Genomic DNA, 57,671 nt, shown 5'->3' with positions numbered 1-57,671 from the left:
AATGGATGTGGCACTGAATACAATTTCGCCCTTGAGTAGCGAATCTAAATGCCACCACCATTCTTCTGTCGACTCTTTCGACGATGAAAAGTCATAGGCTTTACTTGTATGTTCAAAAACTCGTTCCGCATGACTTAGTAATCTTATATCATAGGCAGCTAACATTTTTTTCTCTTCTTTTGTAAGTGACAAATGATGTAATTCGCTTCGAATATGGAATGTTTCAAGCATTTCAAAAGGGCTTGTTTCACAATCAGTGACTCCTTGGCCATAAAGATTTATTAATGTCATTCGATCCATGAAAAAACCTCCTTCACTGTAACGATATAATTATATCCTTTTTCTTTAGATAAGTAACGCTGGGGTGAACTAGTTAACATTGCTGTTTCCATAATTGTATCTTCACCAATGATGATTATCCAATTATTTGCGGAAAAAACCATATAGCGTTGTTCAAAATGTTTCAGTTGATAAATGTAAACGTTACTTTGGTTATTTGTAACTATATCAATAATTAACTTATTGTATTCTTGCAAAGTAGATTCTAAAGGTAGATCACGTCTATCAATTCGTTTCCTTAAATGCAGTAAATCTTTCCCGGGTTTCCATTGTGGTCCATGTTCTTTATAGGTTTGAATGATTTGAAATTCTTGCATTATTACATATAGATTATCTTCATAAAGTTCCATTAAGAAGAACGACAAGCGCAGCTAGCTTTTGAAAGAAAGCAAAAAGAAAAAAATAAAACGTTTGATGAACTACTTGATGAATATGGATATGGTGGTTCGAAGTTTTAGGTGAAATTCAATTATTAATAAAGGACTGCTTAGAAATAATACATTTCTAGGCAGTCTTTTTTGTTACCAATTTTGTTTAATAATCTATTTGTTTATTAATCAACAATACCCAAGCAAATTATTTGAAAGTCAAAAAAGGTCAGTGTATACTAATGTCAAAGGTTAAAGATAGTCAAAGTCAAATGATTATTTGAAGGAGGACATATATATGAAATGTCAATATTGTAATAAAAACGACGCAACGATGAGTTTGAAAGTGCAAGTGAATCATCAAGGAATGCAAATGCACTTATGTCATACGTGTTTTCAAGATATTCAAAACCAATTGACTGCAGGAAAAATGCCTTCATTTAGTAATGACGGACAATTTTACTCTGAAGCAAATGGTAGTCAGCGAGCACGAACACAAACAAGACAGATTGGGGAGCAAAACAGCAATAGCTTGTTAGACAAACTTGGTAAAAATATATCAAACGATGCTAAAGATGGTCGTATTGATCCAGTTATCGGACGTGATCAAGAAATCAAACGTGTCATCGAAACTTTAAACAGAAGAAATAAAAATAATCCGGTGTTAATCGGGGAACCGGGTGTTGGTAAAACAGCAATCGCCGAGGGACTTGCAGTAAAAATTCATGAAGGCGATGTACCGGTAAAATTGATGAATAAACAAGTGTACTTGTTAGATGTCGCTTCGCTCGTAACGAATACGGGTATTCGAGGACAGTTCGAAGAGAGAATGAAACAATTGATCGAAGAACTGGAAACTCGGCAAGATGTAATTTTATTCGTCGATGAAATTCACTTACTCGTTGGTGCTGGAACAGCAGAAGGTTCACAAATGGATGCTGGGAATATTTTAAAACCTGCTTTAGCACGTGGCGGATTACAACTTATCGGTGCTACTACGCTTAAAGAATATCGTCAAATTGAAAAAGACGCTGCTCTTGAGCGCCGTTTCCAACCGATTATCGTAAAAGAACCATCTACAGAAGATACGATTCATATTTTAAATGGAATTAAAGATCGTTATGAAAACTTCCATGAAGTGCACTATCCGGATGAGACAATTCAAGCATTTGTGACCTTATCCGAGCGTTATATTCAAGATCGATTTTTACCAGATAAAGCAATTGACTTGATGGATGAAGTAGGGGCGCGATTAAATCTAACCCATGCATCTGCCAATTCAGAGTCTATTGGAACACGTCTAAACGAAGTCATTCAACTAAAAGAACAAGCGGCAGAAAAAGAAGATTACGAGAAAGCTGCAAATTTACGTTTTGAGGAAATCCAGTTACGCAAACAATTGGAGCAAGCCAAACAAAATGGCGACACGCCTCAAGTAGAAGTGACGGTTGCAGATATCGAATTAATTGTAGAAGAAAAAACGGGAATTCCTGTAACCAAACTTCAAGCTGCAGAACAAGCGAAAATGAAAGGTATCGCAGAAAATCTAGGTAAAAAAGTGATTGGGCAAGAAGATGCGGTCACTAAAATCGCCAAAGCCATCCGTCGCAGTCGTGCAGGGCTTAAGTCTAAAGATCGTCCAATTGGTTCCTTCTTATTTGTTGGTCCAACAGGTGTAGGTAAAACTGAAATCACAAAAGTGCTAGCAGAAGAACTATTTGGTTCACGCGACGCATTAATCCGTCTGGATATGAGTGAATATATGGAGAAACATTCGGTGTCTAAAATTATTGGTTCCCCTCCAGGCTATGTAGGACATGAAGAAGCAGGTCAACTGACAGAACGTGTTCGACGTAATCCATATTCCATTTTACTGCTGGATGAAATAGAAAAAGCACATCCAGATGTGCAAAATATGTTCCTGCAAATCATGGAAGATGGTCGTTTGACAGATTCCCATGGTCGAACAGTTAGCTTCAAAGATACGGTTATCATTATGACAAGTAATGCGGGAACAGGCGACAAAAAAGTAAGTGTAGGATTCAATCAAACCGTACATGAATCTGTCAACATGCTTGAAACGTTAGGTGCTTATTTCAAACCGGAATTTCTTAACCGTTTCGATGCTATTGTCTCATTCAATGAATTAACGGAAGAAAATTTACTTCAAATCGTAGACTTGATGCTGGAAGATTTACAAGGTACGATTGCGGAAAATGATATGGACATCACCATTTCAGCAGAAGCAAAACAAGCCTTGGTCAAACTAGGTTACGACAAACGGTTCGGTGCTCGACCACTTCGCAGAGTTATCCAAGACAAAATTGAAGATCCTTTAACAGATCTTATTTTGGAAGAAGAACATGTTGAAAAGATCTATGTGGATGTTGTGGATGAAGAAATTGTTGTTGGCAAAATGTAATGACGTCTAATTAAAGGTAGTCGATAGAGAATTTAAGGGATAGCCATTAGGCTGTCCCTTCTTTGCGTTTATTGTTGTTATTTGATTAGAGAATTCCATTGATATAAATGACAAAAAATATAATGTAATCCGCAATTGACCTAGGGATGCGCTTTGTCCACATTGTCTATCTTATGTAAGCTATCGGCTCATTCCTTGTTTCTCTATATTTCTATCCACGAAAATATTCAGTTCTGTTTAAGTATAGACTCAAATTAATTGAATATTATGATACACTAAATAAAAAGTTAGAAAAAACTGCCACTATTGGGAGGGGATTTTAGATGGTGTGGGCAAAAGCAATTCTATTCTTTGTTTCTATATTTATATTAATGTTTATTTTTAATAAAATCATGACAAGAGTAATGAAAGTAGAAAAAAAGAATATATTTTCGAATAGATATGTGAACGATCTACATAAAAAAATTGGTGGAATACTACCTATTATGTTTTTTATTATCAGTATTGTTTTCAATATGTGGCAAATTGAACACTCAGAATTCGAAAATATTTCTTTGTATTTTTTGGGTTTCGTAATAATCTTTTTTGTTTTGGATGCATTAGTACGTGCTTTTATGGAGTGGAAATATGCAACTAATCGCATGGATTATATCTATACATTAAGTGAGATGTTATTTATGATTATTGTTATTTTTGCATGTGCGAAGACTTACTTTTCGGGATTTATGAATTAGGACAGGGGATAGACGAATGATTCAAGCGGTGTTATTTGATTTGGATGGTACTTTACTTGACCGGGATGCGTCTGTAAAAAAATTCATTGAAAATCAATACGAAAGATTAGGAAATTATTTGGGGCATATATCTAAAGAGGAATATATGACTAGATTTATAGAGTTAGATTGTCGTGGATATGTGTGGAAAGATAAAGTGTATCAACAATTAGTAGAAGAATTCGAAATTGTGGGAATAGGTTGGGAGAATTTATTGGGAGATTATATAACAGAATTTAAGCATCACTGTGTTCCTTTTCCAAATCTTAAAAGTATGTTGGAAGAACTGAAAACGGATGGCCTTGCTTTAGGAATGATTACGAATGGATTCGGGCAATTTCAAATGGATAATATAAGGGCCTTGGGGATTGAAAATTATTTTGACGCAATATTAGTATCTGAAACGGAAGGAATGAAAAAACCAGATCCTGCAATTTTTAAAAGAGCGTTAGAGAGGTTGAATAAGGAGCCTCGCGAAAGTGTCTTCGTTGGTGATCATCCTGAAAATGATGTAAAGGCGTCCCAGTATGTGGGCATGAAAGGGATATGGAAAAAAGACGTTCAATGGGATGCATTTGAGCCTGATTATGCGGTGGAGGATTTGGGAGAGCTTCCTACTATGATAAGAAATTTGGATTTGATTACTAAAATAGGAGGAGTAAATAGATGAAAAAAATTAAATACCCTAAACCTCTACAACCAAGTAGTTACATAGGCGTTACAGCGCCATCCAGTGGTGTCGAATCGTCATTACATATACTTATTGAAAAGGCTAAGCTGCAAGTGGAAAAGATGGGGGTTCAAGTAATAATTGGGGAAACTGCACGCACACAACATAAAGGTAGGAGTGCTAGTAAAGAAAAACGAGCAGATGAATTAATGAAGTTTCTTCTAGATGATCAAATAAATGCTATCATCCCCCCTTGGGGAGGTAGTTTTGCGATGGAAATACTACCAATTTTGGACTGGGCTAAACTAAAGGAAATGGATCCGAAATGGCTATTAGGTTATTCAGATATTAGTACGTTAAATTTTGCTTATACGACGATAACTGGTAACGCATCAGCACACGGAGTAAATTTCAGTGAATTATCGGCCCCAGAATGGGATGAATTGTCTGGTAAATGGATGGAAGTACTTAGCTGCAGGGAAAATGAAGAGGTTACACAATATTCGTCTGAAAAATACCAATCAAGTTGGGAGCAAGTATTTGCAAATCCAGCGAAAGGGTTTTTCCTCGATTCTCAAACAGCATGGAAAACGTTGAATCATGAGGATGAGGTCACATTTTCTGGAAGACTGATCGGAGGGTGTGTAAATACATTGCAAGTACTTGTTGGTACTCCTTTTGATCAAGTGACTCATTTTGTTCATGAATATTGTGAAGAAGAAGGAGTCATTTGGTATTTAGAAACTGTTGGAATGGATGCCGCTAAAATTTATAGAGCATTATGGCAAATGCAACAAAATAATTGGTTTTCAAATATTAAAGGCGTTCTTTTTGGGAGAACGAGTAGTTATGAAGATTTGGGGGATTTCACGCTAACCGATGCATTAAGAGACGTTTTTGAGAGTTATAATATACCTGTAATATATGATGCTGATATCGGACATACGCCTCCTCAAAATATTTTAGTAAATGGTGCATTAGCAACTGTGAAATATAATAGTGGAAAAGGCTCGATTACGATGAAGTTTATTTAAAAAGTTTGATTGCTTAAGGAGGAGAACAATGATTGAAAAAAAACTGTCTACATTCGATCAAGATTAGACCTCTTAGCATGGATGATTATAAAATCGTTTTAAATTGGAGCAAGGATGACATTTTTTGTACAGCCAATGGTTGGGAGAAGAATCGAAGTGAAGAAGAATTATATAGTTGGTGGCTTCATTGTATAAATAATATTTTGGAAGATTTTATCCGTATGGGTATAGAAATGGAAGGTAATTTAATCGGTTATGCAGATTTAGCTAATATAAAAGATAATTCGGCTGAGTTAGGAATTGCTATCGGGGAGCGTACACTATGGGGAAAAGGAATTGGAGCGAGTTCCATTTTATGCATGATGGACTATGCTTCTGAAAAGTTAGGGATTACTGTTTTCCATGCAGAAACCCATGAAGAAAATATGCGTTCCAGAAAAATGCTTGAGAAAATAGGATTCATAGAGATAAGTAGGATTGGTCAAGAAGAATATTTAGGAAGGGAAAATCAACTTATACAATACAGATATAATCTACATCACTAGATAGGAGGGTGAGCTAATTTGAAAAAGAGTTTGTTTATCATTCCACTTCTTCTTTTATTTGCTTGTAGTAATACGGAGAAATATGAGCATGTGAGTGTTTATGTAGTCGAAACATTGGGAGAAAATGCTGGATACAAAAAAGTAAATGATTTAACAAATGTGGTGGAAGGCAAAAATTATATAACAGTAAATACTAAGTCGATTGAGGACTTTTATGATAAGGATGGAAATTATAAGAGAACAGAGATAATAGCTTCCGATTATACTTCTTCTGATATTACCAATGTTGGCCATGGGGAAGATTTGAAAGAAGAGCTTCAAAAGCCTTCTACAATTCTTATACCGGAGGATAAGAGAGAGACTTTTAAGTTAAATGATATGACGGAGGAAGAAAAAGAAAGGATTAAGAAACATATACTTTCTTATACGGATAATTTATCTAAAAAGTGAAATCGCAAGATACGGGTTTAGAATCGCAAAATCTATGCCCAGAATCGCAAGATATCATCCCAGAATCGCAAAATCCAGCCTATAACCACAAAAAAACCGCTGAACTCCCAAAGTTCAGCGGTTTCCTATCATTACACCCGATGCTCTACATACACATCTTGTTTTGTAATCTCTCTAGCCTTTAATAGGACATCCTTAGAAACTTCCGTATTATAGGCCTTGACCGTTTCTATAAGCTGTTCTGCGCTACTTGCCCCAATGATCATGGACGCAGCCGCTTTTTGTTCTAATACATGTTGTTGAGCTACAGCAGCGATTGGCGCACCGAGTGATTGCAATTGCTCAAGAGTTTTTAGCAACTCTTCTTTAGAATAGCCTAAATATTCACCGGTTTTATTTGCACGATTAAGTCCCTCAGCAGTTAACAAACCTTTGGCAAGCGTGCCTCGACTAAGTAAAGAAACTTGATGTTCTTCTAGTAGTGGCAACCATTCTTCTGGTCTTCTATCTAGTAAACTATATTGCATCATGACTGAAACCGCCTTACTTTTTGTTAGAAAGCGATTGATTACATTGGGACGGATGGAAGAGATGCCGTATGCTCGGATAAGGCCTTCTTTTTTCAATGCTTCCATCGTATCAATCACTTCATCGGCGTCGTCTTCCATTGTGCCACCGTGCAATTGGTATACGTCAATATAATCAGTTTGAAGTCGTTTTAATGATTCGTGGACAGCCGCCCGAATCCATTTTTTTGAAGGATCCCATGACCAGCCGTCACCAGATTCATTCATACGATTACCGACTTTTGTTGCTAAAATGATAGACTCGCGATTATTTTTCAACGCTTTTCCTACGATTTTTTCATTTTCACCATTATCGTATAAATCCGCGGTATCAAAATAATTGATGCCTTGAGCAAGTGCCACTTGTATGATTTTCTCAGCGTCTTGTTGATCTGATGGGAGTGACATACAACCCAAACCTATTTCCGAAACGAATAAATCACTTTTTCCTAATTGTCTTTTCTTCAAAATGTATCACGTCCTTTCCTCCATGGTACAATGAGGAAAAGGGACTTTCAAATGAAAGGAAATGAAAAATGAAAAAATTCGAAGAAAAAACAATTCAGACAGAAATGAAATTCCAAGGTAAAATTATCACATTACAAGTAGATGATGTGCAATTACCGAATGGGAAAGCCGGAAAAAGAGAAATTGTGAAGCACCCAGGAGCAGTAGCCGTCATTGCAATTACTGAAGATAAAAAAATAATTTTAGTCGAACAATATCGAAAAGCTTTAGAACGTTCGATTATTGAAATACCAGCTGGAAAAATAGAGCCGAACGAAGACCCAGAACTAACCGCTTTGAGGGAACTGGAAGAAGAAACAGGATATACGACAAAAAAACTTCAATATATCCAATCCTTTGCCACATCTCCTGGATTCGCAGATGAAATTATTCATCTTTACTTAGCAGAAAATATTGTCAAAGTAGAAGAAAAAGCAGAATTGGATGAGGATGAGTTTGTCGAATTGATGCATGTTTCCTTAGAGGAAATGGAATCGATGATTACTACAAAGCAAATCTATGATGCCAAAACTGCATTTGCATTTCTATGGGTAAAAAACTATTTAAAATAGACATGTTAAAACATAGTACAAGCATATGATGAGAATAGATAGGGAGGTGTTCCAACTTGAACCAGTCTTACACTATTCTCATTTCACTATGCGTACTCGTTTTTAGCTTTATCGGTGGTTTGTATCTTTTTGAAAAAAGTACACCAGAACAGCAGCAATGGATTATTAATCTCCTGGACGCACGTGTTTTATTACTAGAGCAGCCTACTTTTCTGGAAACTATTTTTCCGCATATTATGATTGCTGTCGTATTCTTTTTATTTTATCAGCATCGTTATTTGCGCAAACTCATTTTAATCATTTGTGCTTTTCGAATTACGTTCTATGGATTTGGCTCTAGTTACTTGCTTCAAACACAAGAATCTACATTTCCTTATGTCTTTTGGTGGTTCCCGTTTCAACTAATCTATTGTTTACTTCTTCTAGCACTTGCAAACCGAGTCAATTTGTTCTCGCTTTCCCTCTATGGAATTGTTATTATTATAGAGTTCTTCTTTATACCATTCGTATTATATAATAATTAATGCTTTTTAATAATTATTATTAAGTGTATCTCTTGTAATGAGAATTCATTTTTTGGTATAATGAAAGAAGTTTAAGGGGGCGTCATATGGAAAGCCGTATTGATCGTATAAAAAAACAATTATCTGGTGCGGGCTATAAACTGACGCCGCAACGAGAATCGACTGTTCGTGTTTTGCTAGAAAACGAAGAAGACCATTTAAGTGCGGAAGATGTATTTTTATTAGTTAGAGAAAAATCACCAGATATTGGACTTGCAACTGTGTATCGAACACTGGAATTATTGAATGAATTAAATGTAGTAGACAAGATTCAATTTGGAGATGGCGTATCCCGCTATGATTTAAGACAAGAAGGGGCAGCGCATTTCCATCACCATCTAGTTTGTATTGAATGTGGTGCAGTAGATGAAATTCAAGAAGATTTACTTGAAGACGTGGAAGCTATCGTAGAAAATAAATGGAACTTTAAAATAAAAGACCATCGTTTAACATTTCACGGAGTGTGTCATCGCTGCCAAGATAAGTAACCCAAAAAAGGATAGCATTATGCTATCCTTTTTTTACATGGCTCTGCAAAATTAACTGCTGAGGCAAGTAAAGCCTCCGGCGGATGTCACAGATTTTGATGGGAGTTAATTGCAAAATGCGCAATTCAAAATCTGGACGCAATTACGCCGAGGCGTAATTGATAGAGGAGGAAGAACTTTTTGAAAAACGGATTAATGCATTTAGAAGATTATTTACATTTTTTACGAATTGAACGCCAGTTAGCAGATAACACATTAACTTCTTATCAAAAAGATTTAGTCGATTACATAAAATCAGTACTAGAAACACAACAGCTACATACGCTAGATAAGGTTGAACGCCAACATATTCTCGTCCATCTGCGGAAACTAAAAGAAGAAGGCAAGTCTGCACGAACCATTGCAAGGCATATTTCATCGATCCGCTCCTTTCACCAGTTTTTATTGCGAGAAAAAGTGGCTAGTACAGATCCGACAATCCATCTGGAGCTTCCCCAGATCGATCAAAAGTTGCCTAATTTTTTATCGGTAGAAGAACTAACGAATTTATTAAATAGCATTGATTTATCAAAACCTCAAGGTGTTCGTGATCTAGCAATGTTTGAGATTATGTATGCAAGTGGTATGCGTATAAGTGAATGCTTGAATTTAGATTTGGAAGATTTACATTTAACGATGGGATTCGTCCGTGTATTCGGGAAAGGTGGAAAAGAACGAATTATTCCGCTTGGAGGGGCAGCTATACGCGCTTGTAAGACTTATTTAGAGGAAGCAAGACCTAAACTATTGAAACAGGCAGAACGGACAGACGCAATATTTATCAGTCAACGTGGCAAACGTCTAACAAGGCAAGGTATTTGGAAACTATTAAATAAACATGTAGCGAATGCCGGTATCCAAAAAGACATTACACCGCATGTGCTCAGACATTCGTTTGCCACCCATTTAATCGAAAATGGAGCGGATTTACGAGCAGTCCAAGAAATGTTGGGTCACGCGGATATTTCTACTACACAGATTTATACGCATGTAAGTAAAAAACGTTTGAAAGAAGTTTATAAAGAGTTTCATCCGAGGGCTTAAATACGCTCCTTTCTTCTCCCTGTGTAAGAAACGATTCTGAATTGTTTCTTACACAGGGAACTTTCTCTTTAACTTGCATAAAAGAACAATATAAATCCAATCATAAATTAATGTAGCGACAGCAAGTATTGTAATCAAATACGTTTTAAAATATAGAAAGAACGCAATAGAAGCAAATAAGGTTCCAAGCATTTTAAAAACTGCGATGTATATTGATTGACCGCTGGCGTTACCTCGTCTTATTAATAAAAAGATAAACAGTCCGGACATCATTAAATTTTGTAAAAAAGCAGCGTATTTCCCTTCCACATCATTAAATTCCAACGTCATTGCAATGATAAGTAGAAAGCTTATGCCTAGCGTTAAGAAAAAAGAGAAATAGAAAAAGTTTGCAGAAATATATTGTTTGAATTCCTTTCGGCCAAAGATTAAATATTGAATCATAATAATGATGTCTAATACTAACCAAATGCTCGTGATTAATTTTTGTGGATCATCCGGTGTAAAAATGAATAAAAAAATAAATTCCCAAGATATATTTGCACAAATTGCTACCATTGGCATTCCATATTTCTTATCTTGAAATCCACGTTTAATAATGAGTATATATGTAATGATCCAAAATAATCCCATACCTAATTGTAATATTGAAAGTAAATCCTCTTGATTGTTCATACTATCCTCCATTAAAAATACTCTTCTAGGACACTATATGAGTAAAAATTCAATGTTTATGTCAAAAGTAATTAATTAAAAAAGAGAATCTTTACCTAAAGGATTGTACCTCTGACTTGCTCATTATTTCGTTTTAAATACAAATATTGTTATAATAGGAGTACATAAAATCTATTAAATAAGTCAGAGGTCTGACCTGTACATTCTGAATATTTTTGGTAAACTAGAAGTAAAGACGAGGAGGTAAATAAAATGAACAAATTTAAGCGCATACATGTAATTGTTATGGACTCAGTTGGAATTGGAGAAGCGCCTGACGCAGCTGCTTTTGGTGATGTTGGCTCTCATACGCTTGGACATATTGCAGAAAAAATGGGTGGCCTCCACATGCCTGAAATGCAAAAACTTGGTCTAGGTAATATTGATAAAATTCAAGGGATTGAACGTGTAGAAAATCCAACTGCGTATTTTGGAAAAATGCAAGAAGCCTCTGTTGGAAAAGATACAATGACTGGACATTGGGAGATTATGGGGCTGAACATCGATAAGCCTTTTAAAGTGTATCCAAATGGTTTCCCACAAGAACTAATCTCTGCTTTAGAAGAAAAAATCGGTCGTAAAGTAATTGGCAATAAACCTGCGAGTGGTACAGCAATCTTAGATGAACTTGGCGAAGAACATATGAAAACGGGTGCAATTATTGTTTATACCTCGGCAGATCCTGTGTTACAAATCGCTGCACATGAAGAGATTATTCCACTGGATGAACTTTACCATATTTGTGAAGTGGCAAGAGAACTGACACTTTCTGAGGAGTTTTTAGTAGGTCGCGTTATTGCACGTCCATTTATCGGACAGCCAGGGAACTTTGCTCGCACATCAAATCGTCATGACTATGCATTAAAACCTTTTGGTCGTACTGCGATGAACGAATTACAAGATGCAGGACTGGACGTTTTAGCGATCGGTAAAATTTATGACATTTTTAATGGAGAAGGTATTACTGCTACAGAACGCACGACGGACAATATGGACGGCATGGATAAATTTATCGCAACATTAGATAAAGATTTTACAGGTATTAGCTTCTTAAATTTAGTAGACTTTGATGCTTCATTTGGTCATCGTCGAGATCCAATTGGATACGGAAAAGCATTAGAAGAATTTGACGCTCGTTTAAAAGAAGTTTTACCAAAATTAACAGAAGAAGATTTGCTCATTATTACAGCGGATCACGGAAATGACCCGACAATGCCAGGTACGGATCATACGCGTGAGTTCGTGCCGTTAACGGTTTATTCTCCAAAATTGAAAGAAATAAAAGAATTACCACTTCGCACAACATTTGCAGATATCGGTGCAACGATTGCAGAAAACTTTAGTGTTGCTCAAACAGCATTCGGTGAAAGTTTCTTATCTTCATTAAAATAATTGTTAAGGGCGGGAAAATAAATGAATATGCTTGAATTGATTGACAAGAAAAAACGAAACCATTCACTTACTGAAGAAGAAATTCAATATATGATCGGGAAGTATACAAAAGATGAAATTCCAGATTACCAAATGAGTTCTATGCTTATGGCCATTCTAATTAATGGGATGGATGAAAATGAAACCGCTTCGTTAACAAAAGCGATGGTAGAATCTGGCGATGTCATTGATCTTTCGAGTATTGAAGGATTTAAAGTGGATAAGCATAGCACAGGCGGAATTGGCGATAAAGTAAGTTTACTTGTCGCGCCTATTTTAGCATCTCTAGATATTCCGATTGCCAAAATGAGTGGTAGAGGACTTGGAATTACTGGCGGTACAGTAGATAAGTTAGAATCTATCGATGGTTTTCATGTAGAATTGGAAGCGGATGAATTTATTAAACAAGTAAATGAACATAAAATTGCCATTGTCGGTCAATCGGGTAATTTAACACCTGCGGATAAAAAACTGTACGCTTTACGAGATGTGACAGGTACAGTCGACAGCATTCCATTAATCGCGTCTTCTATTATGAGTAAAAAAATAGCGAGCGGTGCGGATGGTATTGTACTTGACGTAAAATGTGGTAAAGGTGCATTTATGAAAGATTTGGAACATGCATCCGAGTTAGCGAAAACGATGATTCAAATCGGCGAAAGTTTAGGCAGAAAAGTAGCGGTTGTTATTACAGATATGAATCAGCCACTAGGTCACAATATTGGGAATAAGCTAGAAGTAGTGGAAGCTCATGATTTCTTGGATAACTATAAAAAGAGTGAACAAGGTTTGTTAGACGTGACGATTGCGATTTCTTCTAAAATGTATCAACTTGCAACGGATGTGAGTGATGAAGTTGCGGAGCAAAAAGTATTAGAAACGCTTTCGAATGGCGCAGCACTTGCTAAATTGAAAGAATTTATCACCGCTCAAGGTGGAGATGCATCAGACGTTCACGCGAAAACGACAAAACATGAAATCGAAGTAAAGGCAGCGAAAGATGGTTATATTAGCTTGATTGACGCAGAATTAATCGGAAAAGCTTCTCTTTTAGTAGGAGCTGGCCGCTTAACGAAAGCGGATGTATTAGATTTCGACGCTGGGGTTAAGTTGGTAGCACTTAATGGGCAATCAGTTAAAAAAGGCGATACGTTAGCGGTTTTATACTCCAATAAAGACGCGGTGGATGAGTCTGTTCAATTGATTGAAAAAGCTTATTCAATTACGGATGCACAACCAGTGAAGAATAAATCGATTTTGAAAATTATGTAATATTTATGAGGGAAGCAGCCAAATTTACAAATTTGGCTGCTTTTTTGTGTTGTAGGGGTTCACTATGCTTGGAAGACGAAGTTAATTGCCCGTATAGGGAGGAGAATTGCGCGGATACAGTGTTCGAATGCTCGCAAGCGGTTTGCTTGCTCGGATGGCGAAGTAAAATGCTCGTATAGGGGAGATATATGCGCGGATGTGACAGTCGAATGCTCGCAAGCGGTTTGCTTGCTCGGATGGCGAAGTAAAATGCTCGTATAGGAGAGATATATGCTCGGATGTGTTAGTCGAATGCTCAAATGTAGTTTGATTGCTCGGTAGGTGAAGTGAATTGCTCGTATAGGGGAGATGTATGCGTGGATACGGTAGTCGAATGCTCGCAAGCGGTTTGCTTGCTCGATTGAGGAATTAATATAAACATCCGTATGAAAATATCCTCATATGTTAAAATCTAGAGAAATATAATACGGAAAGAGGGTGGAGTATTGATTAAAACAGTATTTGTAGGTTTAGTGTCTTTTATTCTTGTAAGCAGTCTCCTTTTAATGATTGGCTACTTGTTCGATATTAAATTGTTCATGTATAGTTTTTACGAAGAAACTTCAACAGGAATCGAAACAGGTGGCTCTGTAATTCCTTTTCTGATTGGAATAATTTGTAGTTATTTTATCGGCAATTACTATCAAAAGAGACAGCATGGTTATTAAGGCTGAATGATATTATGTTAATCATTTGTGCTCAGATAGTTGGGATGCATGTTGCCCTTATGCTCACCCATAACAACCCTATGTACACTCCATATTTACCTAATCCAATAGGCATCTCATAAAGGTTTATAAAAACTTTTACGAGATGCCTATTTTTTGATTAAAAAATAGGAAAGCTTCCCATACTAAGAACGAGCAGCCCTTTGTCGAAAATCGACTAATAAGATATCATTTCTTCTACTTTTGTCAAGCGCAAGGAATAACATCTGTTCATGTAGAATTGCGCTATTACGAGGAGGCGAATTGTATGATGCATGAAGTAGAAAGAGTTGGAGACGAAATTATTATTATTCGATTAAAAGGTGAGTTAGACCATCATAGTACTGCTAATATTCGAAATGAAATAGTGCCATTGATTAAAAACGGGTCTATTAAAGTATTAGTTTGGAATTTAAAAGATTTAAATTTTATGGATAGTTCAGGCATAGGGCTTATTCTCGGAAGAATGCGTGAACTTGCACCAATTGAAGGACAAACGATTATTGTGAACCCTTCACCAACGATGAAGAAAATTTTTCAGTTTGCAGGATTAAGTCCCTATATTTATAACGAATCAGAAATTGAAATTATGTCAAAGTTAGGGGGAATTGTTTATGGACAATGAGATCACACTATCTTTTATAGCAAAAAGTGAGAATGAAGCATTAGCGAGAATGGTAATGTCCAGTTTTATCGCAGCAATTGATCCGACAATCGAAGAATTATCGGAGTTTAAAACAGTTATTTCCGAAGCGGTAACGAATGCAATTGTACATGGTTATGAAGAAGATGGAGTAGGTAAAATAGAAATTCATGCGCAACGTATAGATAGAGAAATTGTCGTATCTATTGTGGACTATGGACGTGGAATTCGAGATGTTAGTCAAGCACGCGAGCCACTTTTTACGACGAAGCCGGAACAAGAGCGCTCTGGTATGGGATTCACAATTATGGAAAGCTTCAGCGACGATGTGGAGATATACTCAATTCCTGATAGGGGGACAACTGTAACTATTACGAAGCGATTTGTACCAATTCAAGAATCAAGTAGGATCGTCTAATGATGAATAATAAGACATCGGCTTTATTAACCCAGGAAAAGATGAGGGAACTCATTGCATTGTCACAAGCTGGAGATAAACAGGCAAGACAGCAAATGATCGAAGGAAATACTCGGTTAGTTTGGTCGATTGTGCAGCGTTTTGCTTCACGAGGAGCGGATTTAGAGGATTTGTTTCAAATTGGCTGTATTGGTCTGATGAAATCTGTAGATAAGTTTGATTTGTCGTATGAAGTAAAGTTTTCAACGTATGCAGTTCCGATGATTATCGGAGAAATTCAACGGTTTTTAAGAGACGATGGGATGGTGAAGATTAGTCGCTCCATCCGTGAATTAAACTTTAAAATTCGCCATGCGACGGATGATTTTCTGAAGAAACATGAACGTCAACCAACGATTCTTGAACTAGCTAGTATTTTAGAAGTATCGAGAGAAGAAATTGTCATGGCGACGGATGCATTAAGAGATCCGGCATCGTTACAAGAGCAATTGTACGAAAATGAAGGTGGAGATGCACTGACCTTAATGGATCAGATGAAAGATGAGCGCTCGGAGAAGTCATTTGACCATATTCCACTCAGAGAATTACTAGAAAAACTAGAAAAACGAGAACAGATGATTATTTATTTGCGATATTACCTAGACTGTACACAAAGCGATATTGCCGAGCGACTCGGTATTTCGCAAGTACAAGTGTCCAGGCTCGAGAAGAAAATATTAAGCCAGCTAAAAAATTGGCTTGTACCAGCTGGTTTTGAAGAGCAATCAAAAGCTAAAGATAGGTGATTGAAACGAAACCCTTATTTTCAAATATGTCAGAAGCGGAAGCGTATTTAAAAGAAAAATTCGGCGTCAATGAATCGTATGATTTTGGAACATTGCATACGCATTTATATGAATTTCCAGTATTGCTTGTGTATATTAATGGGCTAGTGGACGGAATGGTTCTGACAGAGTTACTAACGAATGCGCAAGCAGAAATAATAGAAGAAATAGACGATGAAAATAAAATAATGGAGCACTATTTCCCATACTATTCGATTACCCAGTATGATTCCAAAGAGAAGTGGCTTGTTGCTTTACTGAGTGGACAAGTAACATTTATCTTAAATAACGGCTCTATTTATACAGTGGATGTGCGGTCCTATCCAGGAAGAAGTCCCGAGGAACCGGATAATGAAAAAGTTGTAAGAGGTTCCAGGGATGGATTTACAGAAAATATTGTGCAAAATACGGCACTTATTAGAAGAAGGATTCGCGACCCGGATTTAAAATTTGAGCTTCATCAAGTATCGACTTTAGGTCAAACAGATATTGCCATTTCGTTTATAAAAGGCATTGCAAGTGATGATAACTTGAAGCAAATTCGAGAGCGGCTTAACCAAATCAAACACGATGGGTTCACGATGACGGATAAAGCACTAGAAGAATGGTTGTTTAAACAGGGTTTTCATCCGTTGCCATTTGTGCGATTCACGGAAAGGCCAGACATCGCAGCAGCTCATTTACTAGAAGGGCATATTGTGCTTATCGTCGATACATCTCCTTCTGCTATTATAGTTCCGACGACGGTTTTTCATCATTTGCAACATGCGGAGGAATACAGGCAGGCTCCAATAATCGGTACCATCGTGCGATGGATTCGTTTGGCGGGAGTAGTGTTTAGCTTGTTTTTGCTTCCTTTTTGGTATTTACTTTCGAAGCATCCAGAATTTTTGCCGAAGTCACTTGATTTTTTTGGTCCAAAAGAAGTGGGGGAAATTCCATTATTATTGCAAATCATTTTTGCAGATGTTGGAATTGAATTTTTGCGGCTTGCCGCCATTCATACACCTACTCCTTTGTCGACAGCGATGGGTATTATTGCGGCACTAGTCATCGGTCAAATGGCGGTAGATGTGGGGTTATTTGTTCCAGAAGTCATTTTGTATACAGCGATTACAGCGATCTTTACATTTGCCATTCCTTCGTATGAACTAAGTATATCGACGAAAATTTTCCGGACCTTTATATTAATTTGTACGGCACTTTTAGGGGCAAATGGATTTTTTATCGCACTTGTCGTCTTGCTTTTCTATGTTGGGTCGTTAAGACCTTTGAATGTTCCTTATTTATGGCCAGTGATGCCTTTCTTCCCGAAAGCGTTTATGCGAATACTCGTGCGTTTTCCTATGCCGATCGATGCAAAGCGTCCGTTTATCACTAGATCACCAGTTCGCAAAAGGTCATGAATCCCATTGCAATCTCCTCTTTTAATGTGGTAAAGTTCTTATATTGAAAGAGGAAAAGAGGCGATTTATTTGGTGATGGTATCAACACATGCAGTAAATGAAAAAGGCCATTTAGAAATAGGTGGAATCGACAGTTTAGAATTAGCAAAAACTTACGGAACGCCATTATTCGTGTATGATTTGTCGTTAATAAGAGAGCGTGCACGCGCATTTATCCAAACGTTCAAAGCACAAAATGTGCCTGCGCAAGTTGCTTATGCGAGTAAAGCTTTTTCAAGTGTGGCAATGTATCAAGTGATGAAACAAGAAAATTTATCGCTAGATGTCGTTTCTAGTGGGGAGTTATATACAGCGATTAAAGCAGGGTTTCCAGTAGAACGAATACATTTTCACGGGAACAATAAATCGAAAGAAGAATTATTACTTGCAATCGAACATAATATCGGTTGTATCGTAGTAGATAACTTCTATGAAATCGAACTATTAAAAGAACTTACTGCTGCAAATAACCAAAAAGTAAATATACTTTTACGCGTTACCCCAGGGGTAGAAGCACATACACATGACTATATTACAACTGGACAACAAGATTCGAAATTTGGATTTGATTTGATGAATGGACAAGCAGATCTTGCGTTTAACCAAGTGTTTGAGGATGATTACATTCAATTGCTAGGTCTTCACTGTCATATTGGTTCTCAAATTTTCGAAACAATCGGATTTAAAGTTGCTGCAGAAAAATTAATAAAAAAAATGATTGAATGGCATCGTGATTATGATTTCGAGTGTACCGTATTAAATTTAGGTGGCGGCTTTGGTATTAAGTATACGAAAGAAGATACACCGCTTGAACCTTCTGTTTATGTGGAAGAAATGATCACTGTCGTAAAAGGCTTAATTGCTGAAACAGATTTTGCCATGCCTGAAATTTGGATTGAACCAGGACGTTCGCTTGTTGGCGATGCAGGAACTTCTTTATATACAATCGGTTCTGAAAAAGAAGTGCCGGATGTTCGTAACTATTTGGCTGTAGATGGTGGAATGTCGGATAATATTCGTCCAGCATTATACGGGGCATTATACGATGCAGTCATTGCGAATAAAATCGGTGAGAAAGCGGATGTAACATACACAATCGCTGGTAAATGTTGTGAGTCCGGCGATAAGTTGATCGAACATATTGAATTACCAAAAGCACAACCAGGAGATATTTTAGCAATGTTCTGTACGGGTGCTTACGGATATGCCATGGCAAGCAATTACAACCGTCTGGCTAGACCTGCTGTTGTATTTGTGGAAAATGGAAAACATCAATTAGCAGTTAGAAGAGAAACTTTAGAAGATATTGTTCATCTTGACCTTCCTCTAACGATGGAGAAGGAGTGAAGGTAAGTTGAAAAAAACAAATCGTTTACTATTTCTCATGCTATTAATAGTTGGGCTCGTATGGGGAGCAGTTTATTGGATTTTTATAGCACCAAATGCAAATTTGTAATTTAGACAAATGTCGTGTACGATTAAAAGGATCATATCGAACTTATTTTTCGAAAGTCACCTACTTGAGTAGAAGTGATGAAACTAAAAGAGGGTTTTAACTATGTTGCTACGGTATAAAAAAGCATTCGAAAAAATTTCTATGGGTCTTCTATCATTTATGCCTCATGAAAAAGATGTAAAAAAGTTATTAGAAACAATACAAGAGTATGAAACGAATCCAGATTGGCATTTATTTTTATGGAAAAAAGGCGAAGATTTAGTAGGATTAGTTGGCGTTCGGATGAATAATACGGATGGAATTATTCAGCATCTTTCCGTCAATCCTTCCCACCGCGGAGAAGGGATTGGCCGAGAAATGCTTAAAAGCTTAACATCTACTTTACATACATCGTCTATCCAGCCAGCCGAAGAGATCAAGTCTTTCTTCGAAAAATGCCAAATCGAAAAAGAAGAGGATTGACTTATTTCAAGTCAGCTCTTCTTTTTTTCTGTGTTTCTCTCTCCTTTAGTATTTCCGAACGGTCTCTGAGCATATGCTTATGAGTAAGAAAGTGTAAATCATTGCTTGAAGGGCTTTCTATCGCATCAACTAGTTGTTGTAGCTGTTCATTTATTAACTCAATCGTAAATTGCTGAAATGGATTTTTTTCTTTCATTAAGTTAATAGAATGGGTAGCATCTTGCATAAGTTTATCGTAGTTGATCGTTTCGTAATAACAAGACGGCAAAGTTTCTTTTAATCGATCTATACTTCCTTTCATAGTTTTAATCGCTCCTGTCATATTGCCCCGACGCCAGTGATACATAGACGTAGATAATAGGATGAGTGCCGTTAACGGGTGATTTTTACTCGCTGGTGAAACTTCTTTCCAGTAGTCTTCTAGTAGTTCGTGGCATTCGAAATAATCATGTGTATCATTAAATTCTTTTAGAAATTGGACAAAATTAGCATGGAATGTAGGATGCAATGCAATCACCTTTCCTCTATAATGATGTTAAAAACCGATAATAGGTGGAGTTTTATGTCTTATGAAGTAAAAACCGAAGCATTTGAAGGACCCCTTGATTTATTATTACATTTAATAAATCGTTTGGAAATAGATATATATGATATCAAAATGGCTGAAATCACCGCCCAGTACATGGAGCATGTACATGCAATGAGCGTTTTGGAGCTAAATGAAGCAAGTGAATATTTAGTAATGGCAGCAACATTACTATCGATCAAAAGTAAAATGCTTCTTCCCATCCATCAGGATGAGGATATGGAAGATGATTTTGATCTTAACATAAATGACCCGAGGGACGAGTTAGTACTTAAATTAATAGAATACAAGAAATACAAAGAAGCTGCTGTTAGTTTACAAGAAATGGAGGAAACTCGTAATCTATTTTATACAAGACCGCCAACTGATTTAAGCGAATTGCAAAGCAATAAACAGCTTGCGTTATTTGAGTCAGACGTTAATGTGTACGATATGCTTGGTGCCTTTCAAAAAATGTTACGCAGAAAACAGTTAAATGCACCATTACACACACGAGTAAGTAAACAAGAAATCTCGATAAAAGATCAAATGAAAAGTGTCATTACTACATTAAAGCAAAACAAAGGCAGATTATCATTTTATGAGCTCTTTCCAACAAGAGATAGAACAACGATCGTGACGACATTTCTCTCTATATTAGAGCTCATGAAGCGCCAAATTGTGCAAGTAGAGCAAAATAACAATTTTGATGATTTATTTGTTCTTTTGCGAAAGGAAGATTTAGAAATTGAATTCGAAGATGAAATTGATGAGTAATATTGAAAGTCTTTTATTTGTAAGCGGAGAAGACGGATTAACAAAAAAACAATTAGCTTTTCTGACAAATGAAACAGAAGAGCAAATTGCCGAGACGCTCGAAACGATGATAGCAAACTATCAAAAGAGTGAAGACAGAGGTATCGAGATTAAGCAATTAGCGGGTACATTTCAGTTAGTGACCAAGCAAATAAATGCAACCAGTATTCAAAAATTAGTAGAAAATCCTACATCCCAATCGCTATCTCAAGCATCGCTAGAAGTATTAGCGATCATTGCATACAAACAACCTATTACGAGAGTAGAAATTGAAGAGATTCGAGGGGTGAAATCAGAACGCCCGATACATACGTTGTCTCTTAAAGGGTTAGTAAAAGAAGTGGGTCGTGCGGATGGTACAGGACGAGCGATTTTGTATGGAACGACAACAGAGTTTCTTCAATACTTTGGATTACAAGATATTCGTGCATTGCCTCCACTCCCAGAAGATATCTCAGTGGATGAAATGGAAGACTCGGACTTGTTCTTGACGAAGTTCCAAGAAACATTTGAAGGATAGAAATAATTTAAAGAGGAGTATTTTCTATTTATAAAAAAATAACTGTGTTCTTTCTACTTTTTCTGTTTTGGCAAGTGGGTGATGTGGAAGCTTCCTCCTCCTATGCAGTAATTGACGTACAAACGGGGAGATTGTTAGAAGGTAGTAATGAGTACGAGGAATTACCAATAGCAAGTCTAACGAAAGTTTGGACGGCGTTAACAGTATTAGACAATGCCTCCCTAGATGACGAAATCACGATTTCACAGGCTGCCGCCACCCAAGAAGGATCCTCTTTATATTTGAAGCCTGGAGAAGTATGGACCATCAACTCTTTATTGCACGGTCTAATGCTCCAATCCGGAAATGATGCCGCTTATGCTCTAGCGGAACATGTAGGAGGCTCTATAGACGGATTTACGCATTTGATGAACGAAAAATTTGAAGTTGCAGGATTAAATGACTCACATTTTACAAATCCTTCAGGACTCCATCATGATGACCATTTCGCTTCTGCATTTGACATGGCGAATATGTTTCGCCTAGCGCTTCAAAACGAACAATTTAAAGAAATAGCTTCTGCGAAAAGCTATCAACCGGAAGAGCGAAATGTCCGTTGGAGCAACAAGCATCGATTATTACATGAAAATGAGACAGCAATCGCTGGGAAAACAGGTTATACGAAAAGAGCAGGAAGAACACTAGTTACTTATTTTAAAGAGGATGAAAAAGAAATTGTCGTCGTTACATTGAATCACTCCAACGATTGGGCATATCATACTTCCCTTGCAGAACGAGTTTTTGCAAACTATGATACCGTAAAAGTTGTGAAAAAAGGAAAGTATCGAGTGTTCCAAAAAGAAGTCATTGAAGTGGAAGATGATCAGTATCTGTTATTAAACAAGGAAGAACGAAAAAAACTCAATAACGTTCTACTAATCCCACGAAAATCCACGGAGAAAACGCCATATTTATGGAATGTAAAAATCGACGATCAAATCGCCTTACGATTTAATGTGAACAAAATAAAATGAAGGAAGGGGTGTGACTTTGTCACACCCCTTAAACGCTTTTTAGGAATAATGCGACTTACGGCAATGTATGGGTTCCATTTTTACCTGGAGAAGAACAGTCATTCGTGTCTCACTCCAAGTAAACTTGTTGTTCTAGCAATTAGTTGCTTTCGCTGGCAATTTGGTTGCTCTCATATTGTTTTTGGATGCTTTCAGACTGGAACTAGTTGCTTTCAATAGTCGGTTAGTTGCTCTTAGCCATTTACTGGATGCACGCACTAGAAAAACTGGATATTTGTTTTCAGTGTATCTCCACTCATAAGTAGGTAATTTCTAATACGCTATCCTTATTGTGTATAACACTCTTTATATATTGGAATAATATAGAAGACAGTTTTTATAAAAGACTGTCTTCTTTTATTTTGGCGAAAAGTGTGACATAATTCACTCATATGTATGGAAAGAATGGACGAGGTGAAAGAATTGGAAAGACTACAAAAAGTACTAGCGCATGCAGGTATTGCATCTAGAAGAAAAGCAGAAGAATTAATCATCCAAGGAAAAGTAAAAGTGAACGGGAAAGTTGTCACAGAACTGGGAACAAAAGTTTCGAATTCGGATACAGTGGAAGTAGAAGGAGTCAAACTAGAAAAAGAACAAAAAGTATATTACTTACTTTATAAACCAAGAGGAGTCATCTCAGCGGTCACAGACGACAAAGGAAGAAAAACGGTAACGGACTTATTACCACATGTAAAAGAACGACTATATCCGGTTGGAAGACTAGACTATGAGACATCCGGTTTATTACTACTAACAAATGATGGAGATTTTTCCTATGCATTAACGCATCCAAAATTTAAAGTTGATAAGACCTATGTAGCAAGAGTAAAAGGAATTCCATTGAAAGAGCAATTAAGACCATTAGAACGTGGCGTTATGTTGGAAGATGGTAAAACGGCTCCTGCAAGAGTAAAGTTATTATCAAGCGAACGCAAAACAAATAAAGCAATCGTAGAAATAACGATCCACGAAGGGAAAAATAGACAAGTACGCCGTATGTTTGACGCGGTTGGTTTTCCTGTGCAAAAACTAAAACGAGAACGATTCGGATTCTTAACATTACACGGCCTAAATGCTGGGGAATGGAGAGAGTTAACGACGCATGAAATTAAACAATTGCGCGTGTTGGCTGAAACAGGAAAAATAGGAAACTAATACTGGAATGTTCACAAACCCTTCAAATGTCGGACCATTTTAAAATGTATATTTTGGTATAATATATGTCGACGATGCTTAGAAATGGAGGAGCAATGATGGCGCAATCTAAAAAGCAAAGATATTATATTCGAACTGCTATTCTAGCAGTACTGACGATAGCCATCGTCTTTACAATATATTCAAATGTAACGAAAGAAAAAAATGCTGTCCTTCAGGTAGGGGACAAAGCACCTGATTTTGCTTTAGTGGATTTGGAAGGGAACCAACATCGACTTTCCGATTACAAAGGTGAAGGCGTTTTCTTAAATTTTTGGGGTACTTGGTGTAAGCCATGTGCAACAGAAATGCCTGCAATGGACAACCAATACCATGTTTATAAGGATCAAGGCGTTCAAACTTTAGCGATTAATATTGGTGAATCCGATTTAAAAGTGAATAGCTTTAAAAATAGTTATGGTTTATCGTTCCCTATTGCCATTGACCAAAACAAAAGTGTCATGCAGTCTTATAATATCGATCCTTTGCCGACTACTTTTTTAATCAATCCGGAAGGACGTATTGAAAAAATTATTAAAGGTCAAATGACAGAGCAAGATATTGCAGATTTTATGGAGCAAATTAAACCATCCTAAAGGAGTTTTATAGATGGACAAGATAGTTTGTACATGTGGTAATGTGAACCCAGCTGGGACATTGTTATGTGAAAGCTGTGGACGACCATTAACCAAAGAAACAGCGGAAAAAAAGCTTGTAGATATGCGGTATGAAGGTTCAGCAAGACGTTCTCAAACGTATAACAAGACGATTATCGATAAGGTTTGGAATTTCTTCTCCAGTGTAAAAGTTGGAGTATGGTTAATCGTTATTATTCTGGTTGCTGCGTCTATCGGGACTATTTTGCCGCAAGTTTTTTATGTGCCAGCGACAACAGAAGAAGATATTGCCGCTTATTATGAACGAATTTATGGGACATTTGGAACTTTGTATTATAAATTAGGATTATCGGACTTATACAGTTCTTGGTGGTTCCAAGGACTTATTGGGATGCTTGGAATTTCATTGATCATCGCAAGTCTTGATAGAGTAATACCACTATATAAATCCCTAAAAAAACAAAAAACAAAGAGACATTTTAGCTTTTTGAAACGCCAGCGTATATATGGAATCGGAAACATAGAAAATGGGGAAGAATCCATTGCAAAAGCGGAAGAAAAGTTGAAAACAATGCGTTATAACGTAAAACGTGAAGGTAATGCCTTACTCGCTGAAAAAGGTCGTTTTTCTCGTTGGGGTCCTTATGTCAATCATTTTGGGCTTATTTTGTTCTTATTTGGGGTCATGCTTCGAGCGTTGCCGGGCTTTTATGTCGATGAAACGATGTGGCTTCGCGAAGGTGAAACATTGTACATACCAAAAACAGATGGTTATTTCCTAGAAAGTAAAGAATTTATCTATGAAACCTATTCAAAAGAAGAATCGGAAGAAGTTTTTGGAGATGCGATTGATCGCGTCGGAACAATTGCCAAAAACTATCAAACAGACGTAGCTTTGTATAAAGGACCAGAAGATGCGGTAGCAGGTCACTTAGATGATCTAACGTTTGAAAAAGAAGCGGCGATTCAAGTAAATAAACCGCTAAAATTTGATAATTTTTCTGTCTTTCAAATGGATTTTCGTTTAGATGAATTAGCTTCTATGACATTCCAACTGCAAGATAAAGAAACAGCAGAAAGCTTTGGTGAGTTTACGATTAACTTATCTAACCCAGAACCAGTTTATGAATTAGAAAATGGGGCCAAAGTGGAAATTTTAGATTATTATGCTGATTTCACTGGATTTGAAGAAGGAGTGCCACAGTCACAATCTCCGCTTCCTAACAATCCAGCATTCTTAGTGAAAATGTATACGCCTGAGTTTCCGAATGGTGAAACTAGTTTTGTAATGATTAAAGAAACGCTAGAACCGCTTGGCGAAAACCAACATAAAATTGCTTTTCAAAGTGTCGAAACGAGGGACGTTTCTGGTTTGACAATTCGTAAAGATTTAACACTTCCTATTCTTATGCTTGGCGGACTTATCTTCATGATTGGGGTAGCACAAGGATCGTATTGGAATCATCGACGTATTTGGATCCAGCAATTAGAAGACGGGCAAGTCGTAATTGCAGCGCATACGAATAAAAACTGGCTCAGCATTATGAAAGATATGAACGCAGTTTCCGAAGTAGCAAATCTTCCAAAGTACGAAGATCAACAAGATGAAGATTCTAAAGCGGATAAAGAGGAAGGGGTTTAATCATGGTAGAAGTAAGTAGTACCTTATTATTTATAGCATTCGTTGCTTATTTAGTGGCGACCTTTTTATTTGGAGGTGCCGTAAAGAGTTCAAGCTCTAAAGCTTCGAAATCTTTTGAACGTTGGGGTAAATTAGCCATAACGGTGACAATCATTGGATTCTTATCTAATATTGGTTATTTTATAACGAGATGGATCGCAGCAGGACATGCTCCTGTTAGTAACTTGTTTGAGTTTACAACTGCATTTGGAATGCTGGTTGTTGGTGCCTTTATTTTAATTTACTTTATCTATAGAATACCGGCACTTGGACTTTTTGCTTTACCGATCGCTATCATCATCATTGGTTATGCAAGTATGTTCCCAAGAGATATTACGCCTTTAATACCGGCTTTAAAAAGCTACTGGTTAACGGTTCATGTTATAACAGCGGCACTTGGAGAAGCGATATTGGCGATTAGTGCAGTGGCTGGTTTAATCTACTTGGTCAAAAATATTGATATGACGAAAAAGTCAAAATCACGTTTTTGGATTGAAGCTGTTATGTATGTTGGAGTGCTAGTTTTAGGTTTTATCGTAGCTACCACTACTTTCATGCTAACAGACTATAAAGCAGAATTTAACTATGTGAATAAAGAAGAAAAAGTATTAACAATGGAATATAATATGCCACCTATTTTTGGGATGAATGAGTCCGAAGCAATTACTGAAAACGTGATGCAACCGTTAATGGAAATGCCGCCGCTTGTAAATGCGAAGAAATTGACAGTTGTTACATGGTCTGTCATCTTCGGTACGGTATTATATATCTTGCTTCGTTTAATCTTCAGAAAACGACTAGCTGCTGTATTACAACCATTTACGAAAAAAGCGAACTCTCAATTTATGGATGAAATCGGTTATCGTTCTGTTCTTATTGGTTTCCCTGTATTTACGTTAGGGGCACTTATTTTTGCGATGATTTGGGCACATGAAGCATGGTCTAGATTTTGGGGCTGGGATCCTAAAGAAGTATGGGCACTTATTACTTGGCTATTCTATGCAGCATTCCTACACCTTCGTTTATCAAAAGGTTGGGAAGGAAGGAAATCTGCATGGTTGGCATTAATCGGGTTTATCATCATTATGTTTAACCTAATAGCAGTAAACTTAATTATTGCTGGATTACACTCGTATGCATAACTTTCGCTAAAACTAGACAATTAGGAAAGCTCTTATCTCGCATAAAAGAGGTAGGAGCTTTTCTTTCAATTTGGCGGGACTAATTGTACAATATAGATTAGAAGTTGATAGAAGGGTCTGATATTATGTCTGAAATGATTAAACTATTAGTAGTGGACGACGAAGAAAGAATCCGTCGTTTATTGAAAATGTATTTGGAAAGAGAAGGTTATGAAGTAGAAGAAGCAGAAAATGGAGAAGTGGCTCTACAACTAGCGTTAGAAAATGAATACCATTGTATCTTATTAGATATTATGATGCCTGAAAAAGACGGGATAGAAACAATGACTGAGTTACGTCTTCATAAGGAAACACCGATTATTTTGCTAACAGCTAAAGGGGAAGAGGCTAATCGCGTAGAAGGCTTCGAACTAGGAGCAGACGATTATATCGTGAAACCTTTTAGTCCAAGAGAAGTGGTTCTTCGTGTGAAAGCTCTTTTAAAACGTTCTGTTGCACTTTCACCGGTACAAGGAATGTCTGCATCAAAAGATATCGTTGTGTTCCCGCATTTGACAATCGATCATGATGCACATCGTGTGACGGCTGATGGAGTGGAAGTGAGTTTGACGCCAAAAGAATATGAATTGCTCTATTTCTTAGCAAAAGCACCGGATAAAGTATTTGACCGGGAGCAATTATTAAAAGAAGTATGGCATTATGATTTCTTTGGTGATTTAAGAACGGTAGATACTCATGTCAAACGTTTACGTGAAAAGTTAAATAGAGTATCGGAAAAGTCTGCGAAAATGATTGTGACTGTTTGGGGCGTAGGCTACAAGTTTGAGGTCATCAATGAATAGAATTTGGAATAGTGTTGTCGGGAAGCTATGGGGGACCATATTGCTTCTCGTCTTATTTGTGCTGTTTATCATTACGGTCTTAATGCTAGAGTTTTTGGAAAACTTCCATACAGAACAGGCAGAAGAGTCGCTAAGACAGGAAGCTGCGACGATTGGGAAAATAGTAGAGCAGTACGATCAAATAGAAGATTCTATGCAAATTATCCAGAATATTTTGGGAGCGGAAACGAGCGCATTAATCGTACGCAATGCCGAGTCTGTTTTTCTATCCGTTCATGAAGGATTGAACAAGGACGTTTTTCAAGAAAAATTATTGAAGGATAAAGATTTATCTGAAATATATACAACTAATAGCACGATTATTAAAAAGATGCTCATGCCTTCCATGACCGAAGAAAATAGAATGGAAAATTACATCATTCTTGCCTCACCTCTAGAATCTGATAAAGAAATACACGGTGCTGTGTTTATTTATCAAAGTTTAGAAGTAGTGAATAAGACGTCGAACCATACGACGCGTATCGTCTTTTTATCTGGTTTTATCGCATTATTACTAACAACTTTGTTCTCATTCTTTTTATCTTCCCGTATTACGTCTCCACTTAGAACAATGCGAGAAGCTGCTTTGGAACTTGCAAAAGGGAATTTCGAAACGAAAGTTCCATACGTACAAAAAGACGAGATTGGAGAGCTTAGCATCGCCTTTAATCGTATGGGTAGCCAATTGAAGGACCATGTCGAAGTGATTAGCCAAGAAAAAGAACAACTTTCTAACATTTTGACATCTATGACGGACGCAGTTATTACATTTAACAAAGACTTTAATGTGCTAGTAAGTAATCCGCAAGCCGATCAATTAATCGTTCATTGGCATGAACAGAACGAAGTGGCTGGTCAATCTAATTTGCCTGCGGAGTTATACCATTTACTCGATCACGTATTCCATCAAGAAGAAGAAATTGATGAGGAAATTGAAATACAAGGTTCTTATTTTTCCGTCTCTGTTAGTCTTCTTTATAGTAAAGACTCAGTTCGTGGAGCTGTCGTAGTACTTCGTGACATGACCGAACAACATCGTTTAGATAAAATGCGCTCGGACTTCATCGCCAATGTTTCGCATGAACTTAGAACACCTATTTCAATGTTGCAAGGATACAGCGAAGCGATTATCGACGAAGTAGTAACAACAGAAGAAGATAAACAAGAAATGATTCGAATAATCTATGATGAATCGAAACGAATGAGTAGATTAGTAACGGAATTATTAGACTTAGCTCGTTTGGAGTCAGGATATTTAAGTATTTATAAAGAAAAAGTGTCGGTTCTACCAACCATTGAGCGTATTACACAAAAGTTCGATCAAATCGCTAAAGAAAAAAATATTCGTTTGTATTTCGAGCATACATTATCGGATACGATTCATTTACAACTCGACGAGGATCGTATGGAACAAGTACTCACGAACTTAATTGACAATGCACTTCGACACACCCCGAAAGAAGGGTCTGTGACTGTTAAGCTATCGAAAACAGCGGGGCAGATAATAATCGAAGTGAAAGACACGGGATACGGCATTCCAAGTGAAGATTTACCGTATGTGTTTGAACGTTTTTATAAGGCGGATAAAGCTAGAACAAGAGGAAAAAGTGGAACGGGTCTTGGGCTTGCCATTGCGAAAAATATTGTCGAGCGCCATGATGGACATCTATCCGTTGAAAGTGAAGTGGGGGTTGGCACGTCTTTCATTATTAAACTACCTTTAAAGTAAATAAGTAGGGGAGGGCTCCTACTTATTTACTTTAGGCGTCCGGCAAATGTCCCAGATTTTGAATTGCAATACTGCATTTCAAATTTTGGACACAATTACGTCAAGGCGCAATTGATTGTGTAACAAAACAGTACATGAAACGACTAATTATAAGAACGGGGGGAGCTTATGAATGACTCCGTTTTCCACCGCTTGTATGATAGCTATCATCAAGATGTATTTCAGTTTCTTATTTATTTGGTAAAAAATAGGCAAACTGCGGAAGACTTGGTCCAAGAAGTATATGTACGGGTATTAAGGGCTTACAGTAAGTTTGAAGGAAAAAGTTCGGAAAAAACATGGCTGTTTTCGATCGCTAAAAATGTAGCGATTGATCATTTTAGAAAACAAACAGTCCGAAAAAAACGCTTGTTTGAGTCATTTGACTGGGAGAACATGCAGCTTGTATCAAACGACATGTTACCAGAAGATGCTGTACAACTAAACGACGAAATGAAAACATTGCTTATAGCTCTGGATGATTGTACGGGTGATCAAAAAATGGTCATTATAATGCGTTATTTCCAAGAGCTTTCGATTACAGAAACAGCACAAGTATTAAGTTGGACAGAAGGGAAAGTGAAGACAACGCAACATCGTGCGATAAAAGCACTTCGTGAACGATTATCTGCGAAAGAAGAGGAGGGTACTGTTCATCATGAGTGATCGAAGAGTAGAAGAAGAAACAGTTGATGAGCTTTTAAAAAATATGCCCAAATTTACAGATCATCGTTCCAAAGAAGAAGTGTATAATCGGGTAAAAATAGAAATAAATGCTCAAGTCAAAGAAGAAAAAAGAAAAATAACTGCGGTGTCGTTTTCTAAATGGATGCCTTTTATCGTTTCTGTTGCTGCTATTGTACTTCTAACATTTCTTGTTTCTTCCTATACGAATCAAGAACAGTTAAAGATGTCTCATGAAAGTGCATACGATAAAACCGAGTCAAAAGAAAATATGCGCTCTATGGAACAAGATGCAACAGCTGATCCGGCAAGTGAAATGACGACAATGTCAGCAAAGATAGACACTCCTTTAGAGTTAATCCCCTTCCATCAAACGACCTCAGTTTACGAGGATAATGTGAATGGAGGAACCGTTTTTCATTTTTCTTTAGTAGAAAATGCATTAACCGTTCCAATTACAGTTATTATTCCAAAAGAACGAATCGAAACAGATTTTCCAGGGGTGACTCCAACTAGTTTACAATTATATGAACGATATGCAAATAGAATTGATGAGGAAGCGTTGGGATTCATGGAATATCATCCATATAAAGGGCATTTCGAAGTGGAAGGAAAACAGTTGAAACATTTTTTACCTACTGACCATGGATATGATAGAGCTTCCGGAACAACGACAACTTATGGTCAATCTATAAATGAAATATTTACGGATTTTGATACATTTTTAAAAGTAAATGAAGACGGCTCACCTTTAGAATGGGATCAAGCCGGAGAGTTATCGAAGCCTAGTAAATTACCAGGCTCTTTAGGTCATCATAATTATTACATTTATCACTCCACTAACGGGGAAGATTATCTGGCTCCTAGTTATGGTGCTTCCTTTGAAACTCTTTCAGACGCCTTGTTGGCGATGAAAGATGCCGGGAATGATTTTTATACTTCGGTGATTCCGTCCAAGGTTTCTTACAAATTTGTAGAGCAAGATGGCGTGGGAGTTATACAATTTGATGAGCCTCTTGATTTAGAAGCGTTGGACCCATTTGCAGCAACCAGGTTACTAGAAGCATTAGCCTTAACTGCTGCCAGTTTCGGTGAAGAAGTAAAGTTAGAAAATGTAGTGCAACAACAATGGGCAGAATTCGATTTAACGAAGCCTCTCCCAGTTCCAATAGGACCGAATGGTTTTATCATGAGTGATGAATAATTTTTGTTTTGAGGTGTGTGGGAGTATTGACTAGGTCATGACTTCCGCGCATTTTTTCTCTTTAGGTGGATGTTTGTTGTTGGAATGAGTGGAAGAGGGGGTTTAATGCTCGTATGGCGAGGGTGAATGCTCGGATAGAGCGAATCATTGCTCCTTCATTTTCTTCTACACTTATAATGCATAGTAAGTCAATATGTTTTAATTGTTTTTGAGCAACTGTATTGCATTACATACAAAACTTTGATAAGATGTATTTAATTCAAGATAAAGTGCTTGAAGGACAATAAAATATTGATTCATCTTCGGGGCAGGGTGTAATTCCCGACCGGCGGTATTAGAACATGTTTCTTGAGCCCGCGAGCCGTTAAGTTAAGGTTGATTTGGTTAAATTCCAAAGCCGACAGTATAGTCTGGATGGGAGAAGGTGAAGGTGCAGTCGTTTTTCGTATACACTCATACGGATACGCTTATTTAAGTGGACCTTTTTCTCCTTTAAGCCTAGCAATAGCTTAAGGGATTTTTTGAGTAAAAGAAAACGTGCTGAACCTTTCTTCTTGTGGAGTGAATCGCAAAAGGAGAGAGGATTTTATGTTAAAAGGTAAGACGCGAATGCTAATTGCAATCGCCATGTTAAGTAGTATTTCTTTTGTACTAATGTTACTTGCATTTCCACTACCAGCACTACCAGCTTATTTGAAAGTGGATTTTAGTGACATTCCAGCACTAATTGCAGCAATTACGATGGGACCTATTGCTGGTATTCTCGTAGCATTTTTGAAAAATGTATTAGATTGGTTGTTCTCTGGTAGTCCAACTGGCGTTCCAGTAGGGCATATGGCGAACTTTGTTACTAGTATTTTATTTTTAGCGCCAGTTTATATAATTTACCGAAAAGCTACATCTTCCAAAGGTATTACGTACGGGCTAGCTTGCGGGACAATTTCAATGGCAATCGGGATGAGTGTACTAAATTATTATGTATTTTTACCAATGTATGCTTATTTCTTGAATTTCCCAATGGAAACAGGAACAGCCTTATTTAACTCGATTATTTTCGGTATTTTACCGTTCAATCTTATAAAAGGTATTTTAGTAGCTGTAGTAATGATTGTTTTATTCAAGAGAATGAAACCGATACTTGATAAAATTTCACATTCATTTGGCACTGCCAATATCAACTAAAGAAAAGGCTGTTTCTCTGTAATAGGAGAAACAACCTTTTTTTCTTGGATTAATTGAAACATATGTTCTTTTGTGTTATATTGGATTTAAAGTAAGTAATGATAATATGCACTGAGGAAAAATAAAAAACGTGCAAGGCTTTTTAAAGACCTTCCACGTTTCAAATAAGTTTATCTATACTATTCAAACTTTAATGCGTCGCCTTCGAATGATTCCTCTGCTACTTTAATAGAGTCTGTTGGGCAACCTTCAAATGCATCTTCCATATCCTCTAGTAGTTCATCTGGAACTTCTGTTGTCCCCATGTTATCATCTAAAATAACGAAAGCAATCCCTTCGTCATCATAATCATATATATCTGGTGCAGCAGCGCCACATGCGCCACATGCGATGCATGTATCCTGATCAACAATTGTATATTTAGCCATTCCTATATTCTCTCCTTTATATCTGCTTTCACGAATCTGCTATCTTATTCATTCTAAAGATATTTTCGCTACATTTCAACCAAAATACTTTCAAATGTGAGGGATTTCCAGTGTATTTTCAACTACTACTCTTATTCATTATATACCAATTCCAAGGCGAACGGTCATCTACAGCTCCTTATTATTTGTTAAAAGGAAAAAAATCCGGTCAAACTATACAAGATGTGACATATTTTAGTCTTCATCCATACTTTGGTCTCTATCCAAAACTATCAAAAGAAATATATGAGGTGGAAATAGAGAAACTCCTTGCAGAACGGCTTATCGTCATGAATGAATCTACTTTGGCTATTACGGAAAAAGGATTGCACAAAATAGTTTCAGCAAGACGTCCTTTGTACAATGGATGGATTCTTCGAGGGAAAGAATTTGTTTTTTGGGCACGAGTAGAATTAATCGTTCAAACATTATCCCAGTTCCAAGGAAATGAAAAAAAGTTTGTGCCCGTACAAAAAAGTAATGACGTTCATCAGTTTGTCAAAGAGTTTTTACAACAAAGAGATTTTCAATCGAGTTCTTTTGGAGCAAATTTCAAACAACAATTATTCGGTCTACTCGAAAATCCTCAATTACTCGAAATCCATCGGCATTTGTTTGTTTACCGATTAAGCGGGTACAAAAATAGTGGGCTTACTTGGGAGCAACTTGCAAGTCACCATCAAATGACTGTCTTAGATGTAAAGTTTTTATTTATCGAATGCTTACATATTTTATTAAATGATATAACGGAAGAAAAATACCCAGATTTCCATGCATTAACAAAGGGTATTTATGTTCAAACGACTCTAACCGAATCTGCTTTAAAAACAAGTAATTTATTTGGAAAAGGCTATTCGATTGAGCAAATAGCTAGTATGCGTTTTTTGAAGGAAAATACAATTGAAGACCATGTCATTGAAATTGTTTCGGCAGATCCAAATTTTCCGATTCATTCCTTTATTGCAGATGAACAGATTCAACAAGTGCTACAAATAGCGCGGGAACGGCAAACAAAAAAGTTAAAAACCATTCGAGAACAACTTCCCGAATTAAGTTATTTTCAGATTAGATTAGCGCTAACGAAAGGAGGGGAAGTAAATGGATAAATTGACAGAAGTATTGACCCGAAAATTTGGTTACGATTCGTTTAGGGAAGGGCAAAAAGAAATTATCGAACAAGTTATAGCAGGACAAGATGTCGTAGCTATACTACCAACCGGTATGGGGAAATCGTTGCTATACCAATTGCCAGCTTATTTGATGGAAGGGGCTGTCGTCATTGTTTCTCCTTTACTATCTTTAATGCAAGATCAAGTAGAGCAATTAAAAATAATAGGAGAGAAGCGTGTTGTAGCGATAAACTCTTTCTTATCTTTTGAACAAAAAGAGATGGTTTTTCGACATTTATCGGCTTACAAATTTATTTTTACCTCCCCAGAAATGTTGCAAAATGAGCGTTTTAATCACGCTTTATCTACTATCCGTATCGCTTATATTGTAGCGGATGAAGCACATTGTATTTCCCAATGGGGATTTGACTTTAGGCCGGACTATTTAAGGATCGCCAAATGGTTACAACAATTTAGGCAAACAAATGTCCTCGCTTTAACTGCAACGGCAACCGGGAACGTAGTAAAGGATATTAAATCTACCTTATTAATGAGGGAGCCGTATGAATACATTCATTCCCTTGACCGACCTGCCATTGCATATGAGGCGGTAGAGGTACAAGATACGAAAGAAAAGCTTGGGTGGATCATCGGCAGAATTACGTCTACAAGCGGTCCTGGTATTTTATATTCGCAGTCGCGTAAAAAAACAGAAATGTATGCGAATGAATTACAAAAAAGAGGAATCAGCGCTTCTTATTATCATGCCAAAATGGAACAAGATGATCGTATTTTAGTCCAGCAACAGTTTCAACAAGGGCAGCTAGAGTGGATATGTGCGACAAATGCTTTTGGGATGGGAATACATAAAGATGATATTCGACAAATTATTCATGACCATATTCCGACATCTATTGCCAGCTATATGCAAGAAGTAGGAAGAGCAGCGCGGGACGGGAAGCAATCGATTGCTTCTTTGCTATTTACCGCAACGGATGTGGAGCAGGCTTTCTATGTCGCCATGCAAGACTTCCCGGAAGAAGCAGACATCCGACTGGCCTATGATTCCGATCAAATGCAACTCCAATTACCGGAAACGACCGCTAGAATATTGGAGTATTGGAAAGAAGAGTTAACAGAACAAGAGACGACACAACTTTTCCAAACGATAAAACAAAAGAAATGGACAGAAATTTTAAGTTTGTACACGATGCTGCAAAACGAACGATGTATAAGAGAACAGCTCTTGCACTATTTTGATGAACAATTAATAAATCGTCCTATGCATTGCTGCTCCAAATGTTCGCTTCGTTTGAACGAAATTGTAGCGAATAGAAAACAAACGACGGAAAAAATGGGAGAGCTGGATTGGAAAATGCGATTAGATGAACTACTACGCGCTTAAAATAGATGAGAAGTTTACTTTTTCAACAAAATTCGGCATAATAATAGTAGTAGAGATAATGGCAGAAATGGAGTTTGAAAAATATGAATCAAGACGACTATCAAAAAAAAATAGATGAACATAGACAATCCATTGGGGTTGAGGACGATCAAGTAGAACTTAGAAGTCGTAGAAGATCCCATTCTGGAAAAAAAGCGAAGAAAAAGTCTAAAAACGTGTTAATTCCAACATTATTTTTTATCTTTATACTAATTCCAGTTTGTACTTTTCTATATGTGCAATTTATTTACACGCCTAAGGACGTAGAAGAGGTGCAAGAATCAGGAATTATTCAAGTAGAGACGAAAAATATTACGAATAGTCCAAAAGAAGAAAATGAAGCGCAAGTAGCGGAAAAAGAAGAAGAACAACCACCGGCTACGGAACAACCAAAAGTGGAAGAACCGAAAGTAGAACAGCCGAAAAAGGAAGAGCCTAAAGTAGAACAACCAAAAGTAGAGCAGCCAAAAGTGGAACAACCAAAACAAGAAACCTCCTCTAAAACACATATAGTCAAAGAAAATGAAACATTATATCGCATTGCGATTAACTATTATAATGACCCAAATGCTGTCGAAAAGATTAAATCTGCAAACGGCTTATCGTCGAATTCTATTGCTGCTGGTCAAAAGTTAATATTGCCTTAACAAATGTTTAAAAAGAAGATCATTTAGGATGTTAGTTGCATAAATATATTTAGACAGTTATATTTATAAAAAAGAAGATTCATAAGGTTAGATAAACAAAGGAAATGAAAGGAAAGGACAGGGGGATTTCCCTGTCCTTTTATACGTTAGGACTAGGGGGGTTTTTTGTTGGTATATTTTCTTTTGGTAGTAGCTGGTTTAGCTATTTTGCTGTTACTTTATATGCTCTACTTAGCATTTCAAGTAAATGTAAAAATACATGCACTCCGAGTAGAACAAATGAAACCGGGTGCGCAAGTTCATCTTTTTTTTATCTCAGATATTCATCGTCGGAAACTAAATGATAAATTGATCCACTCGCTTATGGGTAAAGTAGACATAGTAATTATCGGTGGGGATATTACCGAAAAAGGGGTTCCTTTACATCGAACGGAGCGGAATATCGAGCAGCTAAAAAAATTAGGGGATGTCTTTTACGTCTTCGGCAACAATGATCGAGAAGTGGGAGAACAAAACTTAATCGAACTACTTGAAAAGAATGATGTCCATTTATTGGTGAATCGATCCATGGAACGAATCATTGACCGTACACCGATTCGCCTTGTTGGAGTCAATGATGGATTTAGTGGTAAAGTGAATATATATGATGCATTTCAAGAAGTTAGAGATGAGGATATTGTTGTTTTCATTACACATGCGCCTGCCTATTTTAACAACGCTAAAAAAGTCAGTAACCCGCATTTATTATTAGCGGGGCATTTGCATGGCGGTCAAATTCGGTTTGGACCTTTTGGTATTTATGAAAACGGTGCTTTTAAAGTGAAAGAAAATAGTGCGGAACTCGTTAGCAATGGATTTGGAACGACAGGTGTGCCTCTTCGATTAGGGGCAAAACCAGAATGTCATATAATTACGATGTACGGTGAATGAAAACACTGTTGGAAAGAGTATAGAAAGGAAGTTTTTACAAGTGGTACAACAAGTTGATGTCCTCATCGTTGGAGGAGGACCATGCGGACTAGCGGCTGCAATTTCGATGCAAAATATAGGACTACATACACTCGTGATTGAAAAAGGAAATATTGTGGAAGCGATTTATAAGTATCCTACACATCAAACATTTTTTAGTACAAGTGAAAAGCTAGCAATTGGAGATGTGCCTTTTATCGTAGAAGAAAGGAAACCTAAGCGAAACCAGGCATTAGTCTATTATCGAGAAGTTGCAAATTTGAAAAACATACAAGTGAACAAATATGAATATGTTAGACAGGTGGAAAAAGAAAAGGATTATTTTATCGTCCAAACATCGAAAGGGACGTATCATTCGACATACGTCATTATTGCAACAGGTTATTACGATCATCCGAATTTCATGGGTATACGTGGTGAGGATTTACCCAAAGTGAGTCATTATTTCAAAGAAGGACATCCGTTTTTTGATCATCATGTATTAGTTATTGGTGGGAAAAACTCGGCAATTGATGCGGCACTTGAGTTAAACAAAGCAAGAGCAAAAGTAACGGTAGTCTATCGTGGAAGTACCTATTCGCCGAGTATAAAACCGTGGGTATTGCCGGAGTTTGAAGGACTCGTTCGAAATGGAGAAATCGATATGCATTTTGACACGGAGGTAACAGCAATCGATGAACAGTCGGTCACATTAAGAGGACTGGACGGGGAATTTCAAATAGAAAATGATTTTGTATTTGCGATGACCGGTTATCACCCAGACCATGGCTTTTTACAGGACATAGGTATTCAAATAGATTCAGTGACTGGACGTCCTACTTACAATGCTGAAACGATGGAAACGAATGTGGATGGGATCTTTATCGCCGGAGTCATAGCTGCCGGAAATAATGCGAATGAAATATTTATAGAAAATGGCCGTTTCCATGGAGACCAGATAGCAAAAGCAATAGAAAAAAAGCGTAAAGACAACTAAGCCTCTTTACGCTTTTCTCCTGCTTATTTAGTTAGTAGCAGCTCGCAAAAACAAAATTTCCGCAGTTTTTCCACTGTGTGCATCAATAAATGGCATAGAGCAACAAACCAATCAACGAAAGCAATTAAATCTAGTCTGAAAGCAACCAAATCAACATGAAAGCAACTAACTGTTTAAATAGCAAGTTGACTTGGAATGAGATGACGAGAACTTTGCCACATAGTTTATGAACCTCAAGCATATGACTTTCATTGTTGACCATTTATAAATGGATAATTTTTTAGAGAGCGGATATTTTGGCCATAGCGTGACGGCTAGTGGTCATTGTTTACTTCCCGTTATTTCTCCATTGCGTATACAAGCCGATTTTTATTTCCTATATCGAAAAAATACTGTTCATTGCATTTTTCGGGTCGGTGTTATGTAATGAGATAAGCAGTGCTAGTCTTGCCTTTTGGCCGTTTAATCCATATGCAAACATCACACCTTGTTCTTTCAAACTTTTTCCTCCACCGGCATAACCATAAACGTCTTGGGCAATTCCGTTAAAGCATCTGGAGACAAGTACAATCGGTACATCTTTTTTCAAAATATCCTCGATGGTTGGAACAAGACTTGGAGGGACATTTCCTTGACCTAAACCTTCTAGTACAATCCCTTCATATCCCAGTTGGATAGCAGCTTCGAGTAAATCAGGCTCCATCCCAGCATACACTTTAAATAATGCGACCCTTTTAGAAATATTTTGAATGGGAAGCACAGTTCGGTGATTGGGCGAATGATGAAAATGCACAATCGATTTGGAAATAAATCCGATGGGACCGTATTGCGGACTTTGGAATGTGCTTACATTACTGGCATGTGTTTTTGTCACATTTTCCGCAGTGTGAATTTCATCATTTAAAACGACAAGGACTCCTTTATCCTTCGCATCATCGGAACAAGCAACTTGAACAGCACACACTAAATTATATAGGCCATCTGAGCCTATTTCATTAGAAGAGCGCATTGCACCTGTAAGTACAATTGGTATAGATGTATTGATCGTTAAATCGAGAAAGTAAGCAGTTTCCTCCAGTGTATCGGTACCATGCGTGATGACCACCCCTTCAATCGAATGTTCTCCTATATATTGCTCGATTAATTGTTTGAGCACTAACATTTCTTTTGGCGTAATATGGGGTGAAGGTAAATTGAAAGCTTCTATTTCTAAAATATTTGCGTATTGTTTTAGTTTTTCGGCTTCAAACGTAATAGGATTATTTTCTGTAGGTATGACGGCACCTGTATCTAATTGTATTTGCATAGATATAGTTCCGCCAGTATGAATAAGTAAGATGGATTTCATTTTAAAACCTCCGGAATTTTACATTTTATCGGAAAAAAGTTGTATAATAAAGATAATCTAATGGAAGGAGTACACTTATGTTCATACTGCTTTCTGTTGCAATTGCGCCAGCACTTGCACTTTTAAGCTATTTTTATTTACGTAAAGAAATAGCTAAAGAGCCTTCCAAATTATTATTACATTCTTTTATATATGGTGCCATATTAACATTTCCTATATTATTTATCCAACACGTTATCCAAGAGGAAGAGATATTTTCTTCTTTGTTTCTTCATCAAGCACTTGTAACAAGCGCTTTAGAGGAATTTTTTAAATGGCTTATATTAGTCATTGCTATATATAAGCATGTTGAGTTCGATGATCCATATGATGGAATATTGTATGGCGCTAGTGTTGCGCTAGGTTTTGCGACAGTAGAAAATATTTTATTTTTACTAAACTTCGGGATGGATGAGGCATTTATTCGTGCGCTCTTACCTGTTTCCAGTCACGCATTATTTGGTGTCGTAATGGGCTATTATTTAGGAAGAGCGAAATTTTCTGCTAGAAAAGCAAAAAATGAAATTACGTATGCATTTTTAGCATCCTTTGTTTTACATACTATTTATAATAGTATTTTAATTATTAAAGGGTTGGAATTATTATTAATCGTTCCTTTTATGTTATTTTTATGGGTATTCGGTTTATCTAAAGCAAAAAAAGCACATATTTTATCGCGCCATAAAAGAATGGAAGACCATCAATATTATATTAGAGAAGAAATCTAGCTGCGTGCTAGATTTTTTTTGTATATTTGAGCGCATCTTATCCAAGCTAATAAAAAAGGAGAGATGACGTTTGAAACAACTAAAGTATATTTTATTTAGCATCGTATTTTGTGCCGCAAGCTATGCGTTCTTGCAGGAAGAACAACCTACACAGGCTTTTTCCACGCAAATTGTAGAACGTGGAGCATATGGTGACGATGTAATTGAATTGCAGTCTAGACTCCAATATACCGGATTTTACACGAGTCAAATAGATGGGAAATTTGGTTATAACACATACTGGGCGCTTCGAAATTTCCAAGAAAAATATGGTCTTCCAGTCGATGGTTTACTAGGAGAGGAAACGAAGAAGAAGCTTGTCAGTGTTTCAGAGTTTGACAAACAATTCGTCCATGAACAACTGAAAAAAGGTAACAGTTTTACAACCTATGGTGGCAAGGATTTAGCGAGTCAAGTGAAAAATAAACAAGCGGAAAGTTCGAATATGCAACTCCCACCTAAATATTCGGAGAAAGATTTAGATCTCATTGCCAATGCCGTTTATGGGGAAGCTAGAGGAGAACCTTATGAAGGGCAAGTGGCAGTTGCTGCAGTTATTTTAAATAGAGTGGAGCATCCAGATTTTCCGAATACTATTTCAGAAGTAATCTTCCAACCACTAGCATTTACTGCTGTTGCGGACGGACAAATTTGGTTAGAGCCAAATGAACGTGCAAAAGAAGCGGTACTAGATGCGTTGAATGGTTGGGATCCTACGGAGAATGCAATCTATTATTTCAATCCAAAAACAGCAACAAGTAAATGGATTTGGTCACGACCACAAATAAAAACAATCGGACAGCATATTTTTTGTGCATAAGGAGGGCATATGAAAAAATTTATATGGGTAATCGTTGTTTCTGCTGCAGCTGTATTCCTTGTGTATCATTTTAACGTTCAGTCTAAAAATACTCGGTTAGAAAACGCCCTTGCGAATCAATACTCCAACCAATTAACATCGGCATCCGAAAAATTAATAAAACTAAGTGACTCCATTGATCAAACATTACTCTTTCAAGATAAAGAGGTGCTCGACCAGCCTTTAGAAGATGTATGGAGACTTTCTTCCGATGTTCGTGCTTCAATATCCGCATTGCCGATAGATCACGAAACTTCTACTGTATGGATGAACTATTTAAACCGGATTGGTAACAGTGCTTCCCTCGTGAAAGAAGGAAAGATACCGGTCGAGGAATGGCAAAAGAGTATGAAAGATGCTAGAACAAATTTAATATCATTATCCGATCAATGGGCTTTTACGAATAGAGAAGCCGGGAAAAAGGATTATATCGTTACTTCTTTTGTGAACAATAAAGCAAATAAAGAAAACGAGAAAAACTGGAAAACACTTGGGGATTCCGTGAAAGCCTATACAGAAAGTGATTTTCCAATGACAGCAAGTGAAACGGATAAACAAAAAAAGAAAGATTTGCAACATATTAAAGACTCCGAAGTAACGGTGGAACAGGTAAAACAAAACTTCATCAAATTATTTCCGGAATTAAAAGACGCAACCATTCATATTACAGAAAGTGCAGCAGATGCACCGTATCCTTTTTACCATGTGCAATTCCATAAAGGGATTCGAATTGGATATGCTGACTTTACGAAAAAAGGTGGTCACTTGCTTTCGTATTTATTGGAGCGACCTTTTGACAACACAACGATTAGTGCCGAACAGATGAAAGAAAAAGCAAGTACTTATATGAAATCTTTTGGCTATACAGATACCCAGATGGTGGAGTATCGAGAAAACCATATTGCTTGGCATTTAGCCTTTGCACGTGTTGATCCAAACAATGATGCACTCATTTACGCGGACGGCATGCATCTGAAAATCGCCAAAGATAATGGGGAACTTTTAGGCTTAAACGCGATGGAATATATTCAAAAAGAAAATATTGGGGAACAAAAAGTAGTCCCAATCGATTACAATGAAATATTCTCAGGCGATTTTACCGTTGAAGAAGAAAGACTAGCTTATGTAGAAAATAAAGAGCTACAACAACGTCTTGCCTATGAAGTATTAACAAGAAATGATTCTATTGGCACACATAAAACGTATATTGATACGGAAACCCATGAAATATTACACACAGAAAAATTGCCTTAAGTAGAAATTTTGATAGAAATATACCCCTTTAAGTGTCATAATATATTTATTATGACACTTAAAGAGGGTTGCTTATGAATATTAAACTTGGGACAGTTCTCACTTTAGAGCCAATCGTTTCAGAAAAAGCGGAAAAGTATCGCTGTAAAATTGTAGATAGCGATGATCAGGCGATTTATGTAGATTATCCAGTAGATACAATTTCAGGGAGAACCGTTTTTCTTATGGACGGGACACAACTTCGTGTTTCATACACCGAAGAATCAAAGGCAGCTTTTGCATTTCAAACAGAAGTTTTAGGCAAAAAAAAGGGACAAATCCCAATGATTAAACTTTCCTTTCCAGGAGATTCTGAAATTATTAAAATACAACGAAGAGATTTTGTACGTGTAGTCGCTTCGCTTGATATATCAGTCCAATTCCAAGATGAAAAGTACCAATTTGTAACCGATGACATTAGTGCGGGAGGGACGGCAGTCATATTAAATCGTGCCGTCAAATTTAAAGCGGATGATGATGTCTCTTTACTGATCCCATTAGGGTTTAATAATGGGGATATAAAGTATGTACAGACAACTGCTAAAGTAATACGTATTTGGGAAAGAGATTCAATCACATTGGCGTCATTGCAATTTTCTGATACGGATGAAGTAGACAAGCAACAGATCGTTCGATATTGTTTTGAACGACAAGTGTTGCTAAGGAAAAAAAGCAAGGACTAAAAGTCTGTCTAAACAGGCTTTTTTTCTTTGAGAAGTCATGGTAGTTTTTTACTTCATATTAAATTATACATGTGGATAACTATTTACATGTAACATTAGTAAGTTAAGTCATTTTTGAAAAAGATCGAAGGCTTATAGGGATAATGCGTCGTAAGGAAGTGTCCGCTAAGATTGCTGCTTGCTGCAAAAATCCATAGAAATTGCATACTTTTTCAGTGTAAAGTCGCACAAAATAAAATTTAGTTCTCTTTTTTCATTTTGCGGATCCATTAAATGGCATAGAGCAACCAACTAGTCAATGAAAGCAACTAATTCTACACCGAAAGCAACTAAAATCATCGCAAGAGCAACTAATTTGCATATGAAAGCAATTAATTCTTAAAACAACAAGTTTACTTGGAGTGAGACGACGATGACTATGACTCATTTTAGTCAATGTTGCGCAAATGACCCATAATGTTGCGTGTTTGAAGCGAAATGTTGCGCGAATTCTTTATAATGTTGCGAGTAATGACTCGAATGTTGCGCGTTTATTATTGGACAATCTTCTCCAGATAAATAGCTCGGATATATTTGCCGTAGCACGAGAACTGCAAGCACTCACCTTTTATGACGCACTTTCTTTAATACATACGTGTGAAATCCCATTAACCTAGCAACAGCGCCTTGCCCCTTAGGATAGACATAGGCGCTTACGCTTTTCAAGTTATATGTTAAAATAGATTCGAATAGAGCGGAGGCAAAAGTATGACAAAAAGAATTCAAGTAGCAATCGATGGACCGGCAGCTGCCGGAAAAAGCACAATAGCTAAAAAAACAGCAGAATTATTAGGGTATACATATGTAGATACAGGTGCAATGTATCGCGCAATTACGTATAAAGCAATTCGCTTAAACATAGATTTGCAAGACGGGGAAAAATTAACGAAACTATTACACGACACTACAATCGATTTAAAACCTTCTCCGAAAGGACAACTTGTATTTTTAGACGATGTAGAAGTAACCGAAGAAATTCGCTCCACAGAAGTAACCATTTCCGTGTCAGCTGTCTCTGCTCATGCAGATTTGCGAGAAGAAATGGTCAAAAGACAAGTGAAAATGGGAGAAGATGGCGGGATCGTCATGGATGGTAGAGATATCGGAACACATGTATTAACGAACGCCGAACTGAAAATTTTCATGTCTGCTAGCGTAGAAGAACGAGCAAACAGAAGATATTTGGACAACCAAAAAAGAGGAATTCATACAAGTTTAGAAGAATTGATAAAAGAGATCGCCCTTCGCGACAAACTAGATAGCGAGCGAGAAGCTTCGCCGTTAACACAAGCAGCAGACGCGATCTATATTGATACAACTTCTCTTTCTATTGAAGAAGTATCTGAACAAATTATGCAGCTCGCAAAAGAGAGGATGGCGTAATATGAATCTTTATTCCTTTGCAAAAACAGTTGTTTATGGCATTCTAAAACCAATTTACAGATTTGAAGTGATTGGAGCGGACAAATTTCCAAAAGAAGGAGGCATTTTATTATGTAGTAATCATATTGATAATTTAGATCCTCCCGTGGTTGGAATAAACGCGCCAAGACCAGTAAATTTTATGGCAAAGGAAGAATTGTTCCACTTGCCGCTTTTAAAAAGTATATTACCTGGAGTACGAGCATTTCCTGTAAAAAGAGGAATGAGCGACAGAGATGCGCTCCGCCGTGCTATTAAACTATTAAAAGACGGAGAAGTAGTTGGTCTTTTCCCAGAAGGTACGAGAAGTAAAGATGGACAACTTGGTAAAGGATTCAGTGGAGCGGGCTTTTTTGCTTTAAGAGGAGAGGCAAATGTCGTTCCTTGTGCCATTGTAGGTCCGTACAAACCTTTTAGACGTTTAAAAGTAGTATACGGGGATGCAATTGATATGCAGCCATACCGCGAGCGTAAAGCATCCGCTGAGGAAGTGACAGAGGTCATCATGGCTCATATTGCGGAATTATTGGAGCAATATAAAGCGAAATAATTAGACTTTTTCCATTTCAAAAGTGCTTCTTTTTGTATTTCTGTGCTAGTTCGCATAAAATAGATAAGAGACGTTGTGAAGGAGGAATATCATATGTCAGAAGAAATGAACTTAAACGACACACATGAGTTTAAAGAGGGAGATCTAGTTAAAGCAACGGTTGCACAAGTAGATGAAAAATCGGCAATCGTATCAATCGAAGGTGCACCTTTTGATGGCATCGTTCCTATTAGTGAACTATCTAGCTTGCATATTGAAAAAGCATCCGACGCCGTTTCCATCGGTGATGAACTGGAACTTATGATTACAAAAGTGGAAGAAGCTAATTTTGTTCTTTCCAAACGAAAAGTAGATGCTGAAAAAGCATGGGATCAGCTTGAAAAGCAATTCCAATCTGGTGAAATTATTGAAACAGAAGTAAAAGAAGTAGTAAAAGGCGGATTAGTAGTCGATTTAGGTGTGCGTGGATTTATCCCTGCATCTTTAATTGAAGACCATTTCGTTGAGTCATTCGATGATTATAAAGGGAAAGTGTTAACCTTTAAAATTGTAGAATTAGAAAAAGATAAAAATCGATTAATCCTTTCCCACAAAGCAGTAGTGGAAGATGAAAAATCGGTTAATAAACAAAAAACATTAGATGCCATCCAACCAGGTGACGTATTAGATGGTACAGTTCAACGCTTAGCGTCCTTTGGGGCATTCGTAGATATCGGTGGAGTTGACGGGCTTGTGCATATTTCACAAGTGTCCTACGAGCATTTAGATAATATTGCGGATGTTTTAAAAGAAGGGCAACAAGTGAAAGTAAAAGTATTGTCAATTGACCGCGATTCAGAAAGAATTTCTTTATCTATTAAAGATACTTTACCTGGACCGTGGGACGAAATTGAAGAAAAGGCTGCAAAAGGAAGCATTTTAACAGGTAAAGTAAAACGACTTGTTTCTTATGGTGCTTTTGTAGAAGTACTTCCAGGTGTAGAAGGTCTTGTGCATATTTCACAAATCGCCCACAAACATATTGGTACACCACAAGAAGTATTAAAAGAAGGCGAAGAAGTACTAGTGAAAGTGTTAGAAGTAAATAGTAAAGAAAAAAGATTGTCCTTAAGTATCAAAGAGTTAGTCGAAAATGAAGAAGCATTTGATTTGGCGGATTATCAGTTACCAGAAGAATCTAGAGGCTTCTCTATAAGCGATGTACTTGGAGACAAGCTAAAGGACTTTACGAAATAAAATCAGTCTATAAGAATCACAAAGCAGGTGACTTCGACAAAGAAGTCGCCTGCTTTTGTCTTTTTGTTGTATAATACAACTTAGACGAAGTTGGAAGGATGAATAAGTAATGACAAAACCAGTAGTAGCAATCGTTGGTAGGCCAAATGTCGGCAAATCGACTATATTTAATCGAATCGTAGGAGAGCGTGTTTCTATCGTGGAGGACATTCCAGGTATTACACGTGATCGTATATATAGTTCTGCCGATTGGTTAACACATGAATTTAATATTATCGATACAGGTGGTATTGAACTAAGTGACGAACCCTTTTTAGAGCAAATTAAGCAACAAGCAGAGATCGCAATGGATGAAGCGGATGTAATTATCTTCTTAACAAATGGACGTGAAGGCGTTACATCGGCAGACGAATATGTTGCTAAAATTTTGTATAAAACGAAAAAACCAATCGTTTTAGCAGTGAACAAAATTGATAATCCCGATATGCGCGAAATGATTTATGATTTCTATGCATTAGGAATGGGCGAACCATTTCCTATTTCAGGATCTCACGGATTAGGACTAGGGGATTTACTAGACGAAGTAGCAAAAAACTTCCCTACTGTAGAAGATCAGGAATACGGAGAAGATACGATTAAATTCTCCTTAATCGGTAGACCGAATGTTGGGAAATCATCTTTGATCAATTCATTTTTAGGACAAGAACGCGTAATCGTTAGTGATATTGCAGGAACTACTCGTGATGCAATTGATACGGAATATTCTTTTGATGGGCAAGAGTACGTCATGATCGATACAGCCGGGATGCGTAAAAAAGGAAAAGTATACGAAACAACTGAGAAATACAGTGTGCTTCGTGCGTTAAAGGCGATTGAACGTTCAGACGTTGTGTTAGTCGTACTAAACGCGGAAGAAGGTATCCAAGAGCAAGATAAGAAAATTGCCGGGTATGCCCATGAAGGTGGTAAAGCGGTTATCATCGTTATGAACAAATGGGATGCAATCGAAAAAGACGATAAAACAATGAATGAAATGACGAAATCAATTCGTGAGCATTTCCAATTTTTAGATTATGCGCCGATTGTCTTTGTTTCTGCAAAAACGAAACAACGTGTGCATAGCTTGCTTCCAATCATAAACAAAGTAAGTGAAAATCATTCACTTCGCGTTCAATCTTCTGTATTGAATGAAGTCATTGAAGATTCTGTAGCTCGTAACCCTGCTCCAACTGATAAAGGGAAGAGATTACGTATTTACTATGCGACGCAAGTGGCGATTAAACCACCGACATTTGTTGTATTTGTAAACGAACCAGACATGATGCATTTCTCATACGAGCGCTTTTTAGAAAACCGTATTCGTGAATCCTTTGATTTTGAAGGGACTCCAATACGTATCATTACTCGCGCAAGAACTTGAGTGTAAAAGGGGCGTAAGGACATGGAGAAAGTAACAGTACTTGGTGCAGGCAGCTGGGGAACAGCGCTTGCAATGGTGCTCGCGAATAATAATAATGATTGTCTTTTGTGGTCACACCGCGAAGATCAAGCGAAAGAAATAAACGATCAGCATACTAATGAGAAATATTTACCGAATATTTCAATGCCGAGCAATTTAAAATCGACTAGTCATTTTGAAGAAGCAATTCAACATGCTTCTACTATCGTGATTGCAGTACCAACAAAAGCAATCCGTGAAGTTTGTCAAAATATGAAGCCGTTTTTAACGGAGAAAAAATTATTTGTGCATGTTTCAAAAGGAATTGAACCCGATTCATTAAAACGCATTTCCGAAATGCTAGAAGAGGAGCTTCCCGCTGATTTTGTAGATGCCATTGTTGTGTTATCTGGACCAAGTCATGCAGAGGAAGTAGTGTTGCAACATCCAACTACGGTCACTGTAGCAAGTGAAAAAATGGAAGCAGCAGAAAAAGTACAAGATTTATTTATGAATAATTCTTTCCGTGTATATACCAATGATGATGTTGTAGGTGTAGAAATAGGAGCAGCTTTAAAAAATGTCATAGCTTTAGCAGCTGGAATTGTAGATGGTTTAGGCTATGGGGATAATGCAAAAGCTGCGCTTATTACAAGAGGGCTAGCAGAAATTACGAGACTAGGCATTAGTTTAGGAGCGGCTGCTTCTACATTTTCAGGGTTAACTGGTATGGGCGATTTGATCGTAACATGTACAAGCGTCCATTCTAGAAACTGGCGAGCAGGGAATATGCTCGGTAAAGGCGCAAGCCTACAAACAGTGTTAGATGAGATGGGAATGGTCGTAGAAGGCGTAAGAACGACAAAAGCCGCTTATCAGCTTGCAAAAAAACAAGAAGTAGATATGCCGATCACCGAAGCATTGCATTCTGTATTATTTGAAGGTACTCACCCGAAAGAAGCGGTCGATACTTTGATGCATCGCACGAAAAAGCATGAGTTGGACGATTATAAATCGTTCTAAATTTGTCACAAAGAAAAGAGTTGTTTGATAGCAACTCTTTTTCGAAGTGGTATAATTTAACTTAATTCGGCTGTGGTTTACGTGCCTTCTCCGAATTTTAGAAACTCTAGGAGTAAATACACCATGGTGTATTTGATAGTTGTAGAAAGGTGGGGAAGTTATTGTTACCTGTATTGTTAGTGTCATCGATGGATAAAATGTGGATATCATTTGGATCTATGGGTTGTATGTTTTTAGCAATGCTTTTTATGTTTTTTGTAAAAACAAAATTTAAAAACGCTTTCTTGAAATTTATTTTTGGTTTAATCGCATACATACTGTTATTTATAGGCTTCATTACGATGATTTATATTATTTTTAACCCAACAAAAGCTTAGTAAGGAGATTCCATGAAAAAATTACGTCTATTAGCAATTCTTACTATGGGCCTTCTCGTATTAGCTGGGTGTAGTTACAAAAGCGGATATGAGCCAGAGAATTTATTGCCATACGAAGATCAATTAAACGCTGTCCAAAATGCAGTAAATAGCTTTCGGGAAGATTCGGGAGGCTTACTTCCAATAAAAACAAGAGATATGGAAACAGATCAATATATAAAATATCCAATCGACTTTAAAAAAGTAGTGCCTGCATACATGGGGAAAGTCCCTGCAAACTCCTACGAAGCAGGTGGAATTTACCAATATGTGATTATGGACGTAGAGGAAAATCCTACTGTTAAATTGGTAGATTTGCGTCTCGCAGATACAATCCGAGATATTAACTACCGAAAAGGGATCAACGGATACGGACCGGTTGCAGAAATCATTGCAGAAGGGGTATATAAGCTAGATTACAAGAAAATGGGATATAAAAGTGAGTTATCTGTGCAAAGTCCTTATTCCGACACACAGTTGCCATTAGTAGCGACAGGTGACGGGAAAGTGTATGTGGATTACTCTATCGAGTTAAATCATTTACTTCAAGACAATGAAGTAGAGGTAAAACCGGGAGAAGATATCCGCTTTTTACTGACCGATAATTTTGCCATTGTTCCTGCCTACTCGCTTCCATATACGGTAAATGAAAATAATGAACCAGTTTTTATGATTACGCCTGCAAAGTAGAGACGATGTGTTAGACTAGTATGTTTCAATTTGTTTTGGACGGATTATTATCTAATAAAAAAAGATTAGGAAAGTGATGCTGTCACTTCCCTAATCTTTTTTGTATAAATCTTCTTAAGGAAGTGACTGCTGCAAAAGCAACAGAAATTGCCTACTTTTTCAGTATCAACTCGCTCCATATAAAATTTATTCTTATTTTTAATTAAGCTTTTCCAGTAAATGGCTAAGAGCAACCGATTAGTCATTGAAAGCAACTAATTCTACACCGAAAGCAACTAAAATCAGCGCAAGAGCAACTAAATTGTATATGAAAGCAACTAATTCTTATAACAACAAGTTTACTTGAAGTGAGACGACGATGACTATGAATCATTTTTGTCAACGTTGCGCAAATGACCCCTAATGTTGCGCGTTTGAAGTGAAATGTTGCGCGAATTCTATTTAATGTTGCGGGAAATGACTAGAACGTTGCGCATTTTATATTGGGCAATCTTCTCCAGATAAATAGCTCGGATATAGTTGGGTCCCACGCGCGATGACTAGCGGCCACCTTTTATGTCACACTCTCCATAATGCATTGTAATTTACTCTACTGGAACTTCACGCGAGTACCACATGCAAGGATAATTCATACATAGAAAAACGTTTTATGCTTTATGCATGAAACGTTTTTTTGTCACATATATTAGATTGCGAAGAAAGGAGACTATCCATGTCAAATCAACTTTATGAACAAATAGCAGAGCGAACTAATGGAGATGTGTATATTGGTGTTGTAGGTCCAGTTAGGGTAGGCAAATCAACTTTTGTCAAACGAGTAATGGAGCTCGTTGTCATTCCGAATATTCAAGATGAAGCGGAAAGAATTCGTGCGCAAGATGAGCTTCCGCAAAGTTCTCCAGGTAATGTCATTATGACTGCAGAACCTAAATTTGTCCCAGCACATGGAACGAATATCCACCTAGGAGAAGATCAATTACGACTACAAATTCGGTTAGTAGATTGTGTTGGCTACATGATCGAAGGGATTAACACTGGATCTGGAGAAGACGGACAGAAACTCGTACACACCCCATGGCATAGCGAAGCAATCCCATTTGAAGAAGCAGCGCGAATAGGTACTGACAAAGTAATTCGTGATCATTCAACAATTGGTATCGTCGTAACGACAGATGGATCAGTAAATAATATTCCGCGAAAAGCAGCGGAAGAAGCAGAAGAGCAAATTATTTCGCAACTAAAAGAAATCGGTAAACCATTTGTCATTGTATTAAATAGCAAAAATCCTGGTCATATAGACACGATTCAATTGAGTGAAGAATTACAGAAAAAACATGAAGTGCCTGTAATCGCGGTAGCTGTTGATCGTATGACTGCGGAGGAAATTCAGTACATACTCCAACAGGCACTTTATGAATTTCCAATTACCGATATTGAAGTGTTAAAGCCTGATTGGACGGATGTACTAGAACCGGATCATTTTGTGAACAATGCCATCACTTCTTCTTTACACGAATGGTTACAAATTGTCTCAAAAATGAAAGACGTAAAAGAACTTGCTGCAAGGTTCAAGCAAGTGCCATTTATTCAATCGGCAGAAGTCGTAGAGGCGAATCCGGGTCGAGGATCTGCTTGTATTCAAATAGGCTTGAAGCCAGAAGTGTTCCAAGAAGTGTGCGATGAGTGGTTAGAAGAACCAATTCAATCGAAAAAAGATTGGCTTTTGTTCGTGAAGGATGCTTCAACGGCGAAAAAGGCATATAATAAATTTTCAGAAGCACTAGAAGCGGCGAAAAATCACGGATACGGCGTGTCGCTACCAACTATACAAGATTTCCAACCTTCTGCACCTGAAATCATTAAACAAAATAATTTTTATGGAGTTAGCTTAAAAGCAAAAGCAGCTTCTCTTCACATTATTCGGGTCGATATGGAGGCAGAATTTGCACCGCTCATCGGCTCAGAATTCCATAGTCAGCAATTATTAAAAGATTTAAAACATGGGTATTTGCACGATCGTGATGCCTTATGGCAAACACAGGTTTTCGGAACTTCCTTAGTCGAAGTGATGAAAGAAAGTTTGCGCTACAAAACGGAAAGCGTTTCGGCAGTGGCGAAAAATAGAATGCGTCAAACGATCGAAAGAATGGTAAACGAAGGCGATCGAGGAATGGTAACGTTTATACTGTAAATCTGATACAGGGCTTTTCGCGACTATGCGAAAAGTCCTGTATTTTTATGAAAATGCCGTTTTTTTAAGGATTCTTCCCTAAACACGTGTAAATAGTGTTGCGAAGCCATTTCTGTTGTGATACTCTTTTTACAGGCTTAAAGCTATCTTCCTTTGAGAGGAGGTGAATGGTATGAATAAAACAGAATTAGTAAACGCTGTTGCGGAAGCTGCAGAACTTTCTAAGAAAGACGCATCTAAAGCTGTTGAAGCTGTATTTGAATCAATTCAAGCTGCTCTTGCAGATGGAGGTAAAGTTCAATTAATCGGCTTCGGTAACTTTGAGGTTCGTGAACGTGCAGCACGTAAAGGACGTAACCCTCAAACAGGTGAAGAAATCGACATCGCTGCTAGCAAGGTGCCTGCTTTTAAACCAGGTAAAGCACTTAAAGACGCAGTTAAATAATTGATGTTGTAGTACATAGAACGGTTATTGTGAAGCTTGCTTCATAGTAGCCGTTCTTTTCAATTACATAGTACGAAAGAAAAATTGTGAAGGTACATAAATCAGTTTCGCCTTGGCGTAATTGCGTCCAAATTTTGAATTGCGTATGAGCAATTAATTCCTTTCAAAATTGTGACATCTAGTGGAGGCTTTACTTTATACAAGACTTGCTATTGAATAAAGTAAAAAATATTTATTATATTGCATTCGTATGCTAAGATGCTAATGGTATATAAGTTAGTTCTAGGGGGTTAACAGATGACGAATGTCGATCTGAAAAAAATAGAAGAAGCAGTAAAAATGATTTTAGAGGCAGTTGGAGAAGATCCCGAAAGAGAAGGATTACTCGAAACGCCGAAACGAGTTTCTAAAATGTATGCGGAAATGTTTGAAGGCTTACATCAAGATCCAAAAGAATATTTCAAGACCGTATTTAACGAAGAACATGAAGAGCTTGTATTAGTAAAAGATATTCCTTTCCATTCCATGTGCGAGCATCATCTTGTCCCTTTTTACGGAAAAGCACATGTGGCATATATTCCTCGTGATGGAGTCGTAACCGGATTAAGTAAATTAGCGAGAGCTGTTGAAACAACGGCAAGACGCCCACAACTACAGGAAAGAATCACATCCAGTATCGCAGAAGATATTATGGAAATGTTGAATCCCCACGGAGTTTATGTTGTTATTGAGGCAGAGCATATGTGTATGACGATGCGTGGCATTAAAAAACCAGGTGCTAAAACGGTAACGGCAGTAGCTAGAGGGATTTTGGAAACAGACGAAGTAAAACGCTCCGAAATATTATCTTTTATACAGATGAAGTAACTGTTTTGGAGAAAGTTTTAGAATATGGTATGATGAAAAAAGATTGTTCGGGTAAAGGAGATTAAATTATGTCTAGTTCAGATTTTATCGTCATAAAAGCAGAAGAAGATGGGGTGCATGTCATTGGGCTAACCCGTGGCACGGATACAAAGTTCCATCATTCTGAAAAACTAGATACAGGTGAAGTAATGATTGCCCAATTTACAGAGCACACATCTGCGATGAAAATTAGAGGAAAAGCATCTGTTCACACAGCAAACGGTGTTATTCAAAGTGAATCCAAAAAATAAAAGACCTACACTAAAGTAAAGTAAGCGCGGTTGGGAAATGGAGTAAAGTGTAATGAATGAAGCAATGATCACACAACAGGTAAAACAATATAAAAGCGACATCCTCATGCAAATTCGGCAAAGCACTTTGTTAAACTATACAGGTACTCCTATCATTGATGAAGAACGTTTGTTTTTTACACTTTTACCACTACTCAATGGGGAAGATTGGAACGAATCAGAAAGAATTTCTGTACTCGCGGTTTCTCTGATTTTCTCGGCACTTGCTTCACATGATTTAGTGAAAGAACAAAATGCGACGTCGAGAGAACAACAATTACAAGTGCTAGCAGGAGACTATTACAGCGGGAAATATTATCAGCTATTAGCAAAAGATAAAAAGATAGATTTAATACAACAATTGTCAGAATGTGTCACTTCTATTACGGAGCACAAAACGAGGTTTTACGACAAACAAAACTATACGTTTGAACAACTGATAGGTTCTATTCAACTGATTGTAAGTAAACCGATCGAACAATTTATGGAGTACTACTCTTATCATGAATATGTATTTTTCATGAAAGAAGCGTTATTACTAGCATCATTGAAAAAAGAGATTGCTGCTTATGAACGAATGGAAGTTACACTATATATCGATAAATCTTCTGTCTTGAAATCGAATATAAACTTACTTCAAGCGGAAGTGAAAAAAATAGAAAACGATTTAATACAAGACGTCCGTTCTTCGGAATTATTAAAAGATCATGTCAAACATGCTATCGTGGAGCGGGTAACTAAACGTTCGCTGGAAACGCAGTTGAGAGAAGGTTAAACGGTGGGAAAATCAAAAGAACAACATGTACATGAAGTATTTGAAAAAATTTCAGATAATTATGATTCGATGAACTCTGTCATCAGTTTTCAACAACATAAAATATGGCGTAGTGACACGATGAAAGCAATGCAAGTGAAAACAGGTAGTGCTGCATTAGATGTATGCTGTGGTACTGCTGACTGGACAATTGCTTTAGCAGATGCAACTGGCCCAACTGGAAGAGTAACAGGGCTAGATTTCAGTCAAAATATGCTGAATGTCGGCAAAGAAAAAGTGAAAAACATTTCACAAATTGATTTATTGCAAGGAAATGCAATGGAGTTACCTTTTGAAGACAACACATTCGATTATGTCACTATTGGGTTTGGTCTTCGAAATGTGCCGGATTATAAACAAGTGCTTAGTGAAATGAATCGAGTTGCAAAACCCGGTGGTATGATTGTCTGCTTAGAAACATCCCATCCAGATTCTAAAATTTTCAATGCCGGATTTCGACTATACTTCCGTTATATAATGCCGATGTTTGGTAAACTATTTGCAAAAAGTTATAAAGAATATTCCTGGTTACAGGAATCAGCGAAAGACTTTCCAAATAGAGCGGAACTAACAAAATTATTTGAACAAGTTGGCATGGAACGTGTAACGAGTAAGCCATATAGTGGTGGTGCAGCAGCAAGACATATTGGTTTCAAAAAAGATATTTAAGTGGGGGAAGGTTTGGATCTGTGGATAAGATGAAGTTGAAATTACTTTATTCCGATTTAAAATCGGATTTAGAAGTCATAGAAAAAGAGCTAGCAGTAGCTGTGAATTCTTCCTCTCCCTTATTGAATGAAGCCTCTCTTCATTTACTTCTCGCTGGAGGAAAACGAATTCGACCCGTTTTTGTTCTACTTGCAGCGAAGTTCGGAAATTACTCGATTGACTCCATTAAACATGTTGCTGTTCCGATAGAACTGATACATATGGCTTCTCTTGTACATGACGATGTGATAGACGACGCAGAAACAAGAAGAGGTAGGGAAACGGTCAAAGCGCAATGGAATAATCGAGTGGCAATGTACACAGGAGATTTTCTTTTTGCGAAAGCGATGGAATACATAACAGAAGTACAAAATACATACGCACATGAAGTGTTATCTCACACCATGATAGAGCTTTGCATTGGCGAGATTATTCAAGTGGAAGATAAACGCTTATTAGACCAAACAGTAAGGGATTATTTGAGAAGGATAAAGCGTAAAACCGCTATCTTAATCTCTGCGAGTTGTGAGTTAGGTGCAATCGCATCTGGAACGGATGCTAAAACAATCAGGCATTTAAAACTATTTGGTTATTATGTCGGGATGTCCTTCCAAATTATCGATGATATATTAGACATTGTCTCGACTGATGAGCAATTAGGCAAGCCAGCTGGAAGTGATTTATTGCAAGGGAATATTACGTTACCAGTGCTATATGCAAAAGATGAGCCTGCAGTTGCCCCATTACTCCATGCCATGTTGGAAGGGACGATTTCTGCTACTGATCGACAAATACTATTAAAGGCAATTCGTCAATCAGATGGCATGACGAAGGCCAAACAACTAAGTAATCTATATTTACAAAAAGCTTTAAGTGAAGTGAAACAATTACCTGCGAATTCTGCAAAAAAATCTTTGCAAAATATTGCGCTATTTATGGGTAAACGTAAGTTTTAATTGAAAATTGTAGATCTTAGTGATACTATTTTTAACGGTGGAGAATTTCAGCCCATTATATTTATTTGAGGAGTGTTAATGATGGAAAAAACATTTTTAATGGTAAAACCTGACGGCGTACAACGTAACTTAATCGGTGAAATCGTAAGTCGTTTTGAGAAAAAAGGATATCAATTAGTTGGAGCAAAATTAATGCAAATTCCAACTGAATTAGCTGAACAACATTACGGCGAGCATAAAGAACGCCCATTCTTTGGTGAATTAGTAGAATTCATCACTTCCGGACCAGTTTTCGCAATGGTTTGGGAAGGTGAAAATGTTATTTCAACAGCTCGTCTTATGATGGGTGCTACAAACCCTAAAGAATCAGCTCCAGGAACTATCCGTGGAGACTTCGCAGTAACTGTTGGTAAAAACATTATCCACGGTTCTGACTCACCGGAAAGCGCTGAACGCGAAATCGGTCTATTCTTCAAACAAGAAGAATTAGTTGCTTACGCAAAAGACGCTAACAACTGGATTAATTAATTATTACTAATAAAAAGACAGACAAGTGTTCACATTTGTCTGTCTTTTTCTATATTCGAAACGGTCAGAATGCGATATACTAGATACAGGTCTATGGAAAGGAACGATGTCAGTTGCCAGACTATATTAAGTTTGTAGATTCCATTAAACGAAAAACAGGAATTGATCTAGCAGCATATAAAGAAGCACAAATGAAGCGGCGCCTAACTTCCTTATACGAAAAAAAAGGATTTAATAACTTTGTCGATTTCTTTCAGGCGCTAGACAAAGATAGAGATTTATTAAATGAGTTTCTAGATAGAATGACGATTAATGTAT

General features: G+C 37.2%; 63 protein-coding genes, 1 pseudogene and 1 riboswitch (2 of these 65 cut by a window edge). Of the genes and pseudogenes, 57 read left to right on the top strand and 7 right to left on the bottom strand.

The annotated features are described in order from the left end of the window. Both ACIQ38_RS21750 and ACIQ38_RS21745 read right to left on the bottom strand, forming a co-directional pair. Positions 1-300, bottom strand: partial view of a hypothetical protein gene (locus ACIQ38_RS21750; protein ID WP_402828317.1) — the 5' portion only. 18 nt of this gene lie to the left of the window's left edge; 300 of the gene's 318 nt are visible here — the first part of the coding sequence; the start codon lies at positions 298-300; the stop codon falls past the left edge of the window. Further along, positions 288-656: a hypothetical protein gene (locus ACIQ38_RS21745; RefSeq protein ID WP_402828315.1), complete on the bottom strand. Its 369-nt coding sequence runs from the start codon at positions 654-656 to the stop codon at positions 288-290. Before ACIQ38_RS21745 ends, ACIQ38_RS21750 begins: the two co-directional genes overlap by 13 nt. Before the next feature lie 36 nt (positions 657-692). On the opposite strand from ACIQ38_RS21745, the pseudogene ACIQ38_RS21740 reads away from it, so the two are divergent. From ACIQ38_RS21740 to ACIQ38_RS21710, 7 genes and pseudogenes are all read left to right on the top strand, one after another. Continuing rightward, positions 693-797 (top strand): annotated as a pseudogene (locus ACIQ38_RS21740) (YqkE family protein); the annotation flags it as partial. 208 nt (positions 798-1,005) lie between these two features. Next, positions 1,006-3,129, top strand: coding sequence for an ATP-dependent Clp protease ATP-binding subunit (locus ACIQ38_RS21735; protein WP_402828312.1), 2,124 nt, complete (start codon positions 1,006-1,008; stop codon positions 3,127-3,129). A 323-nt stretch (positions 3,130-3,452) separates the two neighbouring features. Further along, positions 3,453-3,863 carry a DUF4181 domain-containing protein gene (locus ACIQ38_RS21730; RefSeq protein ID WP_402828309.1) on the top strand — a complete coding sequence of 137 codons (411 nt, stop codon included), beginning with the start codon at positions 3,453-3,455 and terminating at the stop codon, positions 3,861-3,863. A gap of 16 nt (positions 3,864-3,879) precedes the next feature. Then, complete coding sequence (locus ACIQ38_RS21725; RefSeq protein WP_402828306.1) at positions 3,880-4,572, top strand: HAD family hydrolase; 693 nt, start codon at positions 3,880-3,882, stop codon at positions 4,570-4,572. Further along, complete coding sequence (locus ACIQ38_RS21720; RefSeq protein ID WP_402828303.1) at positions 4,569-5,606, top strand: S66 family peptidase; 1,038 nt, start codon at positions 4,569-4,571, stop codon at positions 5,604-5,606. Before ACIQ38_RS21725 ends, ACIQ38_RS21720 begins: the two co-directional genes overlap by 4 nt. Positions 5,607-5,638: 32 nt before the next feature. Then, a complete protein-coding gene (locus ACIQ38_RS21715; RefSeq protein ID WP_402828300.1) occupies positions 5,639-6,151 on the top strand; it encodes a GNAT family N-acetyltransferase in 513 nt (170 codons plus the stop codon). Between the two features lie 18 nt (positions 6,152-6,169). Next, positions 6,170-6,601, top strand: coding sequence for a hypothetical protein (locus ACIQ38_RS21710; protein WP_402828297.1), 432 nt, complete (start codon positions 6,170-6,172; stop codon positions 6,599-6,601). Between the two features lie 131 nt (positions 6,602-6,732). Here the strand turns inward: ACIQ38_RS21710 and ACIQ38_RS21705 are convergent, their stop codons facing one another. Further along, the gene (locus tag ACIQ38_RS21705; RefSeq protein WP_402828294.1) at positions 6,733-7,635 is read right to left on the bottom strand and encodes an aldo/keto reductase; all 903 of its coding nucleotides are present in this window, start codon (positions 7,633-7,635) and stop codon (positions 6,733-6,735) included. Between the two features lie 68 nt (positions 7,636-7,703). Here ACIQ38_RS21705 and ACIQ38_RS21700 point away from each other — a divergent pair, with 68 nt between their 5' ends. From ACIQ38_RS21700 to xerD, 4 genes are all read left to right on the top strand, one after another. After that, positions 7,704-8,246, top strand: coding sequence for an NUDIX hydrolase (locus ACIQ38_RS21700; RefSeq protein WP_402828291.1), 543 nt, complete (start codon positions 7,704-7,706; stop codon positions 8,244-8,246). Between the two features lie 56 nt (positions 8,247-8,302). Continuing rightward, positions 8,303-8,770: a hypothetical protein gene (locus ACIQ38_RS21695; RefSeq protein WP_402828288.1), complete on the top strand. Its 468-nt coding sequence runs from the start codon at positions 8,303-8,305 to the stop codon at positions 8,768-8,770. 86 nt (positions 8,771-8,856) lie between these two features. Further along, complete coding sequence (gene fur, locus ACIQ38_RS21690; RefSeq protein ID WP_142537257.1) at positions 8,857-9,297, top strand: ferric iron uptake transcriptional regulator; 441 nt, start codon at positions 8,857-8,859, stop codon at positions 9,295-9,297. Positions 9,298-9,492: 195 nt separating this feature from the next. Next, positions 9,493-10,380, top strand: a complete 888-nt coding sequence (gene xerD / locus ACIQ38_RS21685; protein ID WP_402828335.1) for a site-specific tyrosine recombinase XerD — start codon at positions 9,493-9,495, stop codon at positions 10,378-10,380. 48 nt (positions 10,381-10,428) lie between these two features. On the opposite strand, the gene ACIQ38_RS21680 is transcribed toward xerD, so the two are convergent. After that, positions 10,429-11,055, bottom strand: coding sequence for a transmembrane-type terpene cyclase (locus ACIQ38_RS21680; protein WP_402828284.1), 627 nt, complete (start codon positions 11,053-11,055; stop codon positions 10,429-10,431). Between the two features lie 252 nt (positions 11,056-11,307). Between ACIQ38_RS21680 and deoB the strand changes: the two genes are divergently transcribed. The 9 genes from deoB (at position 11,308) to ACIQ38_RS21635 (ending at position 19,791) form a co-directional block, all read left to right on the top strand. Further along, a complete protein-coding gene (deoB, locus tag ACIQ38_RS21675; protein ID WP_402828281.1) occupies positions 11,308-12,486 on the top strand; it encodes a phosphopentomutase in 1,179 nt (392 codons plus the stop codon). A gap of 21 nt (positions 12,487-12,507) precedes the next feature. Continuing rightward, positions 12,508-13,797: a thymidine phosphorylase gene (locus ACIQ38_RS21670; RefSeq protein WP_402828279.1), complete on the top strand. Its 1,290-nt coding sequence runs from the start codon at positions 12,508-12,510 to the stop codon at positions 13,795-13,797. A 485-nt stretch (positions 13,798-14,282) separates the two neighbouring features. After that, complete coding sequence (locus ACIQ38_RS21665; protein ID WP_402828276.1) at positions 14,283-14,504, top strand: hypothetical protein; 222 nt, start codon at positions 14,283-14,285, stop codon at positions 14,502-14,504. A 307-nt stretch (positions 14,505-14,811) separates the two neighbouring features. Further along, positions 14,812-15,168 (top strand): STAS domain-containing protein, encoded by a 357-nt coding sequence (locus ACIQ38_RS21660; protein ID WP_402828273.1) that lies wholly within the window; start codon positions 14,812-14,814, stop codon positions 15,166-15,168. Continuing rightward, positions 15,158-15,604 carry an anti-sigma F factor gene (gene spoIIAB / locus ACIQ38_RS21655; RefSeq protein ID WP_402828270.1) on the top strand — a complete coding sequence of 149 codons (447 nt, stop codon included), beginning with the start codon at positions 15,158-15,160 and terminating at the stop codon, positions 15,602-15,604. The genes ACIQ38_RS21660 and spoIIAB overlap by 11 nt, the downstream gene beginning before the upstream one ends. Beyond that, a complete protein-coding gene (locus tag ACIQ38_RS21650; RefSeq protein ID WP_402828267.1) occupies positions 15,604-16,389 on the top strand; it encodes a SigF/SigG family RNA polymerase sporulation sigma factor in 786 nt (261 codons plus the stop codon). The genes spoIIAB and ACIQ38_RS21650 overlap by 1 nt, the downstream gene beginning before the upstream one ends. Before the next feature lie 26 nt (positions 16,390-16,415). Continuing rightward, the gene (locus ACIQ38_RS21645) at positions 16,416-17,834 is read left to right on the top strand and encodes a spore germination protein (RefSeq protein ID WP_402828332.1); all 1,419 of its coding nucleotides are present in this window, start codon (positions 16,416-16,418) and stop codon (positions 17,832-17,834) included. A gap of 75 nt (positions 17,835-17,909) precedes the next feature. Next, positions 17,910-19,220, top strand: coding sequence for a diaminopimelate decarboxylase (gene lysA, locus ACIQ38_RS21640; protein WP_402828329.1), 1,311 nt, complete (start codon positions 17,910-17,912; stop codon positions 19,218-19,220). A 211-nt stretch (positions 19,221-19,431) separates the two neighbouring features. Continuing rightward, entirely contained in the window at positions 19,432-19,791 is a 360-nt protein-coding gene (locus tag ACIQ38_RS21635) for a GNAT family N-acetyltransferase (protein WP_402828264.1), read from the top strand. Position 19,792: 1 nt separating this feature from the next. Here the strand turns inward: ACIQ38_RS21635 and ACIQ38_RS21630 are convergent, their stop codons facing one another. Further along, positions 19,793-20,308, bottom strand: coding sequence for a DUF309 domain-containing protein (locus ACIQ38_RS21630; RefSeq protein WP_402828261.1), 516 nt, complete (start codon positions 20,306-20,308; stop codon positions 19,793-19,795). A 45-nt stretch (positions 20,309-20,353) separates the two neighbouring features. Here ACIQ38_RS21630 and ACIQ38_RS21625 point away from each other — a divergent pair, with 45 nt between their 5' ends. The 12 genes from ACIQ38_RS21625 (at position 20,354) to ACIQ38_RS21570 (ending at position 33,100) form a co-directional block, all read left to right on the top strand. Next, the gene (locus ACIQ38_RS21625) at positions 20,354-21,133 is read left to right on the top strand and encodes a segregation/condensation protein A (RefSeq protein WP_402828259.1); all 780 of its coding nucleotides are present in this window, start codon (positions 20,354-20,356) and stop codon (positions 21,131-21,133) included. After that, complete coding sequence (gene scpB, locus ACIQ38_RS21620) at positions 21,126-21,692, top strand: SMC-Scp complex subunit ScpB (RefSeq protein WP_402828256.1); 567 nt, start codon at positions 21,126-21,128, stop codon at positions 21,690-21,692. Before ACIQ38_RS21625 ends, scpB begins: the two co-directional genes overlap by 8 nt. 83 nt (positions 21,693-21,775) lie before the next feature. Continuing rightward, positions 21,776-22,705: a D-alanyl-D-alanine carboxypeptidase family protein gene (locus ACIQ38_RS21615; RefSeq protein WP_402828253.1), complete on the top strand. Its 930-nt coding sequence runs from the start codon at positions 21,776-21,778 to the stop codon at positions 22,703-22,705. A 462-nt stretch (positions 22,706-23,167) separates the two neighbouring features. Next, positions 23,168-23,902, top strand: coding sequence for a pseudouridine synthase (locus tag ACIQ38_RS21610; RefSeq protein ID WP_402828250.1), 735 nt, complete (start codon positions 23,168-23,170; stop codon positions 23,900-23,902). 98 nt (positions 23,903-24,000) lie between these two features. Then, positions 24,001-24,537, top strand: coding sequence for a thiol-disulfide oxidoreductase ResA (resA, locus tag ACIQ38_RS21605; protein ID WP_402828247.1), 537 nt, complete (start codon positions 24,001-24,003; stop codon positions 24,535-24,537). Positions 24,538-24,550: 13 nt separating this feature from the next. Continuing rightward, positions 24,551-26,200: a cytochrome c biogenesis protein ResB gene (resB, locus tag ACIQ38_RS21600; RefSeq protein ID WP_402828244.1), complete on the top strand. Its 1,650-nt coding sequence runs from the start codon at positions 24,551-24,553 to the stop codon at positions 26,198-26,200. A gap of 2 nt (positions 26,201-26,202) precedes the next feature. After that, positions 26,203-27,381: a c-type cytochrome biogenesis protein CcsB gene (ccsB, locus tag ACIQ38_RS21595; protein WP_402828241.1), complete on the top strand. Its 1,179-nt coding sequence runs from the start codon at positions 26,203-26,205 to the stop codon at positions 27,379-27,381. Between the two features lie 125 nt (positions 27,382-27,506). After that, a complete protein-coding gene (locus tag ACIQ38_RS21590; RefSeq protein ID WP_402828238.1) occupies positions 27,507-28,223 on the top strand; it encodes a response regulator transcription factor in 717 nt (238 codons plus the stop codon). Next, complete coding sequence (locus tag ACIQ38_RS21585; protein WP_402828235.1) at positions 28,216-29,991, top strand: ATP-binding protein; 1,776 nt, start codon at positions 28,216-28,218, stop codon at positions 29,989-29,991. Before ACIQ38_RS21590 ends, ACIQ38_RS21585 begins: the two co-directional genes overlap by 8 nt. Before the next feature lie 168 nt (positions 29,992-30,159). Beyond that, positions 30,160-30,696 (top strand): RNA polymerase sigma factor SigX, encoded by a 537-nt coding sequence (gene sigX, locus ACIQ38_RS21580; RefSeq protein ID WP_402828232.1) that lies wholly within the window; start codon positions 30,160-30,162, stop codon positions 30,694-30,696. After that, on the top strand, positions 30,689-31,918 hold the full coding sequence (locus tag ACIQ38_RS21575) for a hypothetical protein (RefSeq protein WP_402828229.1): 1,230 nt from the start codon (positions 30,689-30,691) through the stop codon (positions 31,916-31,918). The genes sigX and ACIQ38_RS21575 overlap by 8 nt, the downstream gene beginning before the upstream one ends. A gap of 294 nt (positions 31,919-32,212) precedes the next feature. Further along, positions 32,213-32,348: riboswitch (FMN riboswitch) on the top strand. A gap of 158 nt (positions 32,349-32,506) precedes the next feature. Next, positions 32,507-33,100 (top strand): ECF transporter S component, encoded by a 594-nt coding sequence (locus ACIQ38_RS21570; protein ID WP_402828226.1) that lies wholly within the window; start codon positions 32,507-32,509, stop codon positions 33,098-33,100. A 179-nt stretch (positions 33,101-33,279) separates the two neighbouring features. Here ACIQ38_RS21570 and ACIQ38_RS21565 read toward each other — a convergent pair whose 3' ends face one another. Further along, positions 33,280-33,528: a ferredoxin gene (locus ACIQ38_RS21565; RefSeq protein WP_093273219.1), complete on the bottom strand. Its 249-nt coding sequence runs from the start codon at positions 33,526-33,528 to the stop codon at positions 33,280-33,282. A 110-nt stretch (positions 33,529-33,638) separates the two neighbouring features. Here ACIQ38_RS21565 and ACIQ38_RS21560 point away from each other — a divergent pair, with 110 nt between their 5' ends. From ACIQ38_RS21560 to ACIQ38_RS21540, 5 genes are all read left to right on the top strand, one after another. Further along, positions 33,639-34,673, top strand: coding sequence for a YpbB family protein (locus ACIQ38_RS21560; RefSeq protein WP_402828222.1), 1,035 nt, complete (start codon positions 33,639-33,641; stop codon positions 34,671-34,673). Next, positions 34,666-36,081, top strand: a complete 1,416-nt coding sequence (locus ACIQ38_RS21555) for a RecQ family ATP-dependent DNA helicase (RefSeq protein ID WP_402828219.1) — start codon at positions 34,666-34,668, stop codon at positions 36,079-36,081. The genes ACIQ38_RS21560 and ACIQ38_RS21555 overlap by 8 nt, the downstream gene beginning before the upstream one ends. Before the next feature lie 83 nt (positions 36,082-36,164). Then, a complete protein-coding gene (locus ACIQ38_RS21550; RefSeq protein ID WP_402828216.1) occupies positions 36,165-36,767 on the top strand; it encodes a LysM peptidoglycan-binding domain-containing protein in 603 nt (200 codons plus the stop codon). 168 nt (positions 36,768-36,935) lie between these two features. After that, positions 36,936-37,697: a metallophosphoesterase gene (locus ACIQ38_RS21545; protein ID WP_402828213.1), complete on the top strand. Its 762-nt coding sequence runs from the start codon at positions 36,936-36,938 to the stop codon at positions 37,695-37,697. Between the two features lie 40 nt (positions 37,698-37,737). Next, positions 37,738-38,712: a YpdA family putative bacillithiol disulfide reductase gene (locus ACIQ38_RS21540; protein WP_402828210.1), complete on the top strand. Its 975-nt coding sequence runs from the start codon at positions 37,738-37,740 to the stop codon at positions 38,710-38,712. Between the two features lie 376 nt (positions 38,713-39,088). Here ACIQ38_RS21540 and ACIQ38_RS21535 read toward each other — a convergent pair whose 3' ends face one another. Beyond that, on the bottom strand, positions 39,089-40,060 hold the full coding sequence (locus tag ACIQ38_RS21535; protein ID WP_402828207.1) for an asparaginase: 972 nt from the start codon (positions 40,058-40,060) through the stop codon (positions 39,089-39,091). 77 nt (positions 40,061-40,137) lie between these two features. Between ACIQ38_RS21535 and prsW the strand changes: the two genes are divergently transcribed. From prsW to ACIQ38_RS21435, 20 genes are all read left to right on the top strand, one after another. Then, positions 40,138-40,827, top strand: coding sequence for a glutamic-type intramembrane protease PrsW (gene prsW / locus ACIQ38_RS21530; RefSeq protein ID WP_402828204.1), 690 nt, complete (start codon positions 40,138-40,140; stop codon positions 40,825-40,827). Positions 40,828-40,927: 100 nt separating this feature from the next. Then, a complete protein-coding gene (gene sleB / locus ACIQ38_RS21525; protein ID WP_402828326.1) occupies positions 40,928-41,686 on the top strand; it encodes a spore cortex-lytic enzyme in 759 nt (252 codons plus the stop codon). Between the two features lie 9 nt (positions 41,687-41,695). Next, complete coding sequence (locus ACIQ38_RS21520) at positions 41,696-42,979, top strand: PepSY1/2 domain-containing protein (protein WP_402828201.1); 1,284 nt, start codon at positions 41,696-41,698, stop codon at positions 42,977-42,979. 74 nt (positions 42,980-43,053) lie between these two features. After that, complete coding sequence (locus tag ACIQ38_RS21515; RefSeq protein WP_402828198.1) at positions 43,054-43,701, top strand: flagellar brake protein; 648 nt, start codon at positions 43,054-43,056, stop codon at positions 43,699-43,701. A 747-nt stretch (positions 43,702-44,448) separates the two neighbouring features. Beyond that, positions 44,449-45,123 (top strand): (d)CMP kinase, encoded by a 675-nt coding sequence (gene cmk, locus ACIQ38_RS21510; protein ID WP_402828195.1) that lies wholly within the window; start codon positions 44,449-44,451, stop codon positions 45,121-45,123. Position 45,124: 1 nt separating this feature from the next. Then, complete coding sequence (locus ACIQ38_RS21505) at positions 45,125-45,712, top strand: lysophospholipid acyltransferase family protein (protein WP_402828192.1); 588 nt, start codon at positions 45,125-45,127, stop codon at positions 45,710-45,712. Positions 45,713-45,805: 93 nt separating this feature from the next. Then, positions 45,806-46,948 (top strand): 30S ribosomal protein S1, encoded by a 1,143-nt coding sequence (gene rpsA / locus ACIQ38_RS21500; RefSeq protein WP_402828189.1) that lies wholly within the window; start codon positions 45,806-45,808, stop codon positions 46,946-46,948. Positions 46,949-47,057: 109 nt separating this feature from the next. Next, a complete protein-coding gene (gene der / locus ACIQ38_RS21495) occupies positions 47,058-48,368 on the top strand; it encodes a ribosome biogenesis GTPase Der (RefSeq protein ID WP_402828186.1) in 1,311 nt (436 codons plus the stop codon). Positions 48,369-48,389: 21 nt separating this feature from the next. Continuing rightward, complete coding sequence (locus ACIQ38_RS21490; RefSeq protein WP_402828183.1) at positions 48,390-49,409, top strand: NAD(P)H-dependent glycerol-3-phosphate dehydrogenase; 1,020 nt, start codon at positions 48,390-48,392, stop codon at positions 49,407-49,409. Positions 49,410-49,570: 161 nt separating this feature from the next. Then, entirely contained in the window at positions 49,571-49,786 is a 216-nt protein-coding gene (locus tag ACIQ38_RS21485; RefSeq protein ID WP_246097079.1) for a DUF2768 domain-containing protein, read from the top strand. A gap of 12 nt (positions 49,787-49,798) precedes the next feature. Next, positions 49,799-50,515, top strand: coding sequence for a hypothetical protein (locus ACIQ38_RS21480; RefSeq protein WP_402828179.1), 717 nt, complete (start codon positions 49,799-49,801; stop codon positions 50,513-50,515). 712 nt (positions 50,516-51,227) lie between these two features. Beyond that, entirely contained in the window at positions 51,228-52,706 is a 1,479-nt protein-coding gene (gene spoIVA, locus ACIQ38_RS21475; protein ID WP_402828176.1) for a stage IV sporulation protein A, read from the top strand. A 172-nt stretch (positions 52,707-52,878) separates the two neighbouring features. Then, on the top strand, positions 52,879-53,151 hold the full coding sequence (locus ACIQ38_RS21470; protein WP_093273151.1) for an HU family DNA-binding protein: 273 nt from the start codon (positions 52,879-52,881) through the stop codon (positions 53,149-53,151). Positions 53,152-53,448: 297 nt separating this feature from the next. Beyond that, positions 53,449-54,018 (top strand): GTP cyclohydrolase I FolE, encoded by a 570-nt coding sequence (folE, locus tag ACIQ38_RS21465; protein ID WP_402828172.1) that lies wholly within the window; start codon positions 53,449-53,451, stop codon positions 54,016-54,018. 68 nt (positions 54,019-54,086) lie between these two features. Next, the gene (gene mtrB, locus ACIQ38_RS21460) at positions 54,087-54,308 is read left to right on the top strand and encodes a trp RNA-binding attenuation protein MtrB (RefSeq protein ID WP_093273145.1); all 222 of its coding nucleotides are present in this window, start codon (positions 54,087-54,089) and stop codon (positions 54,306-54,308) included. Between the two features lie 52 nt (positions 54,309-54,360). Beyond that, positions 54,361-55,122 carry a heptaprenyl diphosphate synthase component 1 gene (locus tag ACIQ38_RS21455; RefSeq protein WP_402828167.1) on the top strand — a complete coding sequence of 254 codons (762 nt, stop codon included), beginning with the start codon at positions 54,361-54,363 and terminating at the stop codon, positions 55,120-55,122. 3 nt (positions 55,123-55,125) lie between these two features. After that, a complete protein-coding gene (locus tag ACIQ38_RS21450; RefSeq protein ID WP_402828164.1) occupies positions 55,126-55,830 on the top strand; it encodes a demethylmenaquinone methyltransferase in 705 nt (234 codons plus the stop codon). 20 nt (positions 55,831-55,850) lie between these two features. After that, complete coding sequence (gene hepT / locus ACIQ38_RS21445) at positions 55,851-56,825, top strand: heptaprenyl diphosphate synthase component II (RefSeq protein ID WP_402828161.1); 975 nt, start codon at positions 55,851-55,853, stop codon at positions 56,823-56,825. A gap of 81 nt (positions 56,826-56,906) precedes the next feature. Continuing rightward, complete coding sequence (gene ndk / locus ACIQ38_RS21440; RefSeq protein ID WP_142537214.1) at positions 56,907-57,353, top strand: nucleoside-diphosphate kinase; 447 nt, start codon at positions 56,907-56,909, stop codon at positions 57,351-57,353. 113 nt (positions 57,354-57,466) lie between these two features. After that, on the top strand, positions 57,467-57,671 hold the beginning of the coding sequence (locus ACIQ38_RS21435) for a CheR family methyltransferase (protein ID WP_402828158.1). The gene runs 566 nt beyond the window's last position; only the first 205 of its 771 coding nucleotides appear in the window; it begins with the start codon at positions 57,467-57,469; its stop codon lies off the right edge, out of view.

The organism is Psychrobacillus sp. NPDC096389 (assembly GCF_044762855.1).
In the GTDB taxonomy this organism is placed as follows: domain Bacteria; phylum Bacillota; class Bacilli; order Bacillales_A; family Planococcaceae; genus Psychrobacillus.
Note: the sequence above shows the minus strand (reverse complement) of the source record. Positions and strands in the feature narration are given on the sequence as shown.

What these genes read in the sequence shown, in the direction of transcription:
- fur (WP_142537257.1), top strand. Translation starts at nt 8,857, where the DNA reads ATGGAAAGCCGTATTGATCGTATAAAAAAACAATTATCTGGTGCGGGC.
- ACIQ38_RS21585 (WP_402828235.1), top strand. Translation starts at nt 28,216, where the DNA reads ATGAATAGAATTTGGAATAGTGTTGTCGGGAAGCTATGGGGGACCATA.
- ACIQ38_RS21730 (WP_402828309.1), top strand. Translation starts at nt 3,453, where the DNA reads ATGGTGTGGGCAAAAGCAATTCTATTCTTTGTTTCTATATTTATATTA.
- spoIVA (WP_402828176.1), top strand. Translation starts at nt 51,228, where the DNA reads ATGTCAAATCAACTTTATGAACAAATAGCAGAGCGAACTAATGGAGAT.
- ACIQ38_RS21470 (WP_093273151.1), top strand. Translation starts at nt 52,879, where the DNA reads ATGAATAAAACAGAATTAGTAAACGCTGTTGCGGAAGCTGCAGAACTT.
- spoIIAB (WP_402828270.1), top strand. Translation starts at nt 15,158, where the DNA reads ATGGACAATGAGATCACACTATCTTTTATAGCAAAAAGTGAGAATGAA.
- sigX (WP_402828232.1), top strand. Translation starts at nt 30,160, where the DNA reads ATGAATGACTCCGTTTTCCACCGCTTGTATGATAGCTATCATCAAGAT.
- ACIQ38_RS21725 (WP_402828306.1), top strand. Translation starts at nt 3,880, where the DNA reads ATGATTCAAGCGGTGTTATTTGATTTGGATGGTACTTTACTTGACCGG.
- prsW (WP_402828204.1), top strand. Translation starts at nt 40,138, where the DNA reads ATGTTCATACTGCTTTCTGTTGCAATTGCGCCAGCACTTGCACTTTTA.
- ACIQ38_RS21550 (WP_402828216.1), top strand. Translation starts at nt 36,165, where the DNA reads ATGAATCAAGACGACTATCAAAAAAAAATAGATGAACATAGACAATCC.
- ACIQ38_RS21570 (WP_402828226.1), top strand. Translation starts at nt 32,507, where the DNA reads ATGTTAAAAGGTAAGACGCGAATGCTAATTGCAATCGCCATGTTAAGT.
- ACIQ38_RS21555 (WP_402828219.1), top strand. Translation starts at nt 34,666, where the DNA reads ATGGATAAATTGACAGAAGTATTGACCCGAAAATTTGGTTACGATTCG.
- ACIQ38_RS21635 (WP_402828264.1), top strand. Translation starts at nt 19,432, where the DNA reads ATGTTGCTACGGTATAAAAAAGCATTCGAAAAAATTTCTATGGGTCTT.
- ACIQ38_RS21515 (WP_402828198.1), top strand. Translation starts at nt 43,054, where the DNA reads ATGAATATTAAACTTGGGACAGTTCTCACTTTAGAGCCAATCGTTTCA.
- mtrB (WP_093273145.1), top strand. Translation starts at nt 54,087, where the DNA reads ATGTCTAGTTCAGATTTTATCGTCATAAAAGCAGAAGAAGATGGGGTG.
- resA (WP_402828247.1), top strand. Translation starts at nt 24,001, where the DNA reads ATGGCGCAATCTAAAAAGCAAAGATATTATATTCGAACTGCTATTCTA.
- ACIQ38_RS21480 (WP_402828179.1), top strand. Translation starts at nt 49,799, where the DNA reads ATGAAAAAATTACGTCTATTAGCAATTCTTACTATGGGCCTTCTCGTA.
- ACIQ38_RS21625 (WP_402828259.1), top strand. Translation starts at nt 20,354, where the DNA reads ATGTCTTATGAAGTAAAAACCGAAGCATTTGAAGGACCCCTTGATTTA.
- ACIQ38_RS21590 (WP_402828238.1), top strand. Translation starts at nt 27,507, where the DNA reads ATGTCTGAAATGATTAAACTATTAGTAGTGGACGACGAAGAAAGAATC.
- ACIQ38_RS21520 (WP_402828201.1), top strand. Translation starts at nt 41,696, where the DNA reads ATGAAAAAATTTATATGGGTAATCGTTGTTTCTGCTGCAGCTGTATTC.
- ndk (WP_142537214.1), top strand. Translation starts at nt 56,907, where the DNA reads ATGGAAAAAACATTTTTAATGGTAAAACCTGACGGCGTACAACGTAAC.
- xerD (WP_402828335.1), top strand. Translation starts at nt 9,493, where the DNA reads ATGCATTTAGAAGATTATTTACATTTTTTACGAATTGAACGCCAGTTA.
- ACIQ38_RS21720 (WP_402828303.1), top strand. Translation starts at nt 4,569, where the DNA reads ATGAAAAAAATTAAATACCCTAAACCTCTACAACCAAGTAGTTACATA.
- ACIQ38_RS21680 (WP_402828284.1), bottom strand. Translation starts at nt 11,055, where the DNA reads ATGAACAATCAAGAGGATTTACTTTCAATATTACAATTAGGTATGGGA.
- ACIQ38_RS21700 (WP_402828291.1), top strand. Translation starts at nt 7,704, where the DNA reads ATGAAAAAATTCGAAGAAAAAACAATTCAGACAGAAATGAAATTCCAA.
- ACIQ38_RS21575 (WP_402828229.1), top strand. Translation starts at nt 30,689, where the DNA reads ATGAGTGATCGAAGAGTAGAAGAAGAAACAGTTGATGAGCTTTTAAAA.
- ACIQ38_RS21535 (WP_402828207.1), bottom strand. Translation starts at nt 40,060, where the DNA reads ATGAAATCCATCTTACTTATTCATACTGGCGGAACTATATCTATGCAA.
- ACIQ38_RS21565 (WP_093273219.1), bottom strand. Translation starts at nt 33,528, where the DNA reads ATGGCTAAATATACAATTGTTGATCAGGATACATGCATCGCATGTGGC.
- ACIQ38_RS21645 (WP_402828332.1), top strand. Translation starts at nt 16,416, where the DNA reads ATGTCAGAAGCGGAAGCGTATTTAAAAGAAAAATTCGGCGTCAATGAA.
- der (WP_402828186.1), top strand. Translation starts at nt 47,058, where the DNA reads ATGACAAAACCAGTAGTAGCAATCGTTGGTAGGCCAAATGTCGGCAAA.
- resB (WP_402828244.1), top strand. Translation starts at nt 24,551, where the DNA reads ATGGACAAGATAGTTTGTACATGTGGTAATGTGAACCCAGCTGGGACA.
- ACIQ38_RS21650 (WP_402828267.1), top strand. Translation starts at nt 15,604, where the DNA reads ATGATGAATAATAAGACATCGGCTTTATTAACCCAGGAAAAGATGAGG.
- deoB (WP_402828281.1), top strand. Translation starts at nt 11,308, where the DNA reads ATGAACAAATTTAAGCGCATACATGTAATTGTTATGGACTCAGTTGGA.
- ACIQ38_RS21490 (WP_402828183.1), top strand. Translation starts at nt 48,390, where the DNA reads ATGGAGAAAGTAACAGTACTTGGTGCAGGCAGCTGGGGAACAGCGCTT.
- lysA (WP_402828329.1), top strand. Translation starts at nt 17,910, where the DNA reads ATGGTATCAACACATGCAGTAAATGAAAAAGGCCATTTAGAAATAGGT.
- cmk (WP_402828195.1), top strand. Translation starts at nt 44,449, where the DNA reads ATGACAAAAAGAATTCAAGTAGCAATCGATGGACCGGCAGCTGCCGGA.
- scpB (WP_402828256.1), top strand. Translation starts at nt 21,126, where the DNA reads ATGAGTAATATTGAAAGTCTTTTATTTGTAAGCGGAGAAGACGGATTA.
- ACIQ38_RS21455 (WP_402828167.1), top strand. Translation starts at nt 54,361, where the DNA reads ATGAATGAAGCAATGATCACACAACAGGTAAAACAATATAAAAGCGAC.
- ACIQ38_RS21670 (WP_402828279.1), top strand. Translation starts at nt 12,508, where the DNA reads ATGAATATGCTTGAATTGATTGACAAGAAAAAACGAAACCATTCACTT.
- folE (WP_402828172.1), top strand. Translation starts at nt 53,449, where the DNA reads ATGACGAATGTCGATCTGAAAAAAATAGAAGAAGCAGTAAAAATGATT.
- rpsA (WP_402828189.1), top strand. Translation starts at nt 45,806, where the DNA reads ATGTCAGAAGAAATGAACTTAAACGACACACATGAGTTTAAAGAGGGA.
- ccsB (WP_402828241.1), top strand. Translation starts at nt 26,203, where the DNA reads ATGGTAGAAGTAAGTAGTACCTTATTATTTATAGCATTCGTTGCTTAT.
- ACIQ38_RS21735 (WP_402828312.1), top strand. Translation starts at nt 1,006, where the DNA reads ATGAAATGTCAATATTGTAATAAAAACGACGCAACGATGAGTTTGAAA.
- ACIQ38_RS21745 (WP_402828315.1), bottom strand. Translation starts at nt 656, where the DNA reads ATGCAAGAATTTCAAATCATTCAAACCTATAAAGAACATGGACCACAA.
- ACIQ38_RS21505 (WP_402828192.1), top strand. Translation starts at nt 45,125, where the DNA reads ATGAATCTTTATTCCTTTGCAAAAACAGTTGTTTATGGCATTCTAAAA.
- ACIQ38_RS21660 (WP_402828273.1), top strand. Translation starts at nt 14,812, where the DNA reads ATGATGCATGAAGTAGAAAGAGTTGGAGACGAAATTATTATTATTCGA.